The organism is Variovorax durovernensis, assembly GCF_977011995.1.
The window spans coordinates 2,582,334-2,639,669 of the sequence record NZ_CDRNCW010000001.1 but is presented as its reverse complement, the minus strand read 5'-3'; the positions used below and the strand labels follow the sequence as shown (position 1 = coordinate 2,639,669).

Below are 57,336 nucleotides of genomic sequence, written 5' to 3'. Positions count from 1 at the left end.
GCGGTACCCGGCGGCCCGGCATCGACCTGCCGCAGGGCCTTCTCCCGCTGGGCGCGCTCGGCCATGACCTTGAGAAACTCTGCCTGCTCGGCACTGGCTGGCGGCACGGCGTCGCCGAGCACCTCGCGCAGCGTGCGTCCCTCGGCATCGAGCACGACGGGCTCGGGCAGGGTCTCGCGGCAATCGAAGGTGTCGAACAGCACCGGGCCGGGCGCCAGCCAGAGCGATGGATCGAGCGGCTCGGCCTGCGCGAGCCGCAACGCCAGCACCTCGCCGCCGTTCACCAGCCAGACGTCGGCCGGCGGCAGTCCGGCGCGCTCGGCGGGGTCGAGTTCGGCGGAACAAAGCGCCTGCCCCTCCCTACGCAGCGGCCAGCCGATGGCATGGTCGCAGTCGAGCGACGCCGGCGCCGCGAAGCACAGCAAGTCGCCCTCGGCGAAGCGAAACGCCTGCGCGCCGGCGTGCCAGGCATCGACGATGCGGCGGGAACGCGCGGCCTCGTCGAACCAGTCCGACGGAAACCAGAGCCCAGCCACCGGCTGCCGGCCCTTGAGCAGCGGATGGCGCACCTGCGCGGCGGGCATTGCGGAGGGGAATTCAGGCGGCGTTGGCATCGCTGCTCGCTCCTTCGCCATGCAGCACCGCGCGCAGCGACCGCTGGGGCACCGCGTAGACGATGATTTTCTTGTGCACCGTCAGCATGACCGCCAGGCCGGTGCAGGGGCACACGCTGATCCGCTCGATGCGTTCGGGCGCCTTGTAGATGGTTTCGCTGCCGGCCTGCGAATGCAGGTCCAGCCCGTCGAGCGATGGCGACAGGCTCAGCAGCGCATGGCGGCCGTGCGTGCTGTCGTCGATGAGCGCCTCGGCGCGCGGGGCACGCATCTCGAAGGTCGTCCACTTCTGCGGATACACGCCATGCCGCCCGCCGGCGGACGCCGGATCGGGCTGGTGGATGCGCCAGACATTGTGCGGCTCGGTCGCGACGCGCAGCGCCATGCCGCCCACGCCGCTGCGCCACTGCCAGCCATTGGCAAAGAGCACGCGCGTTTCAGCGACGCCGGAGCAGATCACTTGAACCGGCACCGGCCCACCTGCGGCACCCAGGCGCTTCAACACCAGCTGGTTGTGATGAACCGCGGCGTAGACCACCCCCAGCTCGGACCACTGCAGCATGCCGACGACATTGCCATCGACCAGCGTCGGCGCGCCGGCCTCGGGGTTCGGCTTGACGCCCGGCATCATGTTCCACATCACGAGCTTGCCGGCGCGGTCCATCATGCAGACGCGCTGGTGCTCCCTGTCATGCAGCCATGCGGAAGGCAGCCAGACCGCCAGCCCGGGCGGCGCGCGGAACTCCTCCGCGTCTGGAGTGGCGAAGTTGCCGAGCCCGGGCACCTGCCAGAAATGCATCGAGCGGTCGTAGCTCAGCAGCGCACCGATGCGCTTGCCCAGCAGCATGACCGCCAGAGGCACGAACGACTGGCCCCAGTACTGGTACTTGGGCTTGGCGGCCTTGCGCTGGCCATCGGCAGGCACGGCGAACACCAGCACGCCGGGCTCGTCGAGCAGCTGCACCGCCACGTGCGTGCCGATGGGCGAGATGACCGGCGGCCGCTGCAGCGAAATGCGGCCGCGGTGGCGCCGGTGCAGGTTGGCAGGCGCCCTTGGCGTGAACTCGCCACGCAACAGCGGCACGCCGGCCTTCGCCGACGGCAGCGGCAGCTGTGCGCGGCGCAGCCCGCTGCGATCGCTCAGCGACACGTCGAGCACGTCGCCCAGCACCGCGCGCTGCAGGCACACGCGGTGGCTGGTCCAGCGCTCGTTCGCGGGTTGCTCCGCCGGAGCCGCACCGACGAGCCAGCTCTCGCCCGGCACGTGGTCCAGCCCGTCCAGCACTTCGCGCCAGGCGCTCGCGTGCGCGGGAGTGCCGACGTCGAAGTCTCGCGCCTTGAGCAGCGAGCGCAGCTGTTTCGCGTCGTCGGCGCCGTCCAGCCCGCCGGGCAACTGCAGCACGCCCCACTGGAACACGCCACCGCACTGCTGCGCGCGACGGGCCAGCAGTATCCAGAGCGCGAGCTGCCCGAGCCGTGGCGCACCGAACTGCCGCGGCCCGGCATCGAAGATCGCGACGATGCTCTTTTGGGCTTCACGTGCACGCGGGCGCGGCGCCAGAAACAGATGCTCGCTGGAAGCGGCGCGGCGCAGGAACTCGTCGGGCAACTCATCGGCCAGCAACCACTCGGTGGCGAGCAGGCGTTCGTAGGGGCCGCGGCGGCGCAGGTCGTCGAGCCCGTCGGGCTCCGGCACGCCGCCGCGCATCTGTCCTCTGAAGCGCCCCAGCAGCGGCTGCATGCGCTGCACCAGCGCTCCGAGCTCGGCGGCCATCTCGGGCGTGAACCATGCGAGCCAGGGGCTCCAGGGCTTCAGCGCGTCGGGAAGTTCGGTGGTCGTGTTCATGGGCGCGTACCGCTCCAGTGCGTGCCGATGCGCGCGAGCAGTGCGGCAGACAGCGGCAGCAGCCGGTCGAGCGGCAGCACGCATGCCGGGCGGGGCCAGAGCAGCAAAGGCTGGCGCTTCGGATGCTCGCGCTGCAGCCGCCGCGCGATCAGGTCCAGGGGCAGGTCGGGCACCTCGACGGTGGGCAGCCACAGGCCCGGCGCTTCGTCGGCCGGCCCAGCGTAGGCCACGTCGTCGACCCAGGGCAAGGCATCGGCGTGGCCGGTCACCACCAGCAGGTCGTGCCCGGCCATGGCGCTGAGCTCGGCCTGTTGCTCCGGCCTGAGTTGTTGCAGCCGCGCATGCAATGCGCGCGCCGCCGTGCCCCATGCCACCGCGGCCTGCGCGGGCAAGGGGTCGGCGCGCGGGCGCCAGCGCCATTCGAGCGGCGTCACGACACCACCGCTCATGCGGCGGCGGCCAGGCGATCGACGAGCTGGGTGCGCAAGACGGTCAGGCTTTCGGGCAGCAGTTCGCTGCTGAAGTTGGCGTCGATCTCGCGCAGCACGCTCTCGGCCTGGGTGCGTGCCGACGTGGGCTCCGCCGCGAGGCAGGCGCGCGCGGACTCTGCCAGCCGCACGGCGCGCGACAGCGGCTGCAGCGTGGCTTCTTCCACCGCGCTCAGCAGGTGCGGGTGCGTGGCGTTGGCGAAGGCATCGCGCAGCACGTCGCGCGCGCTCTGCTGCGCTTCTTGCGTCGGCAGCACGTAGAGCAAAGGCCAGAGGTCGGCCTCGGTGGTTTCGAGCCGGCCCGCCAGCACGGCGGCGGCCGCCAGCAGGCGCTGCGACTTCACGATGCGCCGGTCCGACAGCTGCACACCCGCCTGGCGCAGCTTGCGGATGGCATTGGCCAGCGCCGGCTGCACGCCACCGAGACCGACCTGCCGCAGCTGCTTGCAAAGCACGTCCAGGTCGGCCAGCGCACCGGCCGCGGCCACTGGTGTGTGGTCCGACTGCCAACCGCCGCTCAGCATGGCTTCGAGCTGGTGGTCGGGCAAGGGCTCGATGAAAACGTGCAGCAGGAAGCGGTCGCCGAAGGCCGCAAGCCCCTCGTCGTCGGGCAGCGCGTTCGCAGCACCGACGCACACGCGCAGCGGGCAATGCAGTTGCGTGTGGCCACGCCGGAAGCGCCGCTCGTTGAGCACGCCCAGCAGCGTGTTGAGGATGGCGGTGGAGCCGAGGAACACTTCGTCGAGGAAGGCCACGTCGGCCTCGGGCAGCATGCCGCTGACGTCGGTCTCGACAGTGCCTGCGCGCAGCTTGTTGAGGTCGACCGGGCCGAACAGTTCGGACGGCTCGGTGAAGCGGCCCAGGAGGTATTCGAAGTAGCGCCCGCCTAGGCTCTGCGCCACGCGCCGCACCACCGCGCTCTTGGCCGTGCCGGGAGGCCCGACCACGAGCAGATGCTCCTGTGCCACGGCCGAAAGCACGATCAGTTCCGCCAGTTGTTCGCGGCCGACGAGGCCGGTGGTGGCGGCGCGGATCGCCTGGCGCACATGCTCTGCGGAAGTCTGGAGAGAGTTGGAAGTCATCGGGGAAAAAGCGGTCTGCTGGACGTCAACGGGCCCACAGTGTGCCGCAGCGGCGTTACCAAAAGCTGCAGCGCGCCTCGTTCGCCGGTTTGCGCCAGCACCTTCGAAGCTGTCTTCCACCTGACTTGCAAGGTAAAGAAATCCGGCTGTATCGCGCGCCAAACACCTCCCCAACAAGTTCTTCAAATAAGATTCATTCGCGGTAAGAATTTCCGTCGGTGGTGCTTTTGTTTGCACCACATCGGCCCGGGCCGTGTCGCCCGCGCACCCTTCGGAAAGCTCGCAATGAACCGTTTCTCGTCTTCGACACGCCGCCGCACACCTGTTGCGCTCGCACTTGTCGGCCTTGTTTCCTCGCTGCCCGCCGCGTTTGCGCAGCAGGCCCCGCAGCCGGCCGCGCCAAGCAGCACCGCGAGCTCGCCCGCCCCGGGCACGTCGGTGCCGACCACGCTGCGCGAAGTCCAGGTGCAAGGCGCGCAGGACAAGACCGGCTTCGGCGCCAACCCCGCGACCATCAGCCGCCTGCCGGCCGACCTGCGCGATGCGCCGCAATCCGTCACCGTGATCAACCAGGCCGTGATGCAGTCGCAGGCCGCAACTTCGCTGGCCAGCGCGCTGCGCAACGTGCCGGGCCTGACCATCGGCGGCGCCGAGGGCGGGCAGATCGGCACCAACATCAACCTCAACGGCTTCTCGGCCCGCACCGACCTGTACCTGGACGGCGCGCGCGACCGCGCCCAGTACTACCGCGACACCTTCGCGCTCGAATCGGTCGAGGTGCTCATGGGCCCCTCGTCGATGCTGTTCGGCCGCGGTTCCACCGGCGGCATCATCAACCAGGTGACCAAGAAGCCGTCGCTCACGCCAGCGGGCGAAATCTCGGTGTCGGCCAGCACCACGGGCCTGGTGCGCTCGACCGTCGACATCAACCGTCCGCTGTCCGACACCTCGGCCTTCCGCATCGCGGCCATGGGCCAGCAGGGCGACGCCAGCACGCGCGAGCAGACCAAGCTGAAGGACTTCGGCCTGGACGCCTCGCTCAAGTTCGGCATCAACACGCCGACGCAAGTCACGCTGTCGGCGCTTGTGCAGCACAACCGCGACCAGCCCGACTACGGCGTGCCGCCGCTCAACGGCCATCCGGCCAAGGTCGACCGCGACCAGGCCTACGGCTTCAGCGACGACCGCACGATCTCCGACATCCAGGCCTTCGGCGCCCTGGTGCAGCACAAGATCACGGCCGACACGTCGATCCGCAACCAGACGCAGTACAACGACGTGACCACCGACGCACGCGAGACCGCGCCGCAGTCCATCGGCACGCTGTCGTCGAAGAACGTGTTCACGCCCTTCTCCACCGGCACCACGGCCGTGCCGGCGGCCGCCTTCTCGTCGCTGCCGCTGAACACGCTGTGGGTGCGCCAGCAGAGCCACGACCGCACGATCCACGACAAGTCGCTGTTCAACCTGACCGAACTCAGCACCAAGTTCGACACCGGCTCCGTCAAGCATTCGCTGCTCGTGGGCCTCGAGCTGGGCCATGACACCTACGAGAACCAGGCCTACTACCGCAACGGCACCTGCAACGGCGTGGCGCTGAACCCGGCGGGCGGCACCAGCGGCTATGCCGCCTGCTCGCCGCTGCTGGCACCCTACCAGGGCAACACGCCGAGCACCGCGCCCAGCCTGCCCGGCAACCTGGCCACCGCGAGCGCCACCACGGTGGCCGGCTACGTGAACGACACGATCGAACTCAGCCCGCACTGGAAGCTGGTGGCCGGCGTGCGCCAGGACCACTACCGCGCGAGCATCTCCAACAGCATTTCCACAGCGACCACGCTGGCCTCGGAAAGCCAGACCGTCGACTTCACCAGCGTGCGTGCCGGTGCCATCTGGCAGCCCACGCCCGAGCAGTCGTACTACGTGTCGTACAGCACCTCGTTCAATCCCTCGCTCGAGCAGCTCGTGGCCACCACCGGCAGCACGCAGCCGCTGCCACCCGAGAAGAACAAGGCCTACGAACTCGGCGGCAAGTGGGACCTGAACGACGGCAACCTCTCGCTCACGGCCGCCGCGTTCCAGATCACGCAGACCAACGCCCGCGCGCAGAACAACGACGGCACCTACAGCGCGACCGGCACGATCCGCGTGAACGGCGCGCGCGCCGGCGTGGCCGGCCGCGTGACCGACAAGCTGCAGCTGTTCGGCGCCTACACGCACCTGGACGCGACCATCGTCGACGGCATCGCCCCCGGCACGCTCGGCAAGGTGCCCGCCAACACGCCGAAGGATGCGGCCAGCCTGTGGGCCACCTACGCCATCACGCCCGAATGGGAAGTCGGCGGCGGCACCACCTACAGCGCGAAGCGCTATGCCAACAACACCGACCTCGTGGAGGTAGGCGGCTACGTGCGGCTCGATGCGATGCTGGCTTACCATCAGCCCAAGTACGACATCCGGCTGAACCTGTTCAACCTGGCCAACCGCCACTACTACGACGCGCTGATCCCCTCGGACGGCGGCCGCGCGGTGCCGGGCTCGGGACGGGCCGCCACGCTGACGCTCACCTACCGCCTCTGAGCATCCAACCGAAGAAAGACGCTCCGCCATGCTGGTCTGCATCCCCGGTGTCCTCGACCGCGAAGCACTCGCCGCGGTCCGTGCGCGCCTCGATGCGGCCGGCGACGCCTGGGTCGACGGCCGCGTGACGGCCGGCCACCAGGGCGCGCCGGTCAAGTTCAACCAGCAGATCGACGAAGGCTCGGCGGTGGCGCACGAGTGCCAGTCGATCGTTGCAAGCGCGCTAGAGCGCCACCCCACGTTCATCAGCGCGGCGCTGCCCAACCTGCTGTATCCGCCGATGTTCAACCGCTACAGCGAGGGCATGCGCTTCGGCCCGCACGTGGACGGCGGCGTGCGCATCGACCCGCGCACCGGGCGCAAGCTGCGCACCGACCTGTCGGCCACGCTGTTCCTGTCGGAGGCCGACAGCTACGACGGTGGCGAGCTGCAGATGGAAGACACCCACGGCATGCAGACCGTGAAGCTCGCGGCCGGCGACATGGTGCTCTACCCCGCCACCAGCCTGCACCAGGTGACGCCCATCACGCGCGGCGTGCGCGTGGCCTGCTTCTTCTGGGTGCAGAGCCTCGTGCGCGACGCCGGCGACCGCGCACTGCTGTTCGACATGGACAACGCGATCCAGCGGCTCAACCAGAGCGGCGCCGACGAATCGGCCCGCCGCACGCTGGTGGGCACGTACCACAACCTGCTGAGGAAGTGGAGCGACACCTAGCAGCCGGCTGTCAGCGCCCGATAAAACGCGGCGCGCGCTTCTCCATGAAGGCGGCCACGCCTTCGCGCGCATCGGCACTGCCGGCACGTTCGCGCAGCAACTTGTGCTCCATCGCAAGGTGTTCGTCAAAGGGCCGGCCGGGCACGCCGGCACACAGGGCCTTGATGCCGGCGAACGACGCACTGGCACCGCGCGCCAAGCGTACGACGAGCGCCTCGCCGGCCTCGGCAAGTTCCGCATCGGCATGCACCGCATCGACTGCGCCCCAGGCAAGGCAACGCTGGCTGTCGATAGCGTCGCTCAGCATCAGCAATTGCTGCGCACGCACAGGCCCCACACGACGCGCCAGGAAGTAGGAAGCGCCAGCGTCAGGCGACAGCCCGATGGCCGCATAGCCCGTTCGCAGCTTCATCGATTCGGCGGCCAGCACGAAGTCGCCGCACAGCGCGAGCCCCACGCCAGCGCCACCCGCGGGGCCGTTCACCGCCACGACCAGTGGCGCCGGGTTCGTCGAGAGCCGCAGCAGCGCGGGATGAAGCGGGTCGAGAATTCCATCGACCAATGCGGGCAACGCATCCCCTGCCGCCACGAACTCCTCGATGTCGCCGCCTGCGCAGAACACGCGGCCTTCGCCGGTCAGCAGGATCGCACGCGGTTTGCGCTTGAGCACTTCGTCGATAGCCTGCACCAGGGCGCGGCTGCTTTTCAGGCCGATCGCGTTCGCGCGCTCTGGTCGCTTCAGCACGATGCGGCCTATGTCGTCTGCTACTTCCCAGCCGATGCCTTCTTCTGTGTTCATCTCTTTGGCTCCGATTTCGAGTTGCTTGCTGTTGGGGGGTGTGCACAGGGCACCGGGGTGCTCCCCGCAGCGAAATAAAGGAGGAGCCCGAAGGCCGGGGGACATTCGCGGAGCAAGGCACCCCCTTCGGCGTGATCGCACCCCGAACAATGCCAGCACGATCAAATCCCCGTAAGCCCCCCGGTACACATCAGAGTCTGCCCACTCACATAGTCCGACTCAGGCGCGCACAACAGATACACGGCCCCCGCGGCCTCTTCAGGCGTGCCACCACGCCCCAGGGGAATCGACTGCTCCATCATCGACAGCAACCCCGGGTTGATGCCCACCTTGATCTCACGTCCCTCGATGTTCGCAGTCGTCGCTTCAGCCGTGCTCGCGGTCAGCCGCGTCTGGATGAAACCGAAGGCCACGCAATTGACGGTGACGTTCATGCGCCCCCACTCCTTGGCCAGCGTCTGCGTCATGCCCACGATGCCCGCCTTGGCCGTCGAATAGTTCGCCTGCCCCGCATTGCCGAACAGCCCCGCCACCGACGAGATGTTGACCACCTTGCGCACCACGCGCCGGCCGGCCTCGGTCTCGGCCTTCGACAGCGCGCGGATCACCGGCTGCGCCGCGCGCAGGATGCGGAACGGCGCCGTCAGGTGCACGTCGATCATGGCGTACCACTGCTCGTCGGTCATCTTCTGCACCACGCTGTCCCAGGTGTAGCCGGCGTTGTTGACGACGATGTCCAGGCCCTTGTATTCGTTCACCGCCGTGCCCACGAAACGCTCCGCAAAGTCGGGCGCCGACACGCTGCCGACGCAGGCCACGGCCTCGCCGCCCGCCGCGCGAATGGCCTGCACGGTTTCCTGCGCCGGGGCCTCGTCAAGATCGTTGACGACGATGCGCGCGCCTTCCGATGCGAGCTTGAGCGCAATGGCCCGGCCGATGCCGCGGCCCGAACCTGTGATAAGGGCGACCTTGCCGCCGAGCTTGGGTGTCATGTCTCTGGTCTTTCTTCGGTTGATCTCAACGCAGCGCGACGAGCGCCTCGCCCGCGATGCGCGTCTGTCCGTACTGGTTGGCGCTGAGCACCTCGACGCGCACGCAGCGCTCGCCGTCGTGCTCGAGCTTCTCGACCACGCGCCCGCTGCATCGCACCGCATGGCCCAGGTGCGTGATGCCCTGGAAGCGCACGTCGAAGCGGCGCAGCTGCGATTGCGGCGCCCACTGGGTGAGCAGCCGGCCGAGCCAGGCCATGCCCAGCATGCCCTGCGCGAACACGTCGGGCATGCCGGCCTTGCGCGCGAAGTCGGTGTCGATGTGAATCGGGTTGTGGTCGCCCGAGGCACCCGCGAACAGCGCGAGCGTGGTCCGGGTCACCGGCGGCAGTTGCAGCGCGGGCAGCTCGTCGCCGATGTTCACGGCGTCGTAGGTCGGTGCTGTCATGGGCGTGGGCTCCTTCAATGTCGGCAGACGATCACGGTTCGCAGTTCGGCCACCAGTTCGTCGCGCTGGTTGGTGGCGCGCGAGGTCTTGATGACGAATTCGAGCGCGCCGTTCTTCTTGTCGTAGATGTCGGTGATGGTGGAGCGCACCGTCACCGTGTCGCCCACGCAGGCCGGCCGGTGGTAGCTGAAGCCCTGCTCGCCGTGCAGCAGTTTCGACAGCGGAATCTCCAGGTCGGCCAGCAACCGGTCGGACGCACCCGAATCCAACTCGGCCGCGAACAGGAAGGTCGGCGGCGCGGGCAGGTCGGGGTAGCCGGCATCGCGCGCGGCGGCGGCATCGGTGTAGACGGGGTCCGTCTCGCCGATGGCCTTGGCGAAGAACTGCAGGCGGGAGCGCTCGATGGGCAGCACGGAGGGCGGCAGCTCATGGCCGATCCATTTCTTGTCGATCATCGCCAGGCCTTTCAAACGCGCTCGTAGAGCGTCACCACGCAGGCGCCGCCCAGCCCGAGGTTGTGCTGCAGCGCCAGCCGCGCGCCTTCCACCTGCCGCTTGTCCGCCGTGCCGCGCAACTGCTGTACCAGTTCCGTGCATTGCGCCAGCCCGGTCGCTCCGAGCGGATGCCCCTTCGACAGCAGGCCGCCCGAGGGGTTGGTGACGACCTTGCCGCCGTAGGTGTTGTCGCCGTCGACCACGAACTTCTCCGCGCCGCCCACCGGGCACAGGCCCAGCGCCTCGTAGCTGATGAGTTCGTTGTGCGCGAAGCAATCGTGCAGCTCGACCACGTCCACGTCCTGCGGGCCGACGCCGGCCGCGTCGTACACCTTCTGCGCGGCTTCCTGCGCCATGCTGAAGCCGACCACCTCGCGCATGTCGCGGCTCTCGAAGGTGATGGGCCGGTCGGTGGTCATGGCCTGCGCCTTGATGCGCACGCTGCGGTCCAGCCCGTGGCGCTCGGCGAAGCGCGCCGAGCACACGATGGCCGCTGCAGCGCCGCAGGTGGGCGGGCAGGCCATCAGCCGGGTCATCACGCCGGGCCACATGACGGGTGCGGCCATCACTTCGTCTTCGGTGACGACGGTGCGAAACAGCGCCACCGGGTTGTTCGACGCATGGCGGCTGGCCTTGGCTCGGATCTTCGCGAAGGTGGACATCTGCGTACCGTATTGCTGCATGTGCGCGAGCCCGGCGCCGCCGAAGTAGCGCAGCGCGAGTGGCACCTGCTCGTTGCCCACCAGCTCGTCGGTGATGCTCTCGAAGTGGTCGAAGGGGCTGGGCCGGTCGTTGAACACCGCGCCGAGCGCGCCGGGGCTCATGTGCTCGAAGCCCAGCGCCAGCACGCAGTCGGCGGCACCGCTGGCCACGGCCTGGCGCGCCAGGAACAGCGCGGTGGAGCCGGTGGAGCAGTTGTTGTTGACGTTGACGACCGGAATGCCGGTCATGCCCACTTCGTAGAGCGCGCGCTGGCCGGCGGTGGAGTCGCCGTAGACGTAGCCCACATAGGCCTGCTGCACCAGCTCGTAGCCGATGCCGGCGTCTTTCAGCGCGGCATTGGCGGCGTGGCTGGCCATCTGCGGATACGGCTGGTTCGCGCCGGGCTTGGTGAAGGGGATCATGCCGACCCCGGCTACATAGACGTCCTGACTCATGAAAGGCTCCTGGAAATTGATGGAATGAAGGGAAGAAGACCGGGTTCAGGCCACGCCGCGCTGGCGCCCCTGCCAGAAGGGTTCGCGCAGCTTGGTCTTGAGCACCTTGCCCGCGCCCGACAGCGGTAGCGCGTCGAGCACGGCCACGCTGCGCGGGCACTTGTAGCTGGCGATCAGGGTCTTGCAGTGGGCGATCAGCTCTTCCGGCCGTATGCCCTGGCCCGGCTTGAGCACCAGCGCCGCATGCACGGCCTCGCCCCACTCCTCGCTCGGGATGCCGATGACCGCGCAGGCCGCCACGGCCGGATGCTGGTTGATGGCGTTCTCCACCTCGGCCGAGTACACGTTCTCTCCGCCGCTGATGATCATGTCCTTGAGCCGGTCGACCACGAAGATGTAGCCGTCGTCGTCCATGTAGGCGCCGTCGCCGGTGTGCATCCAGCCGTCGCGCACGGCGGCGGCCGTCTGCTCTGGCTTGTTCCAGTAGCCCTGCATCACGTTGGGGCCGCGCACGGCCACTTCGCCGACGGTGCCGCGCGGCACTTCGGCGCCGTCGGCGTCGACGATGCGCACTTCCATGCAGTAGCTCGCGCGCCCGGCCGAGCGCAGCTTGCCGCGCTTGCGCCCTTCGGCCGTGTGGTTGCAAGGAGGATTGATGGTGGCGATGGGCGACAGTTCGGTCATGCCGTAGGCCTGCGCGAACTCCACGCCCGGAAAGGCCTCCATCGCGCGGTTCAGCACCGCCTCGGAAATCGGCGAGGCGCCGTAGGTGATGCACTTCAGGCTGCTCAGGTCGCGCGGCTCGCGCATCGATGGGTGGTCGACCAGCATCTGGATCATGGTCGGCACCAGCAGCGCATGGGTGACGCGATCGGCGGCAATGGCGTTGAGCACGGCCTCCGGGCTGAACGCCGGCACGATGGCATGCGTGCTGCCCTGGAACCAGTGCGGCGTGGCCAGCCCCATGTCCGCCAGGTGGAACATCGGCGCGGCGTGCAGGTAGCAGGAGCCGGGCGGCGCCAGGCCTTCGCCGAGCGCCGCGAAGCCCGAGGCGCAGATGTTGGTGTGGCTCAGCATCACACCCTTGGGAAAGCCGGTGGTGCCGCCGGTGTAGAAGATGCCGGCCAGGTCTTCGTCGCGGCGCGCGGCGTCGGGCACCGGCGCGGCTGCGTCGATCAGCGCCTCGTAGCCATGCATGCCGGCGGGTTGTGCTGCGTCGCCGCAGTAGATCACCTCGCGCAGGCTGGTGGCCTGGCCGCGCATCTGCTCGACCAAGGCGCGGAAGGTCTCGTCGACCAGCAGGATGGTGGAGCCCGAGTCCTCCAGCGAATAGAGGATCTCCGCGGCCGACCAGCGGATGTTGCAGGGGTTGAGCACGCCGCCGCCCCAGGGCACGGCCATCTGGTATTCGAGGTAGCGCCCGGAGTTGAGCGCCAGCATGGCCACGCGGTCGCCAGGCTGCATGCCCAGCCGCTGCAGGGCGCCCGCCAGGCGGGCCACCCGGTTTGCGTACTCGCGGAAGCTGCGGGTGCGGCCGGTAAAGCGCACGGCCACCTTGTCAGGATGCTGCTGCACGCTGCGGTGCAAGGACTGGGTCAGGTACATGGCGAGTGTCTCCGTCTCTTTCTTGTCTGGCCGCATCGTAGGAAACCGGCCCCGCCCCGGCGATTGCCTTTCGCTTCGATCGCATTGCAGAAAACGTCAATCGACACAGTGGCATGCTTGGGGCCTGATCGCCACGCGCCCATGCTGCAACCGCCAGTCACCATTCCGATCGCCTTCGTCCAGGGCATGCTCTCGGGCATCCGTGCCCGGGGCCATGCCGCGCCCGTCGACGTGGATGCAGCGCTGGAAGACGCGGGCATAGCGCCGGCGCTGCTCTACGCGCCGGGCGCGCGCGTCACTGCCGAGCAATACGTGGCGCTGTTCGCGCTGCTGATGCAGCGGCTCGACGACGAGGCGCTGGGCTTCCTCTCGCGCCGCCTGAAGCGCGGCAGCTTTGCGCTGATGACGCGCGCCACCCTGGGCGCGCCCACCTTCGAAGTGGCGCTGCGCCGCATCGCCCGCACCTTCAGCCTGCTGCAGGACGACCTGACGCTGGTGCTGCTGCACGAAGGGCCGCTGGCCGGCTTCGGCCTGCGGCTGAACGATTCCGCTGCGGTGCAGCAGAACTTCCTGCACGAGCTGATGCTGCGCGTGTACTGGCGGCTGCTCGCCTGGCTGCATGGCGGCCGGCTGGCGGCGCGGCGCTTCGATTTCGGCTTCGAGCTGCCGCCCTATGCGGACGGCTACGCGAAGGTGTTCCCTGGGCCGCTGCAGTTCGGCCAGCCCTGCACGGCCGTGTGGTTCGACGCCGGCGCGCTGCAGACGCCGGTGCATCGCGACACGCAGGCCATGAACCTGTTCCTCGCGGCCGCGCCGGCCAACGTGATCTTGCCCCCGCTGGCGGAGCAGGCGGTGAGCGCGCGCGTGCGCTCGGTGCTGCAGCAGAAGCGGCCGGCCTGGGCCGACCTCGCGACGGCCGCGAGCAGCCTGCACATGTCGGTCAGCACGCTGCAGCGGCACCTGGCGACCGAAGGTACCTCGTTCCAGTCTTTGAAGGACCAGCTGCGGCGCGACCTTGCCATCGTGCGGCTCAATACCAGCACCGTGCCGCTCGCGGCGCTGGCTGAAGAGCTGGGCTTCGCGGACAGCGCCGCGTTCCAGCGGGCCTTCAAGGCTTGGACGGGCGGCGCGCCGGGTTCGTACCGGCGGCGCCGCGAGGCGGGCTCCGACGAGTAAGGAGTGGCCCGCGTGGTTCAGCCCCCGGCCGTTACCACTTCACCCGCACGCCCAGCGAGCCGTTGATGCCGCTCCTGACCTTGGTGTCACCGCCCGACGACCACAGCTTTCCGACTTCGCCATAAAGGCTTGTCGACTGGTTCAGTGTCAGCGTGAAGCCGCCCGCCAGCTCGGTGCTGGTGCCTCCGATCGGCGCCGCGATGTCGGTCGAGGTCGTGCCGTTGACGAAGCGCGCCACGTCCGTGCCACGGGAGGTCTTGTAGACGTTCACGCGTCCGTACGGCTGCAGCATGCCCATGCCGGTGTCGATCTCGCCCTTCACTCGCACGCCTGCACGGGCGAGCCAGCCGCTGTCGACCTGGGGCTGGACCACAGCGCCCAGGATGGCCGAGTTGCTCAGGTCCATGTGCTGGTGAATGAGCTGCAGCTGCGGCTCGACGGTCCAGCCGCTGGCACCGATCGGGAAGGCCTGGCCCACCTCGATCGAGCCCAGCAGGCTGTTGCCCTTGCCGGCCGCGCCAATGCCCAGCAGCGGCTCGACCGTGTAGCGGTGGCGGCCCGACTGCACCACGGCATCGGCATAGAAGCCGCTGTCGCCGGTGTAGGTGCCGTACACGCCCACGTACTGGCTGCGCAGGTCGTTGCGGCCCACGCTCAGGTTGCTCACGCCGCTGGCATAGCCGCTGACACGCGCATCGCCGTCGAGCTGGCCGACGTAGATGCCGGCGCGCCAGTTGGGCGTGGCGAGCAGGTCGGTGCCGGCCTGGAAGCCGGTCAGGCGGCCCTTGCTGGTGGGAGAGACGGTGCCGCCCTGCTGGATGTCGATGTCGGTGGACAGCACGCGGGCCCAGGCGCGGCGCTCGGAGCCGGTCGAGGTGGTTGCGGTGCCCTTCGGGTCGTCGTCGCCCACGCGCTTGCGCAGGTCGCCCAGCATCGCGAGGCTGCCCTGGCGCAGCTGGTTGGGCAGCGCAGCATAGAGCGAGGTCTCGGGGCGGTAGTAGGTCACGCCCTTCTGCGCCGAGCGCAGATACCAGTTCTCGCCCTGCCCGAGCGCGTCGGCGGCATACAGGCGGTACTCGAACGCGCCGGCATCCACGTGGCCGCCCGCGAGCGAGAACGCGTCCTTGGTGGTCTGCGCGGTGGTCTTCGCACCGTTCTGCGCGGAGATCACCTCGATGCCGTTGCCGTTGGTCAGCGCGCCCAGGCCGCCGATGTTGGTGATCTGCACCGTGGTGTTGCCGCTGGCCGAAGCGTTGGGGCCGTTGAGGATCAGCCGGTCCGAAGGCGGGCCGTTGAAGTAGAGCGTGGTGCCAAGCTTCAGCACGCCACCGTTGCCCACGTACGCGCCGTTCACCGTCAGCGTGGTGCCGGGCACGCTGCCCACCAGCGACACGGTGCCGCTGTTGTTCAGCGAAGCCACGGTCTGGCTGTAGCCCGCCAGGTCCAGCGTCGCACCCGCGGCCACGCTGTGCGCCGAAGCGGCGCTGAAGGTGTTGGCCGCGCCGGCCCGCAGCGTGCCCTGCGCCACGTCGGTCGCGCCGGTGTAGCTGTTGGCGCCCGACAGCGTCAGCGTGCCCGTGCCGATCTTGGTGATGAAGCCCGCGCCGCTGATGGCGCCGCTCAGGCCGGCGTCGAAGGCGCCCGTGTCGATGATCGGATCGCTGTTGCCGGTGAAGCGGATCGCGTTGGCGATGGTCATGCCGGACGCGGTGAAGCCGATCTCGGTGCCGTCGTCCATCGCCAGTTCGCCGGTACCCAGCGCCTGGGCATTGCCGAGGTTCAGGCGCCCCTTGAGCAGCGCGGTGCCGCCGGTGTAGGTGTTGGCGCCCGACAGCGTGAGCGTGCCTGTTCCTTCCTTCACCAGCGAACCGCCCACACCCGAGATCACGCCCGAGATTTCGGTGCTGGTGTTCAGGCCACCCGTGGTCAGCGTCTTGTTGCCCAGCAGCACGCGGCCGCCGCCCTCCAGCGAGCCGATGGAGGTGCCCGCCGTGGTGAGGCCGCGGATGTTGACCACGGCACCCGCCTTGTTGACCACCGTGGCCTGCGCGGCAGTGGCGCGGTCGCGGATGTCGAGCGAAGCGGTCGCCTCGTTGACGATGGTCGCCCGGCCGGCCGAGCCGTCGTCCCAGATGTTGGTCGAGCCGCCCGCCGAGTTGACGATGCGTGCATTGCCCGCGGTGGCGTGGTCCCACACCGTGACGCTGCCGCCGCGGTTGTCGAACACGGCATCGGCGGCCGTCGAGTTGCCGGTGAAGGTGACGCTGCCGCCCTTGTAGTTCAGGAAGCTCGCGCGCTCTGCCGAACTGCTGTCCCTGAAATCGATGCCGCCGCCGTTGATGCCGGGGCTGGCGGCAGCGGTGGTGAAGCGCAGGTCGCCCGCGCCGGCATTGCCGTTGAAGGCCAGGTAGCCGCTGGCATTGACGTTCACCGGGCCGGTGCCCAGCGCGCCGCTGACGTTCGCGCTCACGCTGCCGCCGTCGATGCTGGTGCCGCCGGAGTAAGTGTTGGCGGAGGACAGCGCCAGGTCGCCCATGCCGATCTTGCGCAGGCTGCCCGAACCGCTCATCGTGCCGCCGAAAGTGCCGCCGGTCGACTGGTCGAAGGTGACGTTGGCGTTGTTGACGATGTCGCCCTGCAGGCTGGTGGTGTTGCCCTGCAGCACGCCGGCAGACACGACGGTGCCGCCGGTGTAGTTGTTGGCGCCGGTCAGCACCAGCGTGCCGTAGTCGTCCTTTGTCAGGCCGCCCGCGCCGGTGAGCTGCGAGGCGATGGTCGCCGTCATGGAAGCGCCCGAGCGCGTGCCGTCGCCCACCTTGATGACGGTGTGCGCGTTGCCCAGCGTCAGCGCATCGCCCTGCACCACGTAGCCGTCTGAGAAGAATTGCGCGCCGCCGATGCTGATGGCGCCGCCGCTGCTGTCCACGGTGACGGTGCCGGCGGTGCCGCCGAACATGGCGAACTGGTTGGGCTTCCAGGTGGCGTTGTAGCCGCCTTCGCTGTTGGTCCAGCTGTCGTTGGGGCTGCCGGGGCTGCCGATGCGCCAGGTACCCGAGCCGCCGCCCACGTTGCCGTTGTTGACCGTGTCGCCGCCGTCCCAGAAGCCGAGCTGCACGCCGGTGCTGTTGATCAGGTTGACTTCCTTGGCCACGCTGGTCTGCACGTACAGGTCACCGGCGACGGCCGGCGTGTTGCCGATGTTCAGGCCGTTGTCGGTCAGCGAGCCGGTGTACTTGACGAGGCGGTACAGGCCGGGCCCGAAACTGCCACCGGCCGTTTCCGTGACGTTCAGCGTGCCGCCGAGCACCAGGTTGCCGTTGACCTGGATCAGGTCATTGAGCGGGTCTTCGCCGACGGCGCCGAGCTGGTAGTTGAGGAACGAGCCCTTGTCCATGCTCAGGTCGCCGGTGGTCAGGGTGCCGAGGCTGTTGCCCGGGGCGAGCGAACCGCCGCTGGCCACGTTGACCGCGCCGCTGATGGTGCCGCCGCCGGCCAGCGTGGCGCCGGAGCCGACCTGCACGTTGCCGCTGCCGGTGGCGCTGCCGCTGGTGTTGTTCACCCGCAGCGTGCCGCCGTTCACCCAGGTGGTGCCGGCGTAGGTGTTGGCGCCCGTGATCTCGAGCTCGCCCGCGCCGTTCTTCGTCAGGCTGCCCGCGCCGCTGACGGTGCCGGTGAAGCTCGAGTCGTCGGAGCGGTCGAAGACCAGGTTGCCGTTGGCGGTGACCGCACCCGTGAGCGTGCCGCTTTCGCCGCCGTTGCCCACCTGCAGCGTGGAGCTCTTTCCGATGACGGTGCCGCCGCTGTAGCTATTGGTGCCCGCGAGGATCAGCGTGCCCGTGCCGTTGCTCGTCAGGCCGCCGGTGCCGCCGATGTCGCCGGCCACGGTGAGGCTGTCGGAGCGGTCGAACACCAGTGCGGCGTTGTTGGTGATGCTGCCGGCGATGCTGCCCGTGGTGCCGCCGTTGCCGACCTGCAGGGTTCCCGCCTCGATGGTGGTGCCGCCCGTGTAGCCGTTGGTGCCGGTGAGCGTGAGCGTGCCGGCGCCCGACTTCGTCAGGCTGCCCGTGCCGGAGATGCCGCCGGCATAGGCAATGTCGTCGGAGCGGTTGAACTGCAGCACGCCGTTGTCGACGATGTTGCCGCTGATGCTGCCGGTGGTGCCGCCGTTGCCGATCTGCAGCGTGCCCGCGCTGATGGTGGTGCCGCCGCTGTAGGTGTTGGTGCCGGTCAGCGTCAGGGTGTCGGTGCCGCTCTTCACCAGCTTGCCCGCGCCCGCGATGACGCCGCCGAACAGGCCGCCCGCGAGCGTGGCCTGCGAGCTCTTGGAGCCGGTCTGCAGCGTGCCGGCGCCCTGGATGTTGCGGATGGAGACGTTCTGGCTGTTCAGGTCGAGCGTCGCGCCGCTGTTCACGGTGGTCGAGGCGATGTTGCCGAGGACTGCGCTCACCAGTGGCCCGTTGCCCACGCGCAATGTGCCGCCGGCAACGACCACGGCGGCGGTGGTGTCCACCGTGGCGCTGTTGCCGGCAAGGCTGACGACACCCGTTTCGGTGGCGCTGCCGAACGTGGCGGTGGCGTTCGCCCCCAGGTTGAGCGCGCCGCCCAGCGTCAGCGTGCGGTTGGTGGCCGCGGCGATGGTGCTGGCCATTCCGGCCGCGAAGCTCACGCCGTTGGAAAAGGTCATGGTCGACGTCGCGGCCAGCTTGCCGCCGGCCATCGTCAGGCCGCCGCTGCCGAGTGCGCTGGCCGCCGCAACCTGCAGCGTGCCGCTGTTGACCCTGGTGCCGCCGGCATACGTGTTGGCGCCAGAGAGCGTGAGCGTGCCCGTGCCGCTCTGGGTCACGCTGCCGCTGCCGCTGATGGCGCGCGTGAAGTTCATCGCATTGGAGCGGTTGAACACGAGCGACGCGTTGTTGGTGATGTTGCCGTTGTCGATGCTGCCGGTGGTGCCGCCGTCGCCCAGTTGCAGCGTGCCGCCGCTGATGGTGGTGTTGCCGCTGTAGCTGTTGGCGCCGGTCAGCACCAGGGTGCCTGCCGTCGTCTTCACGAGCTGGCCGGTGCCGGTGATAGAGCCCGCGAAGTTGCCGGACTGCACCGTGGTGGTCTGCGCGGGGAAGTTGCCGGTCCTGGTCTTCAGCGTTCCGGCGCCCTGCAGGTTGCCGATGGTGACGCTGTAGCCGTTCAGGTCGAGCGTGGCCCCGGTGTTCACCGTGGTGGAAGCAACGTTGGGGAAGATCGCCGCGGCGCGGGAGGTGTCCGCCACCTGCAGCGTGCCCCCGGCCACGACGACCGCGGCACTGCCGGAGACGATGGTGGTGCCGCTGTCCAGGCGGACGGTGCCGTTTTCGGTCGTGCTGCCGAAGACGGCGGTTGCACTGCCATTCAGGGCCAGGCTGCCGTCGATGTCGAGCGTCTTGCCGGTGGCGGCGGCAACGGTGCTGCGCTGGCCGGCGGCAAATGCCAGGCTGTTGGCCAGAGTGAGGCTCGACGTGGCGGCGAGCTTGCCGCCGTCGAGCGTGACCGTGCCGGAGCCCAGTGCGCCGGCCGTGCCGATCTGCACCGTGGTGCCGTTCCTGATGGTGGTGCCGCCGGCGTAGGTGTTGGTGGCGCCCAGCGCCAGCGTGCCGCCGCCGTCGGCCGTGAGGCTGCCGGTGCCGGAGATGACGCCGTTCAGCGCCAGTTGCGCGGGCGTCGCGCCGGTGCCGTCGACATTGACCGCGAGGTTGCCCGTGGGCTGGAACTTGCCCGTCAGCGTCCACTTGCTGCCGCTGGCGGCATTGATGCTCGAGAAGCCCTGGAACGCGTCGCTCTCGGTGTTCGTGCCTTCCAGGAACAGCTTGTTGCCGGTGCCCTGCGCGACCACGCCGCCGTTGAGCACCGAGCCGGCCTTGAGGGTGAGCGAATTGTTGCTGCCGCCCATCTGGATCGAATTGGCACGCGTCACCCCGTCGCCCGCCAGGCCGCCTGAGATGGTGCCGCTGTTGACGATGGTGAGATTGCTGCCGACGATGCCCGCCCCGCCCTGCGCATACGCGCCCGGTTGCGTGCCGCCCAGCGCGCCGCCTTCGCCATTGCCGCCTGCGCCGCCGTAGACCGTCGCGTTGGTGCTCGGGTAGGTTCCCCGGGTCGCCAGGCCCGTGCCGCCGTTTCCGCCCGTGATAGTGCCGGCGTTGGTGATCGTCACGCCGCTCGTGGGTACGACCAGCACGCCCGCGCCGCCGCCGCCGCCGGCACCGGTCAGCGACGAGGTGTTCGCGACCACACCGCCGCCGTTGCCACCATTGCCGCCGACGAGCGACCCCGTCGCCTTGACCTCGAACGACTGGGTGGCGAGCACGCTGCCGCCACCGCCGCCGCCGCCGGCACCGCCCGGGTTCGAGCGGTTGTAGCCGCCGGTCCCGCCGTTGCCACCGTTGCCGGCCTTGATCGTGGTGGTGACAGGAGTGGAGCCGGTCCGGTTGGAACCACCGCCGCCGCCGCCGCTGCCGTCGAGCCGGTCCGGGGTGGCGCCGCTCGCCGCCGCGGTGCCATTCGCTCCGTTGGCGCCGAGGGCGCCGCCGACGGCGCCCGCGGCGGATTGATCGCCCCGCCCGCCGGTGCCGCCCACCCCGGTCGTGCTGCTGCCCGCCGTTTGCCCCGTGCCATAGATGCCGTTGCCAAGGAAGCCCCCGCCACCGCCATCACCACCTGCGAACGACGGCCCCGCCAGCATCAGCAGAGATGCCGCGCCCGCCGCCAGCGCCACCGCACGTTGGCTCTTCTTGCCCCGGGCATGAGTGTTCTCCGAAACGGCCACCCACGCGCCAAGTGCGGAGTTCCAGATGCTGCGATGAGCTTTGTTCATTGTTCTATAGCCTTTGAAAGGAGTTGCGAATGCACCAACGAAGTGCAAGTGGTCAGTGATTGTTTATTTTTGTTAACTAACTGCTTCATGGATATAACCAATATTGGTTATTCGTTAACCTTTCGGGCTTCCCGAGTTTTCGGAAACTTCCGGAAATACAGCACGCCTCGGCGCGACAATCCGGCCCATGGCCACCTCTTCAGACCTCCCGCCCCTCAACCGCCAGTTCGTCGCCCACTTCGGCGAAATGGGCAGCAAATGGGGCATCAACCGCACCGTCGGGCAGATCTACGCGCTGATCTTTCTGTCGGAGCGCGCGCTCAATGCCGACGAAATTGCCGAGCTGCTCGAGTTCTCGCGCTCGAACGTCAGCATGGGTCTGAAGGAATTGCAGGCATGGCGGCTGGTGCACCTGCGCCACCACGCAGGCGACCGGCGCGAATACTTCGAGGCGCCTTCGGACGTGTGGGAAATCTTCCGCGTGCTGGCCGAGGAGCGGCGCCGCCGCGAGATCGAGCCCACGCTCTCGATGCTGCGCAACGCCCTGCTCGAATCACCCACGAGCGATGCCGAGCGCCACGCGCAGGAGCGCATGCGCGAGATGCACGACCTGATCGACCGGCTGATGAAGTGGTTCGACGATGTTCAGCGGCTCGCGCCCGAGACCGCCATGAAACTCATGGGCATGGGCGCGACAGTGACGAAGGTGCTGACGCTCAAGGACCGGATCACCGGCGGCGCGTCGAAAAAGAAAAATCCCGCGGCCGACTGACGCTGCCGGGACCGCGGGATCTGCCGAGGACGGGCGGCCCTGCCGCACCGAGGGCTAGAGCCGCTCCTGTCCTTGCGACGATTCAGGCGTCTCGAGCTTGGCCTTGCGCACGGCATCGTCGTCCATGAGTTCGTACCACATGGCGTTGAGTACGGCGAAAGCGGCTGCCAGCGGCAGGCCGAGGATCCAGGCGAAGTACCACATACTTTTTCCTCCGTTCGTTCAGTAGGCGTGTCCGCTCTCGTCGCGGATGGCTTGTTCGTCGACCTTGCCCCAGAGCACGTGATAGACCCAGCTGGTGTAGGCCACGATGATGGGAATGAAGAAGGCCGTGACCACCAGCATGATGAACAGCGTGAGATGGCTCGACGACGAATCCCACACCGTGAGGCTCGCGCGCGGGTCGATCGACGACGGCAGGATGAACGGGAACATCGACGCGCCCACGCTCAGGATGATGCCGGCGATGCCGAGCGCCGCAGTCAGCAACGCGAGCACCGGGCGGCGCAGCGCGAGGCCGAGCAAAGCCCCCAGCGCGCCGACGAAGCCGGCCACCGGAGCCGCCAGCGTCCACGGATGCGCCGCGTAGTTGGCGGTCCATGCGCCGGCATGCAGCTCGACCGTCTTGAGCATGGGGTTGGACGGCCCCACCGCATCGATCACGCTGCTGATGCGGTAGCCGCCGATGCTCGTGGCCAGCAGCACGCCGGCCAGCGCATACAGCGCGATGGTGAGCATGGCGGCAACCATGCCGTAGGTGCGTGCACGCTCGGCCACCGGCCCCGCCGTCTTCAGCAGCAGCCATGAGGCGCCGTGCATCACCAGCATTGCCACCGACACCAGCCCGCACAGGATCGCGAACGGGTTCAGCAGGCCGAAGAAGCCGCCGTCGTAGAAGATGTGCATGTCGGCGTTGAAGCGGAACGGTACGCCCTGCAGTACGTTGCCCACGGCCACGCCGCAGATCAGCGCGGGCACGAAGCCGCTGAAGAACAGCACCCAGTCCCAGCGCGCGCGCCACTGCGGCGACTCGCGCTTGCTGCGGAACTTGAAGGCCACCGGCCGCAGGATCAGCGCCGTGAGAATCACGAACATCGCCAGGTAGAAGCCCGAGAACGACACGGCGTACAGCTGCGGCCACGCCGCGAAGACCGCGCCGCCGCCCAGGATCAGCCACACCTGATTGCCTTCCCACACCGGGCCCACGCTGTTGATGACGACGCGGCGCTCGATGTCGTTGCGCGCCGCAAAGGGCAGCAGCATGCCGCTGCCCAGGTCGAAGCCGTCGGTCACGGCAAAGCCCACCAGCAGCACGCCGATCAGCAGCCACCAGATGAAGCGCAGGGTGTCGTAGTCGAGGAGTGTGTGGAGTGTCATGCTGCGCTCCCGGTGGAAGGCGAAGGAATGGCCGCGCCCGCGTGGGCCGGCGGAATGTGCGAGAGCGTGTCGCCCTCGTCGGGCGCATGCTCGGCCTCAGGCCCCTTGCGGATGGCCTTGAGCATCAGCTTCATCTCGATGATGAGCAGCGTGGTGTAGATCGCGATGAAGCCCGCGAGCGTGAGCAGCAGCGTCTTCACGCCCAGGTTCGACACGGCCACCGCGGTCGGCAGCACGCCTTCGATCACCCATGGCTGGCGGCCGAACTCCGCCACCAGCCAGCCCGACTCGATGGCGATCCACGGCAGCGGGATCGCGAACACGGCGAGCTTCAGCAGCCAGCGGTGGCTGTCGAGCTTGCGGCACGCCGAGAGCACGAAGAAGGTGCCCGTCAGCAGGATCAGCAGCATGCCGATGCCCACCATCACGCGGAACAGCCAGAACAGCGGCGCCACCTGCGGCACCGTGTCCCATGCGGCCTTGGCGATCTGCTCGTCGGTGGCCTGGCGCGGGTCGTCCACATAGCGCTTGAGCAGCAGCGCATAGCCCATGTTGATGCCGTTGTCCTCGAAGTCCCCGCGCACGCCCTGCGTCACCTTACCGGTGCCGCCCGCTTCGCGGATCTTCTGCAGCGCGTCGTAGGCCTTGAGGCCTTCGCGGATGCGGGCCTCGGCGCGCTTCACGAGTTCGTCGATGCCGGGCATCACCGTGTCGAGCGAGCGTGTGCCGATCAACCCCATCACCCCAGGAATGTGGATGGCGTAGTGCGTCTCGCGCGCCTCCTGGTCGGGAAAGCCGATGACGGTGAAGGCAGCGGGCGCGGGTTGCGTTTCCCACATGGCCTCGATGGCGGCGAGCTTCATCTTCTGGTGTTCGCCCGAGAGATAGCCGCTCTCGTCGCCGAGCACCGCCACCGACAGCGCGGCGGCCAGGCCGAACGAGGCCGCGACCGTCATCGAGCGCTTGGCCAGTTCGAGGTGACGGCCCTTGAGTACGTACCACGCCGACACGCCCAGCACGAACACGGCGGCGCACACATACCCCGCCGACACGGTGTGCACGAACTTGGCCTGCGCCACAGGGTTGGTCAGCACGGCGGCGAAGTCGGTCACTTCCATGCGCATGGTCTGCGGGTTGAAGGCCGCGCCCACCGGGTTCTGCATCCAGCCGTTGGCAATGAGAATCCACAGCGCCGAGAAGTTGGAGCCGATGGCCACGGCCCAGGTGGCGATCAGGTGGCCCACCTTCGAGAGCTTGTCCCAGCCGAAGAAGAACAGCCCGACGAAGGTCGCCTCCATGAAGAAGGCCATGAGCCCTTCGATGGCCAGCGGCGCTCCGAAGATGTCACCCACGTAATGGCTGTAGTAGCTCCAGTTCATGCCGAACTGGAACTCCATCACGATGCCGGTGGCCACGCCCATCGCGAAGTTGATGCCGAACAGCACGCCCCAGAATTTCGTCATGTCGCGCCAGATCACGCGGCCGGTCATCACGTAGACCGTCTCCATGATGGCGATGATGATCGAAAGCCCGAGCGTCAACGGCACGAACAGGAAGTGGTACAGCGCCGTGACGGCAAACTGCAGGCGCGATAGCGCAACGATGTCGAGGTCCATGGGGGTTCTTCCTTTGTGTTCCCTGTTTTCTGTTTTTCTTTCGGCTCAATCCGGGCGCAGGCCGCGCAGCGCGGCGTCGAAGGCATCGCTTCCGCGGCGCAGGTCGGCAACGATGCGGCCGTGCCGCATGCACACGAGCCGGTCGGCCAGCGCGGCTTCGCGGCGCAGGTGCGTGGCGATCAGCAGGGTGCGCGCTCCGGCGTGTTGCGCAAGGCGCTGCAGCACGTCGTGCGCGACGGCGGCGTCGAGCGCCTCGGTCGGTTCGTCGAGCAGCCACAGCGGCACGGGGCGCAGCAGCAGGCGGGCCAACGCGAGCCGGCGCGACTGGCCGCCGGAAAGGCCCAGGCCGCCTTCGCCGAGGCGGGTGTCGAGGCCGGTCGAGAGGGCACGCACATCGGCATCGAGGCCTGCGGCTTGCAGCACGGCCCAGAGACGCTCGTCGCTTGCGGTGGGATCGGCCAGGCGGAGGTTGTCTCGCAGGCTGTCCTGGAAAAGTTCGGTGCGCTGGGTCAGCAGGCAGGCGGGCTGTGAACCAACATGGCCGGCTTGCGGCGTGAGTTCGGCGGCGACGGCAGCCAGCAAGGTGGACTTGCCAGCGCCGCTCGCGCCGACAACCGCGACGCGCTCGCCGGCGCGCAAGGTCAGCGACACATCGCTCAAGACCTCTGTTCGGCTGCCGGGGTGCGCGACGCTGACGTTCTTCAGCTGCAGCGCGAAAAGCTCCCCGCCTTCGGGCTTTTTCGTGGCCGCATCGTCTGCCGAAGAAGCCATGCGCGGTGCGAGGCGCCGCACCGCAAGCCAGGTGCGTCCGGCATCGAGCGCGCCACGGCGCAGCGCCGCGAAAGGCTCGGTTGCCGTGAGCGCCACCAGCAATGCCAACGCAGCCGCCGGTGCGCCGATCAGGCCCTCGCTGACGAGCGTTCCAACGATGAGCAGCACGCCCACGAGGGTCAGCGTGCCCGCGCTGCCGTAGGCGAAGCCGGAAGCCGCCTCGAGCCGGTTCAACGCGAGGTCGGCCTTGGCGAGTCGTGCGTCGGCGCGCATCAGCGCCTCGCGCTGCGCGTCGATGCGGCCTGCCATCACCAGGTCGGTCTGGCCCGCGACAAGGTCGACGGCACGGGCGCGCAAGGCTTCGATGGCATGCGCGCGCCGCACGGCCGGCCGACGAGCGCGCCGCGCCACCAGGAAGGCAATGCCCCAGCCGGTGGCCACGAGCCACAGCGCCAGCGCCGCGCCCATCGCCGCATGCATGAAGCCGAGCACCACGCCCGCCAGCAATGCCGCACCCAGCGCGGCGGCAGCGGGCACCAGCAGGCGCAGGTAAAGCGATTCGAGCGCATCGATGTCCGACGTGAGGCGGAACAGCAGCCGTGCCGGACGCATCAGCAGCGCACGCGCCGCCTCGGGCCTGGCCCAGCCGCGGAACAGGCGCACGCGCAGCGCCGCGAGCACGCCGAAGGTCGCGTCGTGCGTGACGAGCCGTTCGCCATAGCGCGAAGCTGTGCGGCCCAGTGCCAGCAGCCGGATGCCGGCCGAGGGCATGAACACGTCGAAGGTGAAGGCGGTGGCCGCATGCAAACCGGCCAGCGCGGTCGCAGTGATGAACCAGCCGGAGAGGCCGAGCAGCGCCATGCCCGCAAGCACGGTGACGGCGGCAAGCAGGCCGCCCAGCACCAGCGCGCGGGGCTGTTCTGCGAAGAAGGGGCGCAGCACGAGCCGCAGTTCGCGCCACTGCGCAGTTTTGGTTCTGCGGGCGCTCATGCAGCCTTCTCCATGGCTTCGGCGCCGAGGCTCACCACGCGGTCCATGCGCGCCGCGAGCACGGGGTCATGCGTGGCGACGATCAGCGTCTTGCCGCGTGCCAGTTCGACAAGGGCGTCGGCCACGCGGGCGGCGGTCTCGGAATCGAGGTGCGCGGTCGGCTCGTCGACCAGCAGCAGGTCGGCGTGCGGATGCACCGCGATGCGGGCCAGCGCGAGCCGCACGGCTTCGCCCCCGGAGAGGCCGCGCCCGCCCTCGCCCAGCGCCGTGCCGGGATGCGCCTGCGCCACGGCGTCGAGCGAGGCGAAGCGCATGGCCTCGGCCACGCGGGGCGTGCCGACATCCGCGCGGCCCAGGGCCACGTTGGCCTCGACCGATCCGGCGAAGACGTGCGGCGCCTGTCCCATCCACGCCACGCGTTGGCGCAGCGCGGCAATCGTGCGATCGGTGAGCGCGACGCCGCCGATTGAAATCTCGCCGTGCGTCGCCGGCACGAGGCCCGCAAGCAGCGACAGCAACGCCGTCTTGCCCGAGCCGCTGGGCCCGGCCAGCGCGATGTGTTCACCGGCTGCGACGCGAAGCTCCAGGCCGTCGAAGACCGGATTCGTTTCACCCGGCCAGGAGAAATGCAGGCCGTGGATGGCGACGGCGGGGGCGTTCGCGGCAGCACCAGCGGCCGCACGCTTGAGCGCCGCGCTCGCGCCGGGCAGCGGCAGCGTCTTTTGCTGCAGCCCGTCGAGCGCCTGCAGTGCCGCCTCACCGGCCGCCCGGTCGTGCCACACGGCCGACAGTTCGCGCAGCGGCTCGAAGAAAGCCGGCGCCAGCAGCAGGACGAACAGCCCCTCGCCCAGGCTCAGCGTTCGCCCCCACGTGCCGAAGCCGAACGAGCCCAGCAGGTGGAAACCGACATACGCCGCCACCATCGCCACGCCCAGCGCCGAGAAAAGCTCGAGCACGGCCGACGAGAGAAATGCGATGCGCAACACCGACATCGTCCGCACGCGCAGCGACTGCGCGGCATCGCCCAGCCGGTGCGCCGTGGCGTCGACGGCATCGAGCGCGCGCAGCGTCGCCAGGCCGCGCAGGCGATCGAGCAGGAAGGCGTTCATGCTGCCCATCTCGACCATCTGCGCCTCGCTCGCGGCCTTGGCGCGCCAGCCGACGATGGCCATGAAGATCGGGATCAACGGCGCCGCGACCAGCAGCACCAGCGCTGCCACCCACGAGAAGCAAGCCACCGCGCAAAGAATGAAGACCGGCACGACCGTGGCGCGCCAGCGCGCCGGCTGGTAGCGCACGAGGTACGGCACCAGCGCCTCCGCCTGCTCGGCCAGCACGCTGGCGGCCTGGCCCGAAGGCGCGCGGCCCCGGTCCAGCGGCGATCCGCCGGCCAATGCCTCGGCCGTCCGTGCGCGCAGTGCGGTGAGCCGGGCCCGTGCGCGGCCGAAAGTCCGGCGTGCGCCCCAAGCCTCGCAGGCGGCGCGCAGCAAACCCAGCAGCAGAATCGCGCCGGCCGGCAGCCACACCGCGCGAAGGCCCTGCCCCGACGCCAGCCCCTGCACCGCCATCGCCAGCAGTGCCGCCTGCGGCAGCCACAGCAGCGCGGAAGCGCCTTGCACCACCCCGCCGACGTCGGGCGACGCGAAAGCCTTCAACGGCGATCGGGGGTGCGAGTGCTGGGCCATTCCTTGTTTTCTTGGATTTTCAGTATTTACTGAAATTTCCACAATCATACCGGAGACGGGAGCGACTGACGAGCCCGCAGACTGCACGGTCCGGCGCTCGAACGCAACACGTTCGGGAAGATTCAGCCCGGGCGCCCGCGCGGGGCGCCCCCCGGCTAATGAGAAACAGCTATTCCGCTGACCAGCAACGCGGCAAAAAGCATGAACACGCCGCGCCACGAGGCCGGACGCGCCTCGACCCAGCGGTACAGGAGCGCCGCCGCTGCGATCGACAGGCCGAAGGTCGCGACCAGGCCGGCCGCATCGAACCACGCGCCGTGCGGCCCGGCATTCGCCACCGCCGCGTTCATGGCGAGCAGCACCGGAAAGTGGATCAGGAACAGCGAATACGACATGCGCCCCAGCCGCTGCAACGGCACTGCCAGCGCCGGCCAGTGCGCCGGCGACAGCCAGTGCCGGCGCTGCGCGATGGCAATCAGCAGCGCCGTCACCAGCGCGGTGGCGATGCGGCTGCGCCAGTCGATGGCGAGCGCGCCCGCCCCCACCAGCGCCAGCATCGCGACCGCACCCTGCCAGGTGCTGAAGCGCGTGGCGCGGCCGATCCAGAACACCAGCATGCCCAGGCCGTAGGTGCCGAAGAAATAGAAAGCGGTGTCGTCCAGCCCCGCGTTGCGGTTGAACAGTGCGAGCGATGCCACCGCCAGCCCCAGCACCAGCGCCACCGGCAACCAGCGCGCCGACAGGCTGGCGGGCGCCGCGCCGGTGGGGCGCTGCAGCAGCGTGGGCAGCCCGACCAGCGCGAGCGCGAGCGCGAACAGCTGGAAGTCGATGGCCACATACCAGACGCCGGTAGACAGCGACTCATAACCCAGCAGGTCCTGCAGCAGCAACCCATGCGCGACCAGTTGCCCGAAGGTGGGTGCCGCGGGCACCACTTCCTCATCGAGCCACGGCCGCACGACTGCTGCAACCAGCACGCACACGGTGAGCGCGGCCAGGTACGGCATCACCAGCCGCCCGTAGCGCTGCAGGATGCGCGCGACCGGCCGGTCGACGCGCAGCATGCCGTCGGGCGCCAGGCTTGCCGCCGCCAGGAAGCCTGCGATCACCAGGAAAACCTGCACCGCAAGCCGCCCCTCGTTGGACAGCCAGGCGAAGAAATCGGGCGCGAGCGCATACGCGCCGGCCGGCATGGGGCCGTAGCGCGACAGGTGATGCCCGACGATCACGGCGCACGCAATGCCCTTTGCCGCATCGAGCAGCGGCATGCGTCCCGCCGATGGCGACGGCGCCCGGGCGACGGGCGCCACGCCGTTCGCGACGGCGGTCAAAGCGCCAACCGCTGCCTTGCTTCCTGGTACTCGCGCTTGAGCTTCTCGATGAAGGCCGCGGCGCTGGCCACTTCGGTCACGGCGCCGATGCCCTGGCCCGAGCCCCAGATGTCTTTCCAGGCCTTGGCCTTGCTGCTGTCGCCGGTCGCGAAGTTCATGGTCTTGAGGTCGCCTTCCGGCAGGTTGGCCGGGTCCATGCCGGCCTTGACGATGCTCGGCGCGAGGTAGTTGCCGTGCACGCCGGTGAACAGGTTCGAATAGACGATGTCGTCCGAGTTGCCGTCGACGATGGCCTGTTTGTACTCCTCGCTGGCGCGGGCTTCCTCGGTCGCGATGAAGGCGGTGCCGATGTAGGCGAAGTCGGCACCCATGGCCTGCGCCGCGAGCACCGCGCCGCCGGTGGCGATGGAACCCGACAGCGCGATCGGGCCGTCGAACCACTGGCGAATCTCTTGCACCAGCGCGAACGGGCTTTTTACGCCCGCGTGGCCGCCCGCACCGGCCGCCACGGCGATGATGCCGTCGGCGCCCTTCTCCACCGCCTTTTGCGCGAACTTGTTGTTGATGATGTCGTGCAGCGTCACGCCGCCATAGCTGTGCACCGCGTCGTTCACGTCGGTGCGCGCGCCCAGCGAGGTGATGACGATCGGCACCTTGTACTTCACGACCATCTCCATGTCGTGCTCGAGCCGGTCGTTGCTCTTGTGCACGATCTGGTTGATGGCAAAGGGAGCGGCCGGCTTGTCGGGGTTGGCCTTGTTGTAGGCCGCCAGCTCTTCGGTGATCTCGATCAGCCACTCTTCGAGCTGCGCCGCGGGACGCGCGTTGAGCGCGGGCATCGAGCCGACCACGCCCGCCTTGCATTGCGCAATCACGAGCTTGGGGTTGCTGATGATGAACAGCGGCGAGCCGATGATCGGCAGCGGCAGGTTCGCGAGTACGGGGGGCAGCTTGGACATGTCGTCTCCGGAAATGGGTTCGGTTTTATAAGAGAGAGGGGCCGCTGCAGCCCGTCAGATGGGCGACAGCGGCCGCGCGTCAGAACGCGTCGAGCGCCAGGGCCGTGACGCTCTCGGCGCCGTCGACGATGCTGTCGCGAATGCCCGGCACCTTGTTCAGGATGTGCTCGGCGTAGAAGCGCGCGGTGGCTACCTTGGCCAGCATGAAGTCGGTGTCGAAGCTGCGCGAGGCCAGGTCCTGCGCAATGATCAGCGAGCGCGCGAGCTGCCAGCCGGCCACCAGGTTGCCCGCGAGCATCAGGTAGGGCACGCTGCCGGCAAACACCGCGTTGGGCGATGCCTTGGTCTGTCCGGCCACGAAGTCGACCACGTCGACGAAAGCCAGGCGCGCGGCCTTCAGGCGCTTGAGCACGGCAACCGCGGCGGGGTTGTCGCTCTTTGCCAGCTCGGCTTCGGTCTTCTCGATCTGCGCGGCAATCGCCTTCGCGGTCTGGCCGCCGTCGCGCGCGGTCTTGCGGCCCACGAGGTCGTTGGCCTGGATGGCGGTGGTGCCTTCGTAGATCGTGAGGATCTTCGCGTCGCGGTAGTACTGCGCGGCGCCGGTTTCCTCGATGAAGCCCATGCCGCCGTGCACCTGCACGCCGAGCGAAGTCACTTCCAGGCTCATCTCGGTGCTGTAGCCCTTGACGAGCGGCACCATGAATTCGTAGAACGCTTGGTTCTGCTTGCGCGCGTCGGCATCGGGATGGTGGTGCGCGGCGTCGTAGGCGGCGGCGGCCACGCTGGCCATTGCGCGGCAGCCTTCGGTGTAGGCGCGCATCGTCATCAGCATGCGCTTGACGTCAGGGTGGTGAATGATCGGTGCGCTGGCGTTGATCGAGCCATCGACCGGGCGGCTCTGCACGCGGTCCTTGGCATAGGCCACGGCGTGCTGGTAGGCGCGCTCGGCAATCGCGATGCCCTGCATGCCCACGGCGTAGCGCGCCGAGTTCATCATGATGAACATGTACTCGAGGCCGCGGTTCTCCTGGCCGACGATGTAGCCCACGGCGCCGCCATGGTCGCCGTACTGCAGCACGGCGGTGGGCGATGCCTTGATGCCCATCTTGTGCTCGATGCTCACGCAGTGCACGTCGTTGCGCTCGCCAAGCGAGCCGTCCTTGTTCACGAGGAACTTGGGCACGACGAACAGGCTGATGCCCTTCACGCCTTCGGGCGCGCCGGTCACGCGGGCGAGCACCAGGTGCACGATGTTCTCGGCCATGTCGTGCTCACCGTAGGTGATGAAGATCTTGGTGCCGAACACCTTGTAGGTGCCGTCGGGCTGCGGCTCTGCGCGGCTGCGCACCATGGCCAGGTCGCTGCCTGCCTGCGGCTCGGTGAGGTTCATCGTGCCGGTCCACTGGCCGCTCACGAGCTTTTCGAGATACACCGCCTTCAGTTCGTCGGAGCCGGCCGTGAGCAGCGCCTCGATGGCACCGTCGCTCAGCAGCGGACACAGCGCGAAGCTCATGTTGGCCGAGTTCAGCATTTCGCCGCAGGCCGCGCCGATGGTCTTGGGCAGGCCCTGGCCGCCAAAGTCCGACGGATGCTGCAGGCCCTGCCAGCCGCCCGACACGTACTGCGCAAAGGCTTCCTTGAAGCCCGGCGTGGTGGTGACGACGCCATCCTTGAACGACGAGGGGTTGCGGTCGCCCGCGATGTTCAGCGGCGCAACCACGTCCTGGTTGAAACGGGCGCATTCCTCGAGTACGGCCTGCGCGGTTTCGAGGCCGGCGTCCTCGAAGCCGGGCAGCTTGGCGATCTCGCCGATGTTGGCCAGGTGCTCGATGTCGAACAGCATGTCCTTGATGGGGGCGGTGTAGCTCATGTCTTGTCTCCAGATACAGCGGATACGAAAAGGGCATCGCGAACGATGCCCTCCGGCTCAGTGCAGCGATGCGATCAGAGCGCCTTCACCAGTTCGGGCACGGCCACGAACAGGTCGGCCACGAGGCCGTAGTCGGCCACCGAGAAGATCGGTGCCTCTTCGTCCTTGTTGATCGCGACGATGACTTTCGAGTCCTTCATGCCGGCCAGATGCTGGATGGCGCCCGAGATGCCCGCTGCGATGTACAGCTGCGGCGCGACGATCTTGCCCGTCTGGCCCACTTGCCAGTCGTTCGGCGCGTAGCCTGCGTCGACTGCTGCACGGCTGGCACCCAGGCCTGCGTTCAGCTTGTCCGCCAGCGGCGTCATCACTTCGGTGAACTTCTCTGCGCTGCCCAGGGCACGGCCGCCCGAGACGATGATCTTGGCGGCCGTCAGCTCGGGGCGGTCGCTCTTGGTCACTTCGCGGCTCACGAAGCTGCTCTTGCCGCTGTCTGCCACGCCCTCAGCGGTTTCGACGGTTGCGCTGCCACCGGTGGCGGCTGCCGCGTCGAAGCCGGTCGTGCGAACCGTGATCACCTTGGTGGCGTCGCTGCTCTGCACCGTGGCAATCGCGTTGCCGGCGTAGATCGGGCGCTCGAAGGTGTCGGGGCTGTCGACCTTGGTGATGTCAGAGATCTGTGCCACGTCCAGCTTGGCGGCCACGCGCGGTGCCACGTTCTTGCCGTTGGCGGTCGATGGGAACAGGATGTGGCTGTAGTTCGCTGCGATCGCCAGCACTTGCGCTGCGACGTTCTCGGCGAGGTTCTCTGCCAGGCTGGGGCTGTCTGCGGCGATGACCTTGGTCACGCCTGCGATCTGGGCGGCTGCCTTGGCGGCTTCGGCTGCATTGGCGCCGGCCACGAGCACGTGCACTTCACCGCCGCAAGCCAGGGCAGCGGTCACGGTGTTCAAGGTAGCCGGCTTGATGCTGGCGTGGTCGTGTTCGGCAATAACAAGTGCGGTCATTTCATTTCTCCTGTGCGGCAATTTGCGGCACGCGATTCAACGAGACTTTTCGGGGAACACCGCGGAACCGGCTTTGCCGGGCCGCTGGTGTTGCCCCCGGTAGGGGGGTGGCGTAGCGACACGAAGTGCGCGAAGCCTGGGGGCGAGTCAAATGACTTTCGCTTCGTTCTTCAGTTTGTCCACCAGCGTTGCAACGTCAGGCACCTTGATGCCGGCACCGCGCTTGGGCGGCTCGCTGACCTTCAGGGTCTTCAGGCGCGGCTTGACGTCCACACCCAGGTCTTCGGGCTTGAAGGTGTCCAGCTGCTTCTTCTTGGCCTTCATGATGTTCGGCAGCGTCACGTAGCGCGGCTCGTTCAGGCGCAGGTCGGTGGTGATGACCGCCGGCAGCGTGAGCGTCAGCGTTTCCATGCCGCCGTCGACTTCGCGGGAAACCGTGGCCTTGTCGCCTGCGACTTCGACCTTGGAGGCGAAGGTGGCTTGCGGCAGGTCGGCCAGCGCAGCCAGCATCTGGCCGGTCTGGTTGGCGTCGTCGTCGATGGCCTGCTTGCCCAGGATGATCAGCTGGGGTTGTTCCTTGTCGACCAGCGCCTTGAGCAGCTTGGCCACGGCCAGGGGCTGCAGCTCTTCGGTGGTCTCGACCAGGATGCCGCGGTCGGCGCCGATGGCCATCGCGGTGCGCAGGGTTTCCTGGCACTTGGCGTCACCGCACGAGACGGCGATGACTTCGGTGACCACGCCCTTTTCCTTCAGGCGCACGGCCTCTTCGACAGCGATCTCGTCGAAGGGGTTCATGCTCATCTTGACGTTGGCAATGTCCACCCCGGTGCCGTCGCTCTTCACGCGCACCTTCACGTTGTAATCGACGACCCGTTTGACAGGTACCAGAACCTTCATTGACTTGACTCCATTGGATTGCAAAAAGGGGGCTTCGAGGGCAAACCGGTCATTCTAGGGCGCGACCTTTGCCGCCTCTCCATTCTTCCCGCCGGCGCTGGCACCAGAAAAAAGAACGATCGTGCTTTTTAGCGATTATAAAGCAGCGCCGCAGACCTGAGCCTCCCGGCGGACAAGATATTTGGCCCGCCGCCAGGCGTGCAGACATCTGCGCCGTGCTGCACGGCTCGCACGGAAATCGATATCCGCGCCCGCTCGCGGTGCACGCGCGGTCGGCAATAGCGCCATCTGCAGCCATTTCCCGGGTTTTCGCCGATATCTGGGCTGGCACGCAACATGCAAGATGAATACTGTCGACAGCTGACTGTCGATCTTCGGAGATCCAAAATGGAAACAGCAGAACGCAGCCTCCCGGACGTACGCGGCAACGCCCGCCCACCCATGACGCCCGCGGAGCGCCAGATCCGGCAGGACCTGGCCGCCGCCTACCGGCTCGTCGCCCTGTACGGCATGGACGACAGCATCTACACCCACATCTCCGCCCGCGTGCCCGGCACCACGGACCAGTTCCTGATCAACCCCTTCGGGATGCTGTTTCGAGACATCACGGCGTCCTCGCTCGTGAAGATCGACCTGGAAGGCAACGTCGTCGAGCCCTCCGACCACGACGTGAACCCGGCCGGCTTCACGATCCACAGCGCCGTGCACGCCGCCCGCCATGACGCCGCCTGCGTGCTGCACACCCACACCGTCGCCGGCGTGGCGGTGTCCTCGCTGGCCGGCGGGCTGCAGCCCTGCAACCAGTGGGCGCTGCAGTTCCACAACCGCGTGACGTATCACGAGTTCGAGGGGATCGCGCTCAACCACGAGGAGCGCGAGCGCCTGGTCGCCGACCTCGGGCCGACCTCCCGTGCGCTGATCCTGCGAAACCACGGGCTGATCACGCTGGGCCGCAGCGTGGCCGAGGCCTTCATCCTCATGCACAACCTGGAACGCGCCTGCCGCGTGCAGGTCGCCATCCAGGGCACCGGCCAGCCGGTGCACCCGGTGCCCGAGGAGGTTTGCGAGCTGACCGCGCGCCAGTACGAGAGCGGCGACACGAACCGCCTCGCCTCCATACCCGACGACCCCTATGCCCGCGAATGGCGCGCGCTGCTGCAGCGGCTTGCGCCGCCCACCGCGGCTTCCTTCCGCGACTGAGATTCACCCGTTCTTCACCGCCCTCCCCACTCTGAAAGGTCCGCCCCGATGAAACGCCGCAACCTCATCCAAGCCGGCTCCGCCGCCCTCGGCCTGTCCATTGCCGGGGTGCCCCTGCACAGCCTGGCGCAAGCCAGGAAGGGTGTCGTCAACGTGCTGGTCCAGCCCGAACCGCCCGGACTCATGATGGGCATCGTGCAGAACGGCCCCACCCAGCTGATCGCCGGCAACATCTACGAAGGCCTGCTGCGCTACAACGAAAAGCTCGAGCCGCAGCCCCAGCTCGCCACCTCCTGGACAGTGAGCGCGGACAGCAAGACCTACGTCTTCAAGCTCAAGCCCAACGTCAAGTGGCACGACGGCAAGCCCTTCACGGCCGACGACGTGGTGTTCTCCTGCGACGTGTTCCTGCGCAAGACGCACGCGCGCTTCCGCGCCAGCCTGGCGCAGGTGGAATCGATCAAGGCGCTCGACCCGCTCACCGTGGAGTTCAAGCTCAAGCAGCCGTTCGGCCCCTTCATGGGCATCTTCGAGAACGGCACCATGCCCATGGTGCCCAAGCACATCTACGAAGGCACCGACTTCGCGACCAACCCCGCCAACGCCACGCCGATCGGCACGGGCCCGCTCAAGTTCAAGGAATGGGTCAAGGGCTCCTACATCAACCTGGTGGCCAACGAGAACTACCACCAGCCGGGCGTCGTCGGCGTGGAGAGCGTGTATTTCCACGTGATCCCCGACGCCGCCGCGCGCGCCGCCGCGTTCGAGTCGGGCAAGGTCGACATCGCACCGGGCGGCACCGTGGAGTACTTCGACGTGGCCCGCCTGGCCAAGCTGCCGGGCGCGGCGGTGACCACCAAGGGCTGGGAGTTCTTCGCGCCGCACAGCTGGCTGTGGATGAACAACCGCACGGCCCCCATGAACAACGTGAAGTTCCGCCAGGCCGTGTGGACCGCCATCGACCGCGAGGCCATGGCCAAAGTCGCCTGGTACGGCTACGCAAAGCCGGCCACGGGCCCCTTCAACAGCCACATCGCCTACGCCAGCGACGACGTGACCAAGTACCCGCGCGACGTCGGCAAGGCCAAGAAGCTGGTATCCGAATCGGGCTACAAGGGCGAGACGCTCCGCCTGCTGCCGCTGCCCTACGGCGAGTCCTGGCAGCGCCAGGCCGAGATCGTGCGCCAGAACCTCACGCAGGCCGGCATCAAGGTCGAGATGGTCGCCACCGACGTGGCCGGCTGGAACCAGCGCAACAGCGAATGGGACTTCGACCTGGCCTTTACCTACGTCTACCAGTACGGCGACCCGGCGCTCGGCGTGGGGCGCAACTACACCAGCGACAACATCGCCAAGGGCTCGCCGTTCAACAACGTGGCGGGCTACGTGAACCCCAAGGTCGACGAGCTGTTCGCCGCCGGCGCGCGCGAGAGCGATCCGGCCAAGCGCCGCGCGATCTACCTGGAAGTGCAGAAGCTGCTGGTCGACGAAGTGCCCGTGGCCTGGCTTCACGAGATCAACTTCCCGACGCTGTACCGCACCAGGATCCAGAACGTGGTGTCTTCGGGCATCGGCCTGAACGACAGCCTGGGCCGCGTCAAGCTGGCCTGACCATCTCATCCCCCGCGTGCCCGAATCGAGCTTGCAATGAAACGACTGCAGTTCATGTCCGTGCGCTTGCTGCAGGGCCTGCTGGCCCTGCTGGTGATCGCCACTGTCAACTTCCTGCTGGTTCGCGCGGCACCGGGCGATCCGGTCTCCGTCATGGCCGGCGAGGCCGGCGCATCCGACGCGCAGTTCGTGGCCCAGCTGCGAGAGCAGTTCGGCCTCGACCAGCCGCTGCCCGTGCAGCTCGGCAACTACCTGGGCCACGTGCTCAAGCTCGACCTGGGCTTCTCCTATCGCCAGCAGCAGCCGGTGGTCGACCTGATCCTGCAGCGCATGCCGGCCACGCTGCTGCTGACGGGCACGGCCTTCGGGCTCTCGCTGCTGTTCGGCATCGTGCTCGGCGCGCTGGCCAGCCGCAACGCTGGCAAGTGGCAGGACAGCCTTATCACCGTGGTCGCGCTGGTGTTCTACGCCACGCCGCTGTACTGGCTGGCGATGATGGCGGTGCTGCTGTTCACGGTGCAGCTCGACCTGCTGCCCGCCTTCGGCTTCTTCACCGTGGGCGCGGACCTCACGGGCATCGACAAGGCGGTGGACATCGCCAAGCACCTGATCCTGCCTTCGCTCACGCTGGCGCTGTTCTACATGGCGGTCTATGCGCGCATGACGCGCGCCTCCATGCTCGAGGTCGCGCAGATGGACTTCGTGAAGACCGCGCGCGCCAAGGGCGTGTCCCCCGGGCGCATCCAGCGCAAGCACATCCTGCGCAACGCGCTGCTGCCGGTGGTCACGCTGGCCGGCATCCAGGCCGGCGGCATGATCGGAGGCGCCGTGCTGACCGAGACGGTGTTCGCCTGGCCCGGCATCGGCCGGCTCATGTTCGACGCGCTGCTGCAGCGCGACTACAACCTGCTGCTCGGCTGCTTCCTGTTCACCGCGGCCATGGCCGTGCTGTTCAACCTCATCACCGATTTCGTCTACACGCTCGTCGATCCCCGCATCGAGCTGAGCTGAGGAGCCGTTCATGAAAAGCAAATTCTGGCGGCGCTTCAGCCGCAACAAGGGCGCGGTCTTCGGCCTGATCGTGCTGATGCTGGTGGCGCTGGTCACGGCCCTGGGCCCCTTCATCGCGCAGAACAACCCCTGGGACATGGTCGGCACGCCCTTCGCGGCACCCATGGCGGAACAGGGCCTGCTGCTGGGCACCGACACCATGGGCCGCGACATCCTGTCGGGCATCGTCACCGGCGCGCGCGTATCGCTGCTGATCGGCGTGGTCTCCACCGTGGTCTCGCTGCTGATCGGCGTGTCCATCGGTGCCGTCTCGGGCTACTTCGGCGGCTGGATCGATGCCACGCTGATGCGCTTCACAGAGCTGTTCCAGGCCATCCCCAGCTTCGCGCTGGCCATCGTGCTGGTGGCCATCTTCCAGCCCTCGGTGCAGTCCATCGTCACGGCCATCGCGATCGTGTCGTGGCCGCCCGTGGCGCGGCTGGTGCGCAGCGAATTCCTGACGCTGCGCCAGCGCGACTTCGTGGCGGCCGCCCAACTCGCGGGCCAGTCCACGCCGCGCATCATCCTGACGCAGATCCTGCCCAACGCCGCCTCGCCCATCGTGGTGATGGCCTCGCTGATGGTGGCCACCGCCATCCTGCTCGAGTCCAGCCTGAGCTTCCTGGGCCTGGGCGACCCGAACCAGATGAGCTGGGGCTACATGGTCGGCTCGGCGCGCACGGTGCTGCGCCAGGCGTGGTGGATGGCGGTGTTCCCGGGCGTGGCCATCCTGCTAACGGTGCTCGCGCTGAACCTGGTTGGCGAAGGCCTGAACGACGGGCTCAATGCGCGCGCCGACGGGAGGGGCAAATGAAAATGGAAAAGATTGCTTCGCTCGTTGCGCCCGTGCTGGAAATCCAGGCCCTGGACATCCGCCTGCCCCATGGCGCAGACCGCGAACTGGCGGTCCGGGGCGCGTCGCTGCAGCTGCTGCCGGGCCAGACGCTGTGCGTGGTCGGCGAGTCGGGCTCGGGCAAGTCCATGATCGCCAACGCCATCATGGGCCTGCTGCCCCGGCCGCACGTGGAGCCGGTGGCCGGCCGCATCCTGTTCGACGGACAGGACCTGCTGCAGCTCGACGAGGCACAGCTTCGCACGCTGCGCGGCCGGCGCATCGGCATGGTGTTCCAGGAACCCATGACGGCGCTGAACCCGGTCATGCGCATCGGCGAGCAGATCGCCGAGGTGTTCGACGCGCACGTGAAGCTGCCGGCCGCGCAGAAGCGCCAGCGCATCCTCGCGGCGCTGGCCGACGTCGGCCTGCCCGAGCCCGAGGTGCTGATCGACAGCTACCCGTTTCGCCTGTCCGGCGGCCAGCGCCAGCGCGTGATGATCGCCTGCGCGCTCGCGCTGGAGCCGGCCCTGCTGATCTGCGACGAACCCACGACCGCGCTGGACGTGACCACGCAGGCGCAGATCCTGAAGCTCATCCGCGAGCTGCAGCAGCGCAAGGGCACGGCGGTGCTGTTCATCACGCACGACTTCGGCGTGGTCTCCGAGATAGCCGACCAGGTGGTGGTGATGCAGACGGGCGAGGTGGTCGAAGCCGGCCCGGCCGCCGCCGTGCTGGCGCGGCCCCAGCATGCCTACACGCGCAAGCTCATCGCGGCCATACCTGACGGCCGGATGCGCGCGCCGACCGAGGAACGCCCCATCGAGCACGTGCTGCAGGTGCAGGAGCTGCGCAAGACCTACGTGACCGGCGGCGGCCTGTTCAGCAAGGGCCGGCGCGTGGAGGCGGCCAAGGGACTGTCGTTCGACCTGCGCCGCGGCGAGACGCTGGGGCTGGTCGGCGAATCGGGTTCGGGCAAGTCCACCGTGGGCCGCTGCATCGTGGGCCTGTCGCCGTTCGACAGTGGCCGCGTGCTGTTCAAGGGCCGTGCGCTGCAGTCGGGCGCGCAGTTCCGGGCGCAGTCGCAGGGCAAGATCCAGATGGTGTTCCAGGACCCCTATGCCTCGCTGAACCCGCGCCACCGCATCGGCCCGGCCATCGCGGCCGGCCCCATCGCGCAGGGCGTGCCCAAGGCGCAGGCCATGGCCCGCGCGATGGAACTGCTGGAGCTGGTGGGCCTCAAGCCCGACGCGGCGGAGCGCTTTCCGCACGAGTTCTCCGGCGGCCAGCGCCAGCGCATCGGCATCGCCCGCGCACTGGCCATGGAGCCGCAACTGCTGGTGGCCGACGAGCCCGTCTCCGCGCTCGACGTGTCGGTGCAGGCCCAGGTGCTGAGGCTGTTCGCGGAGGTGCGCGAGCGCTTCCAGCTGGCCATGGTGTTCATCACGCACGACCTGCGCGTGGCCGGCGAAATGTGCGACCACATCGCCGTGATGCAGCGCGGCCAGATCGTCGAATACGGCGAGACCGCCAAGGTGCTGGCGAACCCGCAACACGACTACACGCGCACATTGATCGAGGCGCAGCCGAGGCTGTCGGCTGCGGCCGCGCAGCAGGCGGTGGCCGCATGACGCTCAACATCGCACTGGTCTCCGACCAGATCGCCATGGACTACCTGCAGCCCGCCTTCAGGGAACGCTTTCCGCAGGCCCGGCTGCACCGCATCGACACCGAGGTCCAGGAGCTCGACGCGCTAGGCGAAATCGACACCGTGGTCTGCTGGTCGCCGCCGCCGGGGCTGCTCGCGCGCATGCCACGCCTGCGCCTGGTGCAGTCAGTGGGCGCGGGCACCGATCACATCACGCGCGACCCCGCGCTTCCCGACGTGCCGGTCCGCCGCATCGTCGACCCCGACATGGCCGATGGCATGAACGCGTACGTGGCATGGGCCGTGGTGCACGGCCAGCGCCACATGGGCGCCTATCTGGACAGCCAGCGCCGCGCAGCCTGGGAAGAAGCGCCCATCGAGCCCCCGGGCCGGCACCGCGTGGGCATCGCGGGCCTGGGCGTGCTTGGGCAGTCGGTCGCGCTCGCGCTGCTTGCCATCGGCTACCGCGTGCGCGGCTGGAGCCGCAGTCCCAAGGACGAACTGCCCGCGGGCATCGAGGCCTTCCACGGCGATGCGGCGCGCGGCGAGTTCCTGGCCGGCTGCGACACCCTGGTCTGCCTGCTGCCGCTGACCGACGACACGCGCGGCATCCTGGATGCCGCGTTGTTCGCCCAGCTGCCGCGCGGCGCGCGCCTCGTCAACGCCGGCCGCGGCGCCCACCTCGTGCAGGAAGACCTGCTTGCGGCGCTGCAAAGCGGCCAGCTCGCCAGCGCCGTGCTGGACGCCTTCGTCGAGGAACCGCTGCCGGCCGGCCACCCCTTCTGGAGCCATCCGCGCATCGTCGTCACGCCGCACATCGCGACGCGCACCCGGCCCGAGGCCATTGCGCGGCAGACCCACGACAACCTGGCGCGCCTGTAGCCACTTTTCAGCGCCCGACATTCAAAAGAGGAACCCCATGGCAGAACCCCTCGGCACCGGCGACAAGGACGTCGCCACCCACCTGCATTCGTACACCAACCTGGACGCGCTGCCGCAGACGCCGCCGCTGGTCATCGTGGAAGGCGACGGCATCCACGTCGTCGACGAGCGGGGCAAGCGCTACCTGGAAGCCATGTCGGGCCTGTGGTGCGCCTCGCTGGGCTTCTCCAACAAGCGCCTGGCCGCGGCCGGCGCGCATGCGCTGAACACCCTGCCCTACTACCACACCTTCAACCAGCGCACCAACGTGGCCGTGGCCGACCTGGCTGAGCGGCTGCTGGCGCTGGCGCCCGCGCCGATGGCGCGCGTGTTCTTCGCGAACTCGGGTTCCGAGGCCAACGACAGTGCCGTGAAGATGGTCTGGTATTACCACAACGCCATCGGCCAGCCGGAGCGCAAGAAGATCATCGCGCGGCGCAACGCGTACCACGGCGTGACCGTGGCCGCCGCCAGCATGGGCGGGCTCGACGGCAACCACCGCGACTTCGACCTGCCCATCGCGACCGCGCCCGCGCGCTTCCTGCATGTGGACTGCCCGCACCACTACCGCTACGCCGAGCCCGGCGAGACCGAGCAGGACTTCTCCAGCCGCCTCGCGCAACAGCTGGAGCAGACCATCCTGGCCGAAGGCCCGCACACCGTGGCCGCTTTCATCGCCGAGCCGGTGATGGGCGCGGGCGGCGTGCTGGTGCCCCCGGCCGGCTACTTCGAGAAGGTGCAGGCCGTGCTGCGCAAGTACGGCGTGCTCATGATCGCCGACGAGGTGATCTGCGGCTTCGGCCGCACGGGCAACATGTTCGGCTCGACCACCTTCGGCATCCAGCCCGACATCCTGAGCTGCGCCAAGGCGCTGTCCTCGGGCTACGTGCCGATCTCGGCGGTCATGGTCAACGACAAGGTGCACAGCGCCATCGCCGCCAACAGCGGCAAGCTCGGCAGCTTCGGCCACGGCTACACCTACTCGGGCCATCCCGTCGCCTGCGCGGTGGCGCTGGAGACGCTCAAGGTCTACGAGGACGAGCGCATCCTCGAGCACGTGCGCGAGATAGCGCCCGCATTCCAGGCCGGGCTGCGCGCCTTCGCCGGGCGCCCCTGGGTGGGCAACGTGCGCGGCGTGGGCCTGATCGGCGCCATCGAACTCATGGCCGACAAGGCCGCGCGCACGCCGTTCGCAGCAGAGCGCAAGGCCGGCTATCGCTTCGCGGCGCTGGCGCTGGAAGAAGGACTGATCGTGCGTGCCATGGGCGACAGCATCGGCCTGTGCCCGCCGCTGATCATCACGCGGGCCGAGCTGGATGACCTGTTCGCGCGGCTGGCCCGCGCCATGGACCGCTTCGACCAGGAAACGAAGGCCTGACGAGCATGCAGGCCTTCTTCAGCGACGACCAGCTGCTGCACGACCCGCAGCAGTTCATGCGGCTGGGCCGCATCTGCAAGCCCACCGACCTGCCCACGCGCGCCGAGGCGCTGATGGGCGCTCTGTCCGCGCGCGGCATCGCGGTCGGTGCACCGCCGGAGGCCGGCCGCGCCGCGCTGGAGCTCGTGCACAGCATCGACTACCTGGACTTCCTGGAGAGCGCCTACGCGCGCTGGCAGAAGCTCGGCGGCCCGGGCCTGGAGCCCGGCATCGAGGTGCTGCCCAACCTGTCGCCGCACGGCGCGCGATCCGGGCCCTGCCCCTCGCCGTCGGTGGTGGCGCAGGCCGGCTGGTACATCGGCGACCTGGCCTGCCCGATCGGCCCGCACACCTGGCGCTCGGTGCTGCGCTCGGCCCATGCGGCGCAGGCCGCGGCCGAGACGGTGCTCGAGGGCGGCGGCATCGCCTACGCGCTTTGCAGGCCCTCGGGCCACCATGCGCAGCATGCGCGCGCGGGAGGCTTCTGCTACGTGAACAACAGCGCCATCGCCGCCGCCACGCTGCGCCGGCGCCATGCGCGCGTGGCCGTGCTCGACATCGACGCCCACCACGGCGACGGCACGCAGCAGATCTTCTACGAGCGCGGCGACGTGCTGACCGTCTCCACGCACGCCGACCCGTCCGGCTACTACCCCTGGTACACGGGCTACTCGCATGAGCGCGGCACCGGCGAAGGAGAAGGCTGCAACCTGAACCTGCCGCTGGCGCACGGCAGCGGCAACGCCGAGTTCGCCGAGGCACTGGACAAGGCCGTCGCCGCCATCGAGCGCTTCCAGCCGCAGGCCCTGGTGCTGCCGCTGGGCTTCGACACCTACAAGGACGACCCGATCAGCGTGCTGAAGTTCGACATGGCGGCCTTCCGCCTCGCAGGCGAGCGCGTGCGCGCGCTGGGCCTGCCCACGGTCGTGGTGCAGGAGGGCGGCTACATGGTCGATGCCATCGGCGCCGCGCTCGACGCGTTCCTTGAGGGATTGCAGGCATGACCGTGCCGATCGACGGCAACCGCTCCGGCGGCGCCCCATGAGCAGCACGGTGCAAGCCTCGGCTCCCCTGGCACGCCACGAAAGCGCGGCCTCGGGCATCGCGCTGTTCCTCTGCGCGCTGGTGCTGTTCGCGGCATACGACGCCTTCGCAAAGCAGATGGTGGCCAGCCATGCACCCGCCGTCGTCAACCTGGGTCGCTACACCGCGATAGGCGCCATCGCCCTGGTGCTGCTGCTGCGCCACGGCGACCTGCGCCTGTGGCGCCAGCCGCACCAGAAGCTGCTGGCAGCGCGCAGCGTGGCGCTGGCTGTCGTGGCCACCTGCTTCATGACAGCACTCGTCACCATGCCGCTGGCCGAGGCCACGGCCATCTATTTCACGGCCCCGCTGATCATGGTCGCGCTGTCGCCCTGGCTGCTCGGCGAGCGGGTGGGCCGCGCGCAGTGGACGGCGGTGCTGCTGGGCTTCGCGGGCATGCTGTGCATCGTGCGCCCGGGCGGCAGCCTGCCGCTGGCGGGCACGCTGCTGATGGCCGTGTCCGCTGTCTGCTATGCGCTCTTCCAGGTGCTCACGCGCCGGCTCTCGGGGCTGGTGCCGGCGCCCGTGCAGTTCGCGCACATGGCGCTGGCCTGCCTGGTCATCACGAACCTGCCCGTGCTGTTCATGCCGCACGTCACGCTGCCGCCCTGGCCGGAGATGGCACTGCTGGTGGCCGGCGGCGCGGTCAGCGGCAGCGCCCAGCTGTTGCTGCTGGCCGCGTTCCGCCGCGTAGGCGCGGCCACGCTGGCGCCGCTGAACTACGTGCAGCTGCTGCTCGCGGTGCTGATCAGCACGCTGTGGTTCCAGCGCCCGCCCGATGCGACGGCCCTGGCGGGCATGGCGCTGATCGCAGTGGCGGGCGTGTACCTGGCGCGCGCGGGCGGCGGCAGAACCCAGGCGGCCGGCATGATACGCACAAGAGACCGAGACAAGGAATTCAGATGACCATCAGCCGCACGGAAGCCGCCACCCCTCCCGCTTTCTCGTCGATCCAGGTGCCCGATCTCGTCGGCGTGGTGGAGGCGCAGTTGCAGCAAGCCATCCTGTCGGGCCGCATCGCGCCCGGCGAGCGCATCGTCGAGGCCGAGATGGCCCGGCAGATGGGCGTGAGCCGCGCGCCTGTGCGGGAAGCCGCGCGCCGGCTGGAGAGCCTGGGCCTGCTGATCTCGCGCCCGCGCCACGGCTTCGCGGTACGCACGGTTTCGCCGAAGCAGGTCACCGACCTGTACGAGGTGCGCATCCAGCTCGAACTGCTGGGCGCGTCGCTGGCCTGCGCGCACGCCACCGACGCCGAACTGGCCCAGCTCGACGCGCGCGTGGACGACATGGTGGAACGCGCCGAGATCCTGTCCTCGCCAGAGCGCGTGGCGCTCGACCTGGACTTCCACTTCGCCATCAGCGCGCTCTCGGGCAACCACTACCTCCACCGGCTGTTCGACAACATGCAGACCGAGGTGCGCATGTTCCTGGCGCTCAGCGAGGACAGCTACGGCGACCTGAAGGTGCTGGCCGAGACGCACAGGCCGATCGCCCAGGCAATGGCGCGCCGCGACGTCGACGCCGCGCAGCACGCGCTGCGCTTCCACCTCGAGACCGCCAAGGCGCATGTCCGCGGACTCTTCTCCAAGGCATGAGATGAAGGCCGCCCCCCGTGTCGCCATGGTCAGCGGGGGCAACCGCGGCATCGGCCTGGCCATCGCGCGCGAGCTGCTGGCACACGGCTGGCGCGTGAGCGTGGGCACGCGCAGCGCCACCGATGCCTTCGCCGGCTACGGCGCCGGGCAGGTGCGCACCTACCGCTTCGACGCCGAGGACGCGCAAAGCGAGACCGACTGGGTGGCCGCGACCGTGCGCGACTTCGGCGGCATCGATGCGCTGGTGCACAACGCCGGCATCCTCAGCACGCGCTCGGTCGTCGATGCCGACGACGCGGAGGTCGACCGCCTGCTGGAGATCAACGTCAAGTCGCCGCTGCGGCTCACGCGCAAGGCCTGGACGCACCTGCTGGCGGCCGACGAAGGCAAGGTGCTGGTGATGGCATCGCTCGCCGCCAAGCGCGTGCGCACGGCCGATGCCTCGCTCTATGCGCTGAGCAAGGCGGCGGTGCTGTCGCTGGCCCACGGCATCCGGCACTGCGGCGCCGAATCGCGCGTGCGCTGCACCGCGCTGTGCCCCGGCTTCGTCGCCACCGACATGGCGGCCGCCCTGCCGCCCGAGCAGCAGCGGCAGGCCACGCGGCCAGAGGACGTGGCCCGCATCGCGCGGACGGTGCTCGAGCTGCCGGCCTCGGCCAGCGTCGCGGAGATCCCGATCAGCTGGACCGTCGAACCCCAATACTGAAAGCCCGACATGAAAGTCATCTACAGCGACCAGCACACAGGCCACGACCCGCAGCAGTTCATCGTGCGCGGACGCATGAAGCGCAGCAACGAGCAGCCCGAGCGGGGCACGCTGCTGCTGAACGCCGCGCGCGCGCAGGGCCACGACGTCGTCGCGCCCGAGGACCACGGCCCGGGCCCGCGCGCCGCCATCCACACGCCGCAGTACCTGCGCTTCCTGGAAACCGCCTGGGAGCGCTGGCAGCAGCTCGAAGGCGCCTCCGAGGAAGTCATGCCCAACGTGCATCCGTTCCCGGGCCAGCCCTTCACCTACCCCGACAGCCTCGTGGGCCAGGCCGGCTACCACATGGGCGACATGGCCTGCTCCATCGGCCGTCACACCTGGCATGCCGCGACGTGGTCGGCCCACGTGGCCACGCATGCCGCGCAGCTGGTGCTGGACGGCGAGCGCGCGGCCTACGCGCTGTGCCGGCCGCCCGGCCACCATGCCTATGCCGACCGCGCCAACGGCTTCACCTACCTCAACAACGCTGCAATCGCGGCCCAGCACCTGCGCGGCAGGCACGACCGCGTGGCCATCCTCGACATCGACGTGCACCACGGCAACGGCACCCAGGGCATCTTCTGGCGCCGCAAGGACGTGCTGACGATCTCGCTGCATGGCGACCCGCATTTCTGCACGCCCTTCTTCACGGGCCACGCGCACGAGACCGGCGAAGGCGAAGGCCTGGGCTACAACCTGAACCTGCCGCTGGCGCGCGGCACGCAGGACGAGGGCTTCCTCGCCGCGCTGGCGACGGCGCACGCGACCATCCGCGCCTTCGCGCCCGGCGCGCTGGTCGTGGCCCTGGGCCTGGACGCGCACGAGAACGACCCCTACCAGGCGCTGGCCGTGAGCACGCCGGGCTTCGGCCGCATCCTCGGCGAGATCGCGCGCCTCGGACTGCCCACGGTGCTGGTGCAGGAAGGCGGCTACCTGTCGGAGGACCTGGGCCTCAACCTGGCGAGCGCGCTCGGCGGCTTCGAGAAGGCGGCGTGATGACGCAAGAGCTCGACGACGCCATCCGCGCGGCCCTGCCCGAGGCCGCGGTGCTGACCGCGCCGCCCGCCCCCGTCGAAACCGGTTGGGCCGCCGACCTGCTGCTGCGCCTTTACGGCAAGCGCGGGCGGCTCAAGCCGCTCACGGGCGAGCGCGACGCCAACTTCCTGCTGGAGCCGGACGACGGCGGCGCGCGCTGCATGCTCAAGCTCTCGCACCCGGACGAAGACCCGCTGGTGGCCGACTTCCAGACCCAGGCGCTGCTGCACCTGGCACGCACGGACCCCGGCCTGCCGGTGCAGCGGCTGCTGCCGGACCGCCACGGCGCGGCCTCGGTGCAGATCGAGGATGCCGAAGGCCGCACGCGCGTGGCGCGCCTGTTCAGCTACCTCGAGGGCACTCCCATGCCGCAGGCGCCGCGCTCGGCTGCGCAGCGCACCTGCGTCGCCCGCATGCTCGCGCGGCTGGACCTCGCGCTGGCCGGCTTCGAACACCCCGCCGGGGCCCGCGAACTGCCCTGGGACATCCAGCGCGCCGACCGCGTGCGCGCCCTGCTGGTACACGTGGCCGACCCTGCCCGCCGCGCGCTGGCCGAGGCCGCGCTCAACGGCTTCGTGCAGCGCACCAAGCCGCGGCTGGCCCTGCTGCGCCGCCAGCCCATCCACAACGACTTCAACCTCTACAACCTGCTGGTCGAGCCGGACGAACCGGCGCGCGTGGCCGGCATCCTCGACTTCGGTGACATGGTGCATGCACCGCTCGTGGACGACCTCGCCGTCGCGGCCTCGTACCACATCGACGAGCAGGGCGACGCGCTGGCGACGATCGCGCGCTTCGCGGCCGACTATCACGCCGTCTCTGCGCTGACCGATGGCGAGACCCACGCGCTGCTCGACCTGGTGCGCGCGCGGCTGGCGATGGTGGTCGCCATCAGCGGCTGGCGCGCGGCTCGCCAGCCCGACAACGCCGCCTATCTCATGCGCAACAACGCCGTCTCCTGGGCCCGGCTGCAAGCCTGCGCCGCGCTGACACCCGACCAAGTGCAGGACGCCATCCAGGCCGCCTGCCACGCAACGGAACCCACGGAACCGATCCATGACTGAGAAACACACCGCCGACCTGCTCGAGCGCCGCGCCCGCCTGCTCGGGCCGGCCTACCGGCTCTTCTACGAAGAGCCCTTCCATCCCGTGCGCGGCGAGGGCGTCTGGCTCTACGACGCCGCCGGCACGCCTTGGCTGGACGCCTACAACAACGTGGTGCCGCTGGGCCATGCGCGGCCCGAGGTGGTCGAGGCCATCGCGCGCCAGGCGTCCGTGCTCAACACGCACACGCGCTACCTGCACGAAGGCATCCTCAACTACGCGGAGCGACTGCTGGCCACCATGCCTCCAGAGCTGGGCCATGCGACCTTCACCTGCACCGGCAGCGAGGCCAACGACCTGGCCATGCGCATCGCCACGGCGCACACGGGAGGCACCGGCCTCATCGTCACGCGCTTCGCCTACCACGGCGTGACCTCGGCCATCGCCTGCGCCTCGCCCTCGCTGGGGCAGTACGTGCGCCTGGGCGAGCATGTGCGGCTGGTGGATGCGCCGGAGGGAGGAGATGCAGAGACGGGCAGGCGCTTCGCCGACGGCGTGCGCGCGGCCACCGCCGACCTGAAGGCGCACGGCATCGCGCCCGCCGCCCTGCTCGTGGACACGGTGTTCTCCAGCGACGGTGTGTTCACGGCGCCGGCCGGCTTCCTGCGCGAGGCGGTGGAGGCGATCCATGCGGCCGGCGGCGTGTTCATCGCCGACGAGGTGCAGCCCGGCTTCGGCCGCACGGGCGAGGCCTTCTGGGGCTTCATGCGCCACGGCGTGGTGCCCGACATGGTGAGCATGGGCAAGCCCATGGGCAACGGCCACCCGGTCGCAGGCCTGGCGGTGCGGCCGGAGATCATGAAGGCCTTCGGCCAGGCCAGCCGCTACTTCAATACATTCGGCGGCAACCCGGTCTCCATGGCCGCGGCCTCCGCCGTTCTCGACGTGATCCAGCAGAACAGCCTGCAGGACAACGCTTTGCAGGTCGGCAGCTACCTTCGCGAGCGCCTGGCCGCGCTCGGCCAGCGCCATGCGCTGGTCGGCGAGGTGCGCGGCGCGGGGCTCTTCATCGGGCTGGAACTCGTGGCCGACCGCGCCACGCGCGCGCCTGCCACGGCGCAGGCGGCCAAGGTGGTCAACGGCCTGCGGCAGCGCCAGGTGCTGCTGAGCGCGACCGGACCACAGGCCAACGTGCTCAAGATACGGCCGCCGCTGGTGTTCGAGCGCGAGCACGCCGACCTGCTGGTCGAGCGGCTGGACGAGGTGCTGGGCACGCTGGAATAGCGCGCCGGGGCTTATTTTTCCGCGGGCTCGCCCGCAGGGGCCGCTCCGGCAGGGAGCGACTCCACCCGCACCACGCGCTGCGGATAGGGAATGTCGATACCCGCGCCGCGCAACCCGTCGAGGATCGCGATGTTGATGGCCGAGCGCAGGTTGTCCTTGCCCTTGTCGGGATCGGTCACCCAGAAGTTGAGCGTGAACTCCAGCCCGTCGGGCGCGAAGTTCATGAGGAAGGCCACTGGCGCGGGGTCGCTCATCACGCGCGGCTGGGCCCTGGCCGCCTCGCACAGGATGGACTGCACCTGCGCCACGTCGCTCTCGTAGCCCACCACGATGGTGGTGGTTATGTTGAACTTGCGGTCGGCCAGCGAGAGGTTCTCGACCCGGCTGGTAATGAGAGATTCGTTCGGCACGATGGCCTCGCGCCCGTTGCCCGCCCGAATGAGCGTGTAGCGCGTCTTGATGTCGGTGATGCGGCCTTCGAAGGTGTCGACCTTCACGTTGTCGCCGATGCGGATCGAGCGCTCCAGCAAAATCACGAAGCCGCTCACGTAGTTGGACGCCAGCTTCTGCAGCCCGAAACCCAGCCCCACGCCAAGCGCGCCGCCCAGCACCGACAGCGCCGTCAGGTCCACCCCCACCGCCGACAGCGCGAACAGCATGCCGATCAGCAGCAGGAAGGCGCGCACCGCGTTCGACGCCACCTTGCGCATCGACAGGTCGGTGACGGCCTCGCGCAGGATGCGCTTCTCGACCGTGCTCGATATCCACAGCGCGATCATCATCACCAGCCCGGCCGACAGCGCGCCCTGGATGATGGTCTGCAGGCTCACGCGCGTCTTGCCGAAGGCCAGCGTGATGTCGTCGAGCTCGGCCAGCACCGGCGGCAGCAGGCCCACGATCCACAGCACCGCCGCGATCCAGGCCAGCCACGACACCGTGCGCTCCAACAGCCGCACCATGTTGGACGCCGGGAACACCGCGCGCAGCACCCGCGCGAAGAGCCGGATCACCGCCAGCGACAGGAACATCGACACCGCGATGCGCAGCACCAGCACGGTCTGGAAATCGCCCACCGCGCGCCGGGCAAGGTCGGTGAGCACCAGCGCGAGCAGCGGGAACAGCACGCCGTCGAAGGTGCGCTCGCCGAACCAGATCGAGTCCTTGGGCTGGTCGCGCCCGAACCATTTGCACACGCCCCAGGCCAGGGCGATGCAGGCCACCAGCACGGCGAGTTCGATGGCGATGCCGCGTGCATCGACCTGGCTCAGGCGTTGGGTGAAGTCGTTGAAATTCATCGGTTCAAAAAAGATGGGCGCCGCTCGCGCCGGCGGCACTACAGGTCGGCCAGTACGCGGATGTGGGCTTCCACGCTGCGCGCCAGCGCATCGAGGTTGTAGCCGCCTTCGAGCATCGAGACGATACGGCCCTTGGCGTGGCGCCTGGCCACATCGTGCACGCGCCCGGTGATCCAGGCGAAGTCGTTCTCGTTGAGCCCGAGCTGGCCCAGGTCGTCCTCGCGATGGGCATCGAAGCCCGCGCTGATGAAGATCATCTGGGGCTTGAACTCCTCCAGCCGCGGCATCCACACCGCCTCGATCATCTCGCGCACGTCCATGCCCCTGGTGTAGGCCGGAATCGGCATGTTCAGCATGTTCGGCGCCGGATGGTCTGTGCCGCTGTACGGATAGAACGGGTGCTGGAAGAAGCCGACCATCAGCACGCGCGGGTCGTTCGAGAGAATGTTCTCGGTGCCGTTGCCGTGGTGCACGTCGAAATCGACGATGGCCACGCGCTCGATGCCGTGCACCTCGATGGCATGCCGCGCGGCAATGGCGATGTTGTTGAAGAAGCAGAAGCCCATCGCCTGCTCCCGGCAGGCATGGTGGCCGGGCGGGCGCACCGAGCAGAAGGCGTTTTCCAGCTCGCCGGCCACCACCGCGTCGGTGGCGGCAATGGCGGCCCCGGCGGCGCGGCGCGCGGCCAGCAGGGTGAAGCGGGTGAGCACGGTGTCGGGGTCGACCTGCGCATGGTCGGGGCCGCCGGCGGGCTCATCGGCCACCAGCCGCTGGTGAAGTTCCTCGAGGTGCTCGACGTGCGCGGTGCTGTGCGCCCGGGTGAGCTGCTGCAGCGTGGCCAGCGGCACGTCGCGGTGTTCGAGCGCGTCGCCCACGCCGGTGAGCAGCAGGCGGTCTTCGATGGCATCCAGGCGGCCGGGACATTCGGGATGCCCGCCGCCCATGTCGTGCTTCCAGAAGTCGCGATGTGTGAAGTAGCCTGTCTTGCCCATGTCTCTCGCGTGTAGACCTCACGCGGCATGGGGCCGCATGGTCTTACGGTATCGTTTGCATATGGATACAAATATGGACGTTGCTGCAAAGCTAGCCACTTTGTTAAGTCAGCTTAACACGGTGATCGTGGGCAAAGAGGCCCAGGTGCGCGACTGCGTGGCCTGCCTGCTGGCGGGCGGCCACCTGCTGATCGAAGACGTGCCGGGGGTCGGCAAGACCACCCTCGCCCACGCGCTGTCGCACACATTCGGTTTGCAGTTCTCGCGGGTGCAGTTCACCGCCGACCTGATGCCGGGCGACCTGTCGGGCGTGGCCATCTACGACCGGGGGCAGCAGGCCTTCGTGTTCCACCCCGGGCCGATCTTCGCGCAGGTGCTGCTGGCCGACGAAATCAACCGCGCCAGCCCCAAGACCCAGAGCGCGCTGCTCGAGGCGATGGAAGAAAAGCAGGTCACGGTAGAGGGCGAGACCCGCCCGCTGCCCTCGCCCTTCTTCGTGATCGCCACGCAGAACCCGCAGGACCAGCTCGGCACTTTCGCGCTGCCCGAGTCGCAGCTCGACCGCTTCCTGATGCGCATCTCGCTCGGCTACCCCGATCGCGCGGCCGAACGCCAGCTGCTCGCGGGCACCGACCGCCGCGAGATGCTGGCCAGCCTGCCCGCCCTGCTGACCGCCGGCGAGCTGACCGCCATCCAGCAGCGAGTGCAGCAGGTGCATGCGGCCGACCCGCTGCTGAACTACGTGCAGGACCTGATCGCCGCCACCCGGTCGGGCCGCTGGTTCCTGCAGGGGCTGTCGCCGCGCGCCGGCATTGCGGTGCTGCGCGCGGCCAAGGCGCAGGCGCTGCTGGCCAACCGCAACTACGTCGCGCCCGACGACGTGCAGGCCGTGCTGCCGCAGACCATCGCGCACCGCCTCACGCCGGTGGGCGATGCGGGCCGGGGCGCCGTCGAGCAGGTGCGCGCCATGATCGCCGCCGTGCCCTTGCCGTGAGCCTGCGCTCGCGCATCGACGGCTGGTTCCTGTCGCGCCGGCCGCCGTCGGACACGCTGGAGCTGACCCAGCGCAACGTCTACATCGTGCCCACGCGGGCCGGCTGGACGCTGGCCGCCACGCTGCTTGTGCTGCTGATCGCGTCGATCAACTACCAGCTCAACCTGGGCTACCTGCTGACCTTCCTGCTGGCCGGCAGCGTGGCGGTGGGCATGCACGTGTGCCACGGCACGCTGCGCGGGCTGTCGATGCACATGGTGGCGCCCGATGCGCACTACGCGGGCGCGGCGGCCGTCTTCAAGGTGGTTCTGCACAACACCCGGCGCAGCGTTCGCTACGGCATCGGCATGGCGGTGCGCGGCAGCGGCCAGTGGGCCTGGACCGACGTGCCGGCCGAAGGCACCGCCACCGTCGAGATCGCGTTCCAGCCCGAGCGCCGCGGCCTGCACCCTGTGCCGCCGCTCACCGCCGAGACCCGCTTCCCGCTAGGCACCTTCCGCGTGTGGACGGTGTGGCGACCGGCGGCCCGCATGCTGGTCTACCCCGCGCCCGAAGCGCACCCGCCACCGCTGCCGCCGGGCGAGCCGCTGTCCGGCCCGGCCGCCGCATCGGCCGCATTGCGCGCCGCCGGCTCCGGCGAATACGACGGCGTGCGTGCCTACCGGCGCGGCGACCCGCTGAAGCTGGTTGTCTGGAAGAAAGCAGCGCGCGCCCAGGCCGCCGGCTCCGAAGACCTGGTGAGCCGCGACACCCAGCAGACGCAGCGCGAGGAACTCTGGCTCGACGCCCAGTCCGCCGGCCTCCCCGACACCGAAGCCCGCATCTCGCGCCTGTGCGCCTGGGTGCTGATGGCCGACCGGCTGGGCGTGGACTACGGCATGCGCGTGGCGGGCCGGGTGGTGAAACCCTCGCAGGGCGAGGCGCACCGGCGCGCCTGCCTCGAAGCGCTGGCCCTGTGCTGAACGAAGGCCCACGAACATGAACAAGCTCATGACGCGGCTGGCGGCCCTGCCCCGGGATGCCCGGGACACGCTGTTCCTGCTCACGGTGATCGCGCTGATCGTGCTGCCGCAGATCGAGAACATTCCCTGGTGGTGCACGGCCATCACGGCCATGGTGCTTCTGTGGCGCGGCCTGCTCGCTGTGCAGGCCCGCCCGCTGCCAGGCAAGTGGTGGCGCGCCGCGTTGCTGGCGCTCACGCTTGCCGCCACCTTCGCCACCCACCGCACGCTGCTGGGCCGCGACGCGGGCGTCACGCTCATCGTGATCCTGCTGGCACTGAAGACTCTGGAGCTGCGCGCCCGGCGCGACGCCTTCGTCATCTTCTTCCTGGGCTTCTTCGCGATGCTCACGAACTTCTTCTACTCGCAGTCGCTGCTGACCGCATTCACCATGCTGCTCGCGCTGCTGGGCCTGCTCACCGCGCTGGTCAACGCGCACATGCCGGTGGGCCGGCCGCCGCTGTGGCAGGCCGCGCGCACCGCCGGCTGGATGGCGCTGGCCGGCGCGCCGATCATGCTGGCGCTGTTCCTGCTGTTCCCGCGCTTCGCGCCGCTGTGGGGCACGCCCAGCGACGCCATGGTGGGACGAAGCGGCCTGTCGAACGTCATGCGTGTCGGCACCATCGCCGAGCTGGCGCTCGACGACAGCATCGCCGCGCGGGTGCGCTTCGAGACCGGCAAGGTGCCGCCACAAAGCCAGCTGTACTTCCGCGGCCCGGTGCTCGCGCAGTTCGACGGCCGCGAATGGACCGCGCTTCCGTCATGGGCGCGCGGCACGCAGTGGGCGTCGAACCTGCGCGTGAGCGGCGAGCCGGTGCGCTATGAGGTCACGCTCGAGCCCAGCAACCGCCCCCTGCTGCTGACACTCGATGCCGCGCCGCGCGCGCCGGAGGCTCCGGGCTTCGAGGTAACGGGCACGCCCGACCTGCAATGGCTCGCGAACCGGCCGCTCAACGACCTCGTGCGCTACCGCGCCGAAAGCTACACGCAGTTCCACAGCGGCCCGCTCAAGCGCGCCGGCGGCCAGCTGCAGGCCTATCTGGCGCTGCCGCCCGGCACCAATCCGCGCACCGCAGCCCTGGCAGCCGAGATGCGCGCCGACCCCGCACTGGCCGGCGCCGATACGCCAGCCTTCGTGCAGGCCGCGCTCGCACGGCTGCGCACCGGCGGCTACAGCTACACGCTGGAGCCCGGCGTCTACGGCGACAACACCGCCGACGAGTTCTGGTTCGACCGCAAGGAAGGCTTCTGCGAGCACATCGCCTCGGCCTTCGTGGTGCTGATGCGCAACCTGGGCGTGCCGTCGCGCATCGTCACCGGCTACCAGGGCGGCGATCTGAACACAGTCGACAACTACTGGATCATTCGCCAGAGCGACGCGCATGCCTGGGCCGAGGTCTGGCAGGAAGGCACGGGCTGGGTTCGCGTCGATCCCACCGCTTCCGTCGCGCCGGGCCGCATCGGCCAGTTCCAGCGGCTGGTGCCGCAGCCGGGGCTGTTCGCGGGCGCCATCGGCGCGATGAGCCCCACGCTCGCGCAGAACATCCGCGCCGCCTGGGAGGCGGTGAACAACGGCTGGAACCAGTGGGTGCTCAACTACACGCAGAGCCGCCAGCTGAACCTGCTGAAGAACATCGGCTTCGAGGCGCCGAGCCTGGAAGACCTGGCCTATGTGCTGCTCTATCTGCTGGTGGGCGCGAGCCTCGCCGGCGCCGCCTGGACGCTGTGGGAGCGCAGCCGTCACGACCCGTGGCTGCGCCTGCTGGGCCAGGCCCGCGCGCGGCTCGCCAAGGCCGGCCTGCAGCTGCCCGACACCGCGCCGCCGCGCCAGATGGCCCAGGCTGCCGACGCGCGCTTCGGCCCTGCCGCGCAGTCGGTGCGCGACTGGCTGCTGAAGCTCGAGGCACAACGCTACGCGCCGGCCACGCCGGACTCCCTTTCCACCCTGCGCGCCGAATTCCGCCGCCTCGCCTGGCCCGCCGCGAATCTGCGCGGCTGAAACCACATGTGTCCCCGAAAGGGGTCCGTGCGGGCGGGCGGCACAATCAACCCATGCGATTCTCTCTCCCCACGCCGTCCCGCGCCGCTGCGGCAGCCGCTCTTCTCGCCGCCTGCTGCGCATGGTCCACGGGGGCTGTAGCACAGAAGTCCTCCAGCGGCCGCACCGCCGCCGCGGTCAACCCGGTGCGCGGCAGCACGCCCTACGCCACGCGCGAAGACGCCATGCAGTTCGCCGACGAAGTGGCGGCCCGCCGGGGCCTCGACCGCGAATGGGTGCGTGCCACCATCGGCAGCGCGCGCTTCCTGCCCAACGTGCCGCGGCTCATGCTGCCGGGCCCGGTGGGCACCGTGAAGAACTGGCAGACCTATCGCAGCCGCTTCATCGACCCGGTGCGCATCGCGGCCGGCGTGCGCTTCTGGCGCGCCAACGCCGACACGCTGGCGCGCGCCCAGCAGGTGTACGGCGTGCCGCCGGAAATCATCGTCGGCATCATCGGCGTGGAAACCATCTACGGCCGCAACATGGGCAGCTTCCGAGTGATCGACGCGCTGGCCACGCTCTCCTTCGACTTCCCGCAGGGCCACCCGCGCGCGGCCGAGCGCGAGGCCTTCTTCCGCGGCGAGCTCGAGAGCTTCCTGAGCACCGAGAGCCGCACCGCAGACGATCCGCTCGCCCCGCTGGGCAGCTACGCCGGCGCCATGGGCATGCCGCAGTTCATGCCCAGCAGCATTGCCAAGTACGCGGTCGACTTCGACGGCGACGGCCGCATCGACCTGGTCAACAACCCCGCCGACGTGATCGGCTCCGTGGCCAGCTACTTCAAGGCCTTCGGCTGGCAGCCGGGCATGCCCGCCATCTTCCCGGTGCACTTCGAGGAAGCACGGCTGCAGAAGGCGCTGCTGCTGGCGCCCGACATCCTGCCGACCTTCAGCGCCGACAGCTTCGTGGCCGCGGGAGCGGTGCCCGAGGGCGACGGCATCCGCCACAAGGGCCTGCTCGCGCTGGTCGAGCTGCAGAACGGCGCCGACGCACCGCCGACATACGTGGCCGGCACGCGCAACTTCTACGTGATCACGCGCTACAACTGGAGCAGCTACTACGCCATGTCCGTGCTCGACCTCGGGCAAGAGGTCAAGGCCGCGATGGAGCAATAGGCACCATGTCGCCCGAGGCACTGCGCGCAAACTGGAACGCGGCCTGGCATGCGCTGGGCGTCGCGGCGCCCGACGAGGCGCTGTGCACCGAGCTGCAGCAGCGCTACGCCGAACCCCAGCGCCACTATCACACGGTGCAGCACTTGGGCGAATGCCTCGCGTGGTTCGAGCGCGAGAAGCCACTTGCCGAACACCCCGCGGAGGTAGCGCTAGCGCTGTGGTTCCACGACGCGATCTACGACGTGCATGCACACGACAACGAAGCACGCAGCGCCGACTGGGCGCGGCAGGCCTTGCTGGCTGCTGGCGTCAACGCGG

46 protein-coding genes (2 of these 46 running past the window's edge) are annotated in these 57,336 nt (G+C 69.1%); 23 read left to right on the top strand and 23 right to left on the bottom strand.

Annotated features, from left to right (window positions below):
* The 4 genes in view from ACWV14_RS12585 to ACWV14_RS12570 are tightly spaced (each overlapping or abutting the next) and all read right to left on the bottom strand, a layout consistent with a single transcriptional unit that may run on beyond the window.
* Window positions 1-614 carry the start of a bpX6 domain-containing protein gene (locus tag ACWV14_RS12585; RefSeq protein WP_454908918.1) on the bottom strand. Its footprint begins 2,353 nt before the window's first position, so 614 of the gene's 2,967 nt are visible here — the first part of the coding sequence; the start codon lies at window positions 612-614; its stop codon lies beyond the left edge, outside the window.
* Window positions 598-2,460 carry a hypothetical protein gene (locus ACWV14_RS12580; RefSeq protein WP_454908917.1) on the bottom strand — a complete coding sequence of 621 codons (1,863 nt, stop codon included), beginning with the start codon at window positions 2,458-2,460 and terminating at the stop codon, window positions 598-600. Before ACWV14_RS12580 ends, ACWV14_RS12585 begins: the two co-directional genes overlap by 17 nt.
* A complete protein-coding gene (locus ACWV14_RS12575; protein WP_454908916.1) occupies window positions 2,457-2,909 on the bottom strand; it encodes a bpX5 domain-containing protein in 453 nt (150 codons plus the stop codon). The genes ACWV14_RS12580 and ACWV14_RS12575 overlap by 4 nt, the downstream gene beginning before the upstream one ends.
* Window positions 2,906-4,030 (bottom strand): AAA family ATPase, encoded by a 1,125-nt coding sequence (locus ACWV14_RS12570; RefSeq protein ID WP_454908915.1) that lies wholly within the window; start codon window positions 4,028-4,030, stop codon window positions 2,906-2,908. Before ACWV14_RS12570 ends, ACWV14_RS12575 begins: the two co-directional genes overlap by 4 nt.
* A gap of 285 nt (window positions 4,031-4,315) precedes the next feature.
* Between ACWV14_RS12570 and ACWV14_RS12565 the strand changes: the two genes are divergently transcribed.
* Entirely contained in the window at window positions 4,316-6,610 is a 2,295-nt protein-coding gene (locus tag ACWV14_RS12565) for a TonB-dependent receptor (RefSeq protein ID WP_454908914.1), read from the top strand.
* 28 nt (window positions 6,611-6,638) lie between these two features.
* A complete protein-coding gene (locus tag ACWV14_RS12560) occupies window positions 6,639-7,325 on the top strand; it encodes a Fe2+-dependent dioxygenase (protein WP_454908913.1) in 687 nt (228 codons plus the stop codon).
* A 10-nt stretch (window positions 7,326-7,335) separates the two neighbouring features.
* Here ACWV14_RS12560 and ACWV14_RS12555 read toward each other — a convergent pair whose 3' ends face one another.
* From ACWV14_RS12555 to ACWV14_RS12530, 6 genes are all read right to left on the bottom strand, one after another.
* A complete protein-coding gene (locus tag ACWV14_RS12555) occupies window positions 7,336-8,124 on the bottom strand; it encodes an enoyl-CoA hydratase/isomerase family protein (RefSeq protein ID WP_454908912.1) in 789 nt (262 codons plus the stop codon).
* Window positions 8,125-8,285: 161 nt separating this feature from the next.
* Window positions 8,286-9,116 carry an SDR family NAD(P)-dependent oxidoreductase gene (locus ACWV14_RS12550; RefSeq protein ID WP_422085976.1) on the bottom strand — a complete coding sequence of 277 codons (831 nt, stop codon included), beginning with the start codon at window positions 9,114-9,116 and terminating at the stop codon, window positions 8,286-8,288.
* Between the two features lie 25 nt (window positions 9,117-9,141).
* Window positions 9,142-9,561, bottom strand: a complete 420-nt coding sequence (locus tag ACWV14_RS12545) for a MaoC family dehydratase (RefSeq protein WP_454908911.1) — start codon at window positions 9,559-9,561, stop codon at window positions 9,142-9,144.
* A 14-nt stretch (window positions 9,562-9,575) separates the two neighbouring features.
* Window positions 9,576-10,016 (bottom strand): MaoC family dehydratase N-terminal domain-containing protein, encoded by a 441-nt coding sequence (locus ACWV14_RS12540; RefSeq protein WP_422085974.1) that lies wholly within the window; start codon window positions 10,014-10,016, stop codon window positions 9,576-9,578.
* Between the two features lie 11 nt (window positions 10,017-10,027).
* Window positions 10,028-11,212, bottom strand: coding sequence for a lipid-transfer protein (locus ACWV14_RS12535; protein ID WP_454908910.1), 1,185 nt, complete (start codon window positions 11,210-11,212; stop codon window positions 10,028-10,030).
* Between the two features lie 45 nt (window positions 11,213-11,257).
* Complete coding sequence (locus ACWV14_RS12530; protein ID WP_454908909.1) at window positions 11,258-12,817, bottom strand: acyl-CoA synthetase; 1,560 nt, start codon at window positions 12,815-12,817, stop codon at window positions 11,258-11,260.
* A gap of 141 nt (window positions 12,818-12,958) precedes the next feature.
* Here ACWV14_RS12530 and ACWV14_RS12525 point away from each other — a divergent pair, with 141 nt between their 5' ends.
* Window positions 12,959-13,993 (top strand): AraC family transcriptional regulator, encoded by a 1,035-nt coding sequence (locus tag ACWV14_RS12525; RefSeq protein WP_454908908.1) that lies wholly within the window; start codon window positions 12,959-12,961, stop codon window positions 13,991-13,993.
* A gap of 31 nt (window positions 13,994-14,024) precedes the next feature.
* On the opposite strand, the gene ACWV14_RS12520 is transcribed toward ACWV14_RS12525, so the two are convergent.
* Window positions 14,025-20,837: an autotransporter-associated beta strand repeat-containing protein gene (locus tag ACWV14_RS12520; RefSeq protein ID WP_454908907.1), complete on the bottom strand. Its 6,813-nt coding sequence runs from the start codon at window positions 20,835-20,837 to the stop codon at window positions 14,025-14,027.
* Between the two features lie 187 nt (window positions 20,838-21,024).
* On the opposite strand from ACWV14_RS12520, the gene ACWV14_RS12515 reads away from it, so the two are divergent.
* A complete protein-coding gene (locus ACWV14_RS12515) occupies window positions 21,025-21,609 on the top strand; it encodes a GbsR/MarR family transcriptional regulator (protein WP_422085969.1) in 585 nt (194 codons plus the stop codon).
* A gap of 54 nt (window positions 21,610-21,663) precedes the next feature.
* Here the strand turns inward: ACWV14_RS12515 and cydX are convergent, their stop codons facing one another.
* The 10 genes from cydX to ACWV14_RS12465 all read right to left on the bottom strand — a co-directional run bounded on the left by cydX (window position 21,664) and on the right by ACWV14_RS12465 (window position 34,112).
* The gene (gene cydX, locus ACWV14_RS12510) at window positions 21,664-21,813 is read right to left on the bottom strand and encodes a cytochrome bd-I oxidase subunit CydX (protein ID WP_081267010.1); all 150 of its coding nucleotides are present in this window, start codon (window positions 21,811-21,813) and stop codon (window positions 21,664-21,666) included.
* Window positions 21,814-21,831: 18 nt separating this feature from the next.
* Entirely contained in the window at window positions 21,832-22,986 is a 1,155-nt protein-coding gene (gene cydB, locus ACWV14_RS12505) for a cytochrome d ubiquinol oxidase subunit II (RefSeq protein ID WP_454908906.1), read from the bottom strand.
* Window positions 22,983-24,602 carry a cytochrome ubiquinol oxidase subunit I gene (locus ACWV14_RS12500; protein WP_454908905.1) on the bottom strand — a complete coding sequence of 540 codons (1,620 nt, stop codon included), beginning with the start codon at window positions 24,600-24,602 and terminating at the stop codon, window positions 22,983-22,985. The genes cydB and ACWV14_RS12500 overlap by 4 nt, the downstream gene beginning before the upstream one ends.
* 45 nt (window positions 24,603-24,647) lie before the next feature.
* Window positions 24,648-26,363 (bottom strand): thiol reductant ABC exporter subunit CydC, encoded by a 1,716-nt coding sequence (cydC, locus tag ACWV14_RS12495; protein ID WP_454908904.1) that lies wholly within the window; start codon window positions 26,361-26,363, stop codon window positions 24,648-24,650.
* Window positions 26,360-28,048 carry a thiol reductant ABC exporter subunit CydD gene (cydD, locus tag ACWV14_RS12490; protein ID WP_454908903.1) on the bottom strand — a complete coding sequence of 563 codons (1,689 nt, stop codon included), beginning with the start codon at window positions 28,046-28,048 and terminating at the stop codon, window positions 26,360-26,362. Before cydD ends, cydC begins: the two co-directional genes overlap by 4 nt.
* 155 nt (window positions 28,049-28,203) lie before the next feature.
* On the bottom strand, window positions 28,204-29,316 hold the full coding sequence (locus ACWV14_RS12485; protein ID WP_454909627.1) for an acyltransferase family protein: 1,113 nt from the start codon (window positions 29,314-29,316) through the stop codon (window positions 28,204-28,206).
* A 59-nt stretch (window positions 29,317-29,375) separates the two neighbouring features.
* The gene (locus ACWV14_RS12480; protein WP_454908902.1) at window positions 29,376-30,338 is read right to left on the bottom strand and encodes an NAD(P)H-dependent flavin oxidoreductase; all 963 of its coding nucleotides are present in this window, start codon (window positions 30,336-30,338) and stop codon (window positions 29,376-29,378) included.
* 79 nt (window positions 30,339-30,417) lie between these two features.
* Window positions 30,418-32,208, bottom strand: a complete 1,791-nt coding sequence (locus tag ACWV14_RS12475; RefSeq protein WP_454908901.1) for an acyl-CoA dehydrogenase — start codon at window positions 32,206-32,208, stop codon at window positions 30,418-30,420.
* Between the two features lie 74 nt (window positions 32,209-32,282).
* On the bottom strand, window positions 32,283-33,215 hold the full coding sequence (locus ACWV14_RS12470; protein WP_081270831.1) for an electron transfer flavoprotein subunit alpha/FixB family protein: 933 nt from the start codon (window positions 33,213-33,215) through the stop codon (window positions 32,283-32,285).
* A gap of 147 nt (window positions 33,216-33,362) precedes the next feature.
* Window positions 33,363-34,112, bottom strand: a complete 750-nt coding sequence (locus ACWV14_RS12465) for an electron transfer flavoprotein subunit beta/FixA family protein (RefSeq protein WP_198088977.1) — start codon at window positions 34,110-34,112, stop codon at window positions 33,363-33,365.
* A 441-nt stretch (window positions 34,113-34,553) separates the two neighbouring features.
* Here ACWV14_RS12465 and ACWV14_RS12460 point away from each other — a divergent pair, with 441 nt between their 5' ends.
* The 14 genes from ACWV14_RS12460 to ACWV14_RS12395 are packed head-to-tail and all read left to right on the top strand — an operon-like array spanning window position 34,554 to window position 49,580.
* Window positions 34,554-35,312 (top strand): class II aldolase/adducin family protein, encoded by a 759-nt coding sequence (locus ACWV14_RS12460; protein WP_454909626.1) that lies wholly within the window; start codon window positions 34,554-34,556, stop codon window positions 35,310-35,312.
* A gap of 48 nt (window positions 35,313-35,360) precedes the next feature.
* Window positions 35,361-36,923, top strand: coding sequence for an ABC transporter substrate-binding protein (locus ACWV14_RS12455; protein WP_454908900.1), 1,563 nt, complete (start codon window positions 35,361-35,363; stop codon window positions 36,921-36,923).
* Window positions 36,924-36,959: 36 nt separating this feature from the next.
* Window positions 36,960-37,934 (top strand): ABC transporter permease, encoded by a 975-nt coding sequence (locus ACWV14_RS12450; protein WP_081267133.1) that lies wholly within the window; start codon window positions 36,960-36,962, stop codon window positions 37,932-37,934.
* A 10-nt stretch (window positions 37,935-37,944) separates the two neighbouring features.
* A complete protein-coding gene (locus ACWV14_RS12445; RefSeq protein WP_081267134.1) occupies window positions 37,945-38,787 on the top strand; it encodes an ABC transporter permease in 843 nt (280 codons plus the stop codon).
* Complete coding sequence (locus ACWV14_RS12440; protein ID WP_454908899.1) at window positions 38,784-40,436, top strand: ABC transporter ATP-binding protein; 1,653 nt, start codon at window positions 38,784-38,786, stop codon at window positions 40,434-40,436. Before ACWV14_RS12445 ends, ACWV14_RS12440 begins: the two co-directional genes overlap by 4 nt.
* Window positions 40,433-41,335 (top strand): 2-hydroxyacid dehydrogenase, encoded by a 903-nt coding sequence (locus ACWV14_RS12435; protein WP_454908898.1) that lies wholly within the window; start codon window positions 40,433-40,435, stop codon window positions 41,333-41,335. The genes ACWV14_RS12440 and ACWV14_RS12435 overlap by 4 nt, the downstream gene beginning before the upstream one ends.
* Before the next feature lie 37 nt (window positions 41,336-41,372).
* Window positions 41,373-42,752, top strand: a complete 1,380-nt coding sequence (locus ACWV14_RS12430; protein ID WP_454908897.1) for an aminotransferase — start codon at window positions 41,373-41,375, stop codon at window positions 42,750-42,752.
* Between the two features lie 5 nt (window positions 42,753-42,757).
* Entirely contained in the window at window positions 42,758-43,795 is a 1,038-nt protein-coding gene (locus ACWV14_RS12425; protein WP_454908896.1) for a histone deacetylase family protein, read from the top strand.
* 37 nt (window positions 43,796-43,832) lie between these two features.
* Window positions 43,833-44,780 carry a DMT family transporter gene (locus tag ACWV14_RS12420; protein ID WP_454908895.1) on the top strand — a complete coding sequence of 316 codons (948 nt, stop codon included), beginning with the start codon at window positions 43,833-43,835 and terminating at the stop codon, window positions 44,778-44,780.
* Window positions 44,777-45,469, top strand: coding sequence for a GntR family transcriptional regulator (locus ACWV14_RS12415; protein WP_454908894.1), 693 nt, complete (start codon window positions 44,777-44,779; stop codon window positions 45,467-45,469). Before ACWV14_RS12420 ends, ACWV14_RS12415 begins: the two co-directional genes overlap by 4 nt.
* Window position 45,470: 1 nt before the next feature.
* Window positions 45,471-46,175: an SDR family NAD(P)-dependent oxidoreductase gene (locus ACWV14_RS12410; protein ID WP_454908893.1), complete on the top strand. Its 705-nt coding sequence runs from the start codon at window positions 45,471-45,473 to the stop codon at window positions 46,173-46,175.
* A 9-nt stretch (window positions 46,176-46,184) separates the two neighbouring features.
* Window positions 46,185-47,213: a histone deacetylase family protein gene (locus tag ACWV14_RS12405; protein ID WP_454908892.1), complete on the top strand. Its 1,029-nt coding sequence runs from the start codon at window positions 46,185-46,187 to the stop codon at window positions 47,211-47,213.
* Complete coding sequence (locus tag ACWV14_RS12400; protein WP_454908891.1) at window positions 47,213-48,316, top strand: phosphotransferase; 1,104 nt, start codon at window positions 47,213-47,215, stop codon at window positions 48,314-48,316. The genes ACWV14_RS12405 and ACWV14_RS12400 overlap by 1 nt, the downstream gene beginning before the upstream one ends.
* Window positions 48,309-49,580: an aspartate aminotransferase family protein gene (locus tag ACWV14_RS12395; RefSeq protein WP_454908890.1), complete on the top strand. Its 1,272-nt coding sequence runs from the start codon at window positions 48,309-48,311 to the stop codon at window positions 49,578-49,580. The genes ACWV14_RS12400 and ACWV14_RS12395 overlap by 8 nt, the downstream gene beginning before the upstream one ends.
* 11 nt (window positions 49,581-49,591) lie before the next feature.
* On the opposite strand, the gene ACWV14_RS12390 is transcribed toward ACWV14_RS12395, so the two are convergent.
* Window positions 49,592-50,875, bottom strand: a complete 1,284-nt coding sequence (locus ACWV14_RS12390) for a mechanosensitive ion channel family protein (RefSeq protein ID WP_454908889.1) — start codon at window positions 50,873-50,875, stop codon at window positions 49,592-49,594.
* 38 nt (window positions 50,876-50,913) lie between these two features.
* A complete protein-coding gene (locus ACWV14_RS12385) occupies window positions 50,914-51,867 on the bottom strand; it encodes a histone deacetylase family protein (protein ID WP_454908888.1) in 954 nt (317 codons plus the stop codon).
* A gap of 73 nt (window positions 51,868-51,940) precedes the next feature.
* Here ACWV14_RS12385 and ACWV14_RS12380 point away from each other — a divergent pair, with 73 nt between their 5' ends.
* The 5 genes in view from ACWV14_RS12380 to ACWV14_RS12360 are tightly spaced (at most 53 nt apart) and all read left to right on the top strand, a layout consistent with a single transcriptional unit that may run on beyond the window.
* Window positions 51,941-52,861, top strand: coding sequence for an AAA family ATPase (locus tag ACWV14_RS12380; RefSeq protein ID WP_454908887.1), 921 nt, complete (start codon window positions 51,941-51,943; stop codon window positions 52,859-52,861).
* Entirely contained in the window at window positions 52,858-53,823 is a 966-nt protein-coding gene (locus ACWV14_RS12375) for a DUF58 domain-containing protein (protein WP_422085956.1), read from the top strand. The genes ACWV14_RS12380 and ACWV14_RS12375 overlap by 4 nt, the downstream gene beginning before the upstream one ends.
* Window positions 53,824-53,839: 16 nt before the next feature.
* Window positions 53,840-55,861 (top strand): transglutaminase family protein, encoded by a 2,022-nt coding sequence (locus ACWV14_RS12370; RefSeq protein WP_454908886.1) that lies wholly within the window; start codon window positions 53,840-53,842, stop codon window positions 55,859-55,861.
* 53 nt (window positions 55,862-55,914) lie between these two features.
* A complete protein-coding gene (mltB, locus tag ACWV14_RS12365; RefSeq protein WP_454908885.1) occupies window positions 55,915-57,018 on the top strand; it encodes a lytic murein transglycosylase B in 1,104 nt (367 codons plus the stop codon).
* Between the two features lie 5 nt (window positions 57,019-57,023).
* Window positions 57,024-57,336 carry the 5' portion of an HD domain-containing protein gene (locus ACWV14_RS12360; protein ID WP_454908884.1) on the top strand. The gene runs 308 nt beyond the window's last position, so the window shows 313 of its 621 coding nt (coding positions 1-313); the start codon lies at window positions 57,024-57,026; its stop codon lies beyond the right edge, outside the window.

Excerpts from the sequence above, each read along its gene's own strand:
- ACWV14_RS12545 (WP_454908911.1), bottom strand. The coding sequence starts at position 9,561 with ATGACAGCACCGACCTACGACGCCGTGAACATCGGCGACGAGCTGCCC.
- ACWV14_RS12560 (WP_454908913.1), top strand. The coding sequence starts at position 6,639 with ATGCTGGTCTGCATCCCCGGTGTCCTCGACCGCGAAGCACTCGCCGCG.
- ACWV14_RS12470 (WP_081270831.1), bottom strand. The coding sequence starts at position 33,215 with ATGACCGCACTTGTTATTGCCGAACACGACCACGCCAGCATCAAGCCG.
- ACWV14_RS12430 (WP_454908897.1), top strand. The coding sequence starts at position 41,373 with ATGGCAGAACCCCTCGGCACCGGCGACAAGGACGTCGCCACCCACCTG.
- ACWV14_RS12405 (WP_454908892.1), top strand. The coding sequence starts at position 46,185 with ATGAAAGTCATCTACAGCGACCAGCACACAGGCCACGACCCGCAGCAG.
- ACWV14_RS12415 (WP_454908894.1), top strand. The coding sequence starts at position 44,777 with ATGACCATCAGCCGCACGGAAGCCGCCACCCCTCCCGCTTTCTCGTCG.
- ACWV14_RS12410 (WP_454908893.1), top strand. The coding sequence starts at position 45,471 with ATGAAGGCCGCCCCCCGTGTCGCCATGGTCAGCGGGGGCAACCGCGGC.
- cydB (WP_454908906.1), bottom strand. The coding sequence starts at position 22,986 with ATGACACTCCACACACTCCTCGACTACGACACCCTGCGCTTCATCTGG.
- ACWV14_RS12555 (WP_454908912.1), bottom strand. The coding sequence starts at position 8,124 with ATGAACACAGAAGAAGGCATCGGCTGGGAAGTAGCAGACGACATAGGC.
- cydX (WP_081267010.1), bottom strand. The coding sequence starts at position 21,813 with ATGTGGTACTTCGCCTGGATCCTCGGCCTGCCGCTGGCAGCCGCTTTC.
- ACWV14_RS12535 (WP_454908910.1), bottom strand. The coding sequence starts at position 11,212 with ATGAGTCAGGACGTCTATGTAGCCGGGGTCGGCATGATCCCCTTCACC.
- ACWV14_RS12580 (WP_454908917.1), bottom strand. The coding sequence starts at position 2,460 with ATGAACACGACCACCGAACTTCCCGACGCGCTGAAGCCCTGGAGCCCC.
- ACWV14_RS12575 (WP_454908916.1), bottom strand. The coding sequence starts at position 2,909 with ATGAGCGGTGGTGTCGTGACGCCGCTCGAATGGCGCTGGCGCCCGCGC.
- ACWV14_RS12500 (WP_454908905.1), bottom strand. The coding sequence starts at position 24,602 with ATGGACCTCGACATCGTTGCGCTATCGCGCCTGCAGTTTGCCGTCACG.
- ACWV14_RS12540 (WP_422085974.1), bottom strand. The coding sequence starts at position 10,016 with ATGATCGACAAGAAATGGATCGGCCATGAGCTGCCGCCCTCCGTGCTG.
- cydD (WP_454908903.1), bottom strand. The coding sequence starts at position 28,048 with ATGGCCCAGCACTCGCACCCCCGATCGCCGTTGAAGGCTTTCGCGTCG.
- ACWV14_RS12565 (WP_454908914.1), top strand. The coding sequence starts at position 4,316 with ATGAACCGTTTCTCGTCTTCGACACGCCGCCGCACACCTGTTGCGCTC.
- ACWV14_RS12525 (WP_454908908.1), top strand. The coding sequence starts at position 12,959 with ATGCTGCAACCGCCAGTCACCATTCCGATCGCCTTCGTCCAGGGCATG.
- ACWV14_RS12425 (WP_454908896.1), top strand. The coding sequence starts at position 42,758 with ATGCAGGCCTTCTTCAGCGACGACCAGCTGCTGCACGACCCGCAGCAG.
- ACWV14_RS12515 (WP_422085969.1), top strand. The coding sequence starts at position 21,025 with ATGGCCACCTCTTCAGACCTCCCGCCCCTCAACCGCCAGTTCGTCGCC.
- ACWV14_RS12520 (WP_454908907.1), bottom strand. The coding sequence starts at position 20,837 with ATGAACAAAGCTCATCGCAGCATCTGGAACTCCGCACTTGGCGCGTGG.
- ACWV14_RS12390 (WP_454908889.1), bottom strand. The coding sequence starts at position 50,875 with ATGAATTTCAACGACTTCACCCAACGCCTGAGCCAGGTCGATGCACGC.
- ACWV14_RS12530 (WP_454908909.1), bottom strand. The coding sequence starts at position 12,817 with ATGTACCTGACCCAGTCCTTGCACCGCAGCGTGCAGCAGCATCCTGAC.
- ACWV14_RS12400 (WP_454908891.1), top strand. The coding sequence starts at position 47,213 with ATGACGCAAGAGCTCGACGACGCCATCCGCGCGGCCCTGCCCGAGGCC.
- ACWV14_RS12465 (WP_198088977.1), bottom strand. The coding sequence starts at position 34,112 with ATGAAGGTTCTGGTACCTGTCAAACGGGTCGTCGATTACAACGTGAAG.
- ACWV14_RS12450 (WP_081267133.1), top strand. The coding sequence starts at position 36,960 with ATGAAACGACTGCAGTTCATGTCCGTGCGCTTGCTGCAGGGCCTGCTG.
- cydC (WP_454908904.1), bottom strand. The coding sequence starts at position 26,363 with ATGAGCGCCCGCAGAACCAAAACTGCGCAGTGGCGCGAACTGCGGCTC.
- ACWV14_RS12455 (WP_454908900.1), top strand. The coding sequence starts at position 35,361 with ATGAAACGCCGCAACCTCATCCAAGCCGGCTCCGCCGCCCTCGGCCTG.
- ACWV14_RS12485 (WP_454909627.1), bottom strand. The coding sequence starts at position 29,316 with ATGCCGCTGCTCGATGCGGCAAAGGGCATTGCGTGCGCCGTGATCGTC.
- ACWV14_RS12460 (WP_454909626.1), top strand. The coding sequence starts at position 34,554 with ATGACGCCCGCGGAGCGCCAGATCCGGCAGGACCTGGCCGCCGCCTAC.
- ACWV14_RS12440 (WP_454908899.1), top strand. The coding sequence starts at position 38,784 with ATGAAAATGGAAAAGATTGCTTCGCTCGTTGCGCCCGTGCTGGAAATC.
- ACWV14_RS12370 (WP_454908886.1), top strand. The coding sequence starts at position 53,840 with ATGAACAAGCTCATGACGCGGCTGGCGGCCCTGCCCCGGGATGCCCGG.
- ACWV14_RS12445 (WP_081267134.1), top strand. The coding sequence starts at position 37,945 with ATGAAAAGCAAATTCTGGCGGCGCTTCAGCCGCAACAAGGGCGCGGTC.
- ACWV14_RS12550 (WP_422085976.1), bottom strand. The coding sequence starts at position 9,116 with ATGACACCCAAGCTCGGCGGCAAGGTCGCCCTTATCACAGGTTCGGGC.
- ACWV14_RS12480 (WP_454908902.1), bottom strand. The coding sequence starts at position 30,338 with ATGTCCAAGCTGCCCCCCGTACTCGCGAACCTGCCGCTGCCGATCATC.
- ACWV14_RS12380 (WP_454908887.1), top strand. The coding sequence starts at position 51,941 with ATGGACGTTGCTGCAAAGCTAGCCACTTTGTTAAGTCAGCTTAACACG.
- mltB (WP_454908885.1), top strand. The coding sequence starts at position 55,915 with ATGCGATTCTCTCTCCCCACGCCGTCCCGCGCCGCTGCGGCAGCCGCT.
- ACWV14_RS12385 (WP_454908888.1), bottom strand. The coding sequence starts at position 51,867 with ATGGGCAAGACAGGCTACTTCACACATCGCGACTTCTGGAAGCACGAC.
- ACWV14_RS12435 (WP_454908898.1), top strand. The coding sequence starts at position 40,433 with ATGACGCTCAACATCGCACTGGTCTCCGACCAGATCGCCATGGACTAC.
- ACWV14_RS12570 (WP_454908915.1), bottom strand. The coding sequence starts at position 4,030 with ATGACTTCCAACTCTCTCCAGACTTCCGCAGAGCATGTGCGCCAGGCG.
- ACWV14_RS12475 (WP_454908901.1), bottom strand. The coding sequence starts at position 32,208 with ATGAGCTACACCGCCCCCATCAAGGACATGCTGTTCGACATCGAGCAC.
- ACWV14_RS12420 (WP_454908895.1), top strand. The coding sequence starts at position 43,833 with ATGAGCAGCACGGTGCAAGCCTCGGCTCCCCTGGCACGCCACGAAAGC.
- ACWV14_RS12395 (WP_454908890.1), top strand. The coding sequence starts at position 48,309 with ATGACTGAGAAACACACCGCCGACCTGCTCGAGCGCCGCGCCCGCCTG.